The organism is Klebsiella sp. CN_Kp066 (assembly GCF_040065135.1).
GTDB classification, from domain to species: domain Bacteria; phylum Pseudomonadota; class Gammaproteobacteria; order Enterobacterales; family Enterobacteriaceae; genus Klebsiella; species Klebsiella oxytoca.
The window spans coordinates 57,672-115,342 of record NZ_JBEAIU010000034.1 but is presented as its reverse complement, the minus strand read 5'-3'; the positions used below and the strand labels follow the sequence as shown (position 1 = coordinate 115,342).

Annotated in this window: 51 protein-coding genes, 1 tRNA gene and 1 pseudogene (2 of these 53 cut by a window edge); 25 read left to right on the top strand and 28 right to left on the bottom strand. The window is 50.9% G+C overall.

Annotated features, from left to right (window positions below):
• A protein-coding gene (locus ABLV75_RS12255; protein ID WP_004099326.1) for an amino acid ABC transporter permease crosses the window boundary here: on the top strand, nucleotides 1-211 show its end. 542 nt of this gene lie to the left of the window's left edge; the window shows 211 of its 753 coding nt (coding positions 543-753); its start codon lies beyond the left edge, outside the window; it ends in the stop codon at nucleotides 209-211.
• Nucleotides 201-884 carry an amino acid ABC transporter permease gene (locus tag ABLV75_RS12250; protein ID WP_004099324.1) on the top strand — a complete coding sequence of 228 codons (684 nt, stop codon included), beginning with the start codon at nucleotides 201-203 and terminating at the stop codon, nucleotides 882-884. Before ABLV75_RS12255 ends, ABLV75_RS12250 begins: the two co-directional genes overlap by 11 nt.
• 193 nt (nucleotides 885-1,077) lie before the next feature.
• Here the strand turns inward: ABLV75_RS12250 and ABLV75_RS12245 are convergent, their stop codons facing one another.
• From ABLV75_RS12245 to ABLV75_RS12215, 7 genes are all read right to left on the bottom strand, one after another.
• Nucleotides 1,078-1,620 carry a helix-turn-helix transcriptional regulator gene (locus ABLV75_RS12245; protein WP_004099323.1) on the bottom strand — a complete coding sequence of 181 codons (543 nt, stop codon included), beginning with the start codon at nucleotides 1,618-1,620 and terminating at the stop codon, nucleotides 1,078-1,080.
• Between the two features lie 687 nt (nucleotides 1,621-2,307).
• A complete protein-coding gene (locus tag ABLV75_RS12240) occupies nucleotides 2,308-3,012 on the bottom strand; it encodes a fimbria/pilus periplasmic chaperone (protein WP_004099322.1) in 705 nt (234 codons plus the stop codon).
• Nucleotides 2,981-4,594, bottom strand: a complete 1,614-nt coding sequence (locus ABLV75_RS12235) for a hypothetical protein (protein WP_224226431.1) — start codon at nucleotides 4,592-4,594, stop codon at nucleotides 2,981-2,983. Before ABLV75_RS12235 ends, ABLV75_RS12240 begins: the two co-directional genes overlap by 32 nt.
• Nucleotides 4,595-4,613: 19 nt before the next feature.
• Complete coding sequence (locus tag ABLV75_RS12230; RefSeq protein ID WP_004099320.1) at nucleotides 4,614-7,142, bottom strand: fimbrial biogenesis outer membrane usher protein; 2,529 nt, start codon at nucleotides 7,140-7,142, stop codon at nucleotides 4,614-4,616.
• A 25-nt stretch (nucleotides 7,143-7,167) separates the two neighbouring features.
• A complete protein-coding gene (locus ABLV75_RS12225) occupies nucleotides 7,168-7,836 on the bottom strand; it encodes a hypothetical protein (protein ID WP_004099319.1) in 669 nt (222 codons plus the stop codon).
• Between the two features lie 60 nt (nucleotides 7,837-7,896).
• A complete protein-coding gene (locus tag ABLV75_RS12220; RefSeq protein ID WP_004099318.1) occupies nucleotides 7,897-8,484 on the bottom strand; it encodes a common pilus major fimbrillin subunit EcpA in 588 nt (195 codons plus the stop codon).
• 154 nt (nucleotides 8,485-8,638) lie between these two features.
• A complete protein-coding gene (locus ABLV75_RS12215; RefSeq protein ID WP_004099317.1) occupies nucleotides 8,639-9,181 on the bottom strand; it encodes a helix-turn-helix transcriptional regulator in 543 nt (180 codons plus the stop codon).
• A 931-nt stretch (nucleotides 9,182-10,112) separates the two neighbouring features.
• Here ABLV75_RS12215 and phnC point away from each other — a divergent pair.
• The 4 genes from phnC (at nucleotide 10,113) to phnE (ABLV75_RS12195) (ending at nucleotide 13,738) form a co-directional block, all read left to right on the top strand.
• The gene (gene phnC, locus ABLV75_RS12210; protein ID WP_004099316.1) at nucleotides 10,113-10,955 is read left to right on the top strand and encodes a phosphonate ABC transporter ATP-binding protein; all 843 of its coding nucleotides are present in this window, start codon (nucleotides 10,113-10,115) and stop codon (nucleotides 10,953-10,955) included.
• Between the two features lie 22 nt (nucleotides 10,956-10,977).
• Nucleotides 10,978-11,919, top strand: a complete 942-nt coding sequence (gene phnD / locus ABLV75_RS12205) for a phosphonate ABC transporter substrate-binding protein (protein WP_026056037.1) — start codon at nucleotides 10,978-10,980, stop codon at nucleotides 11,917-11,919.
• Nucleotides 11,920-11,987: 68 nt separating this feature from the next.
• Entirely contained in the window at nucleotides 11,988-12,860 is an 873-nt protein-coding gene (phnE, locus tag ABLV75_RS12200; protein ID WP_004099314.1) for a phosphonate ABC transporter, permease protein PhnE, read from the top strand.
• On the top strand, nucleotides 12,857-13,738 hold the full coding sequence (phnE, locus tag ABLV75_RS12195; protein ID WP_004110914.1) for a phosphonate ABC transporter, permease protein PhnE: 882 nt from the start codon (nucleotides 12,857-12,859) through the stop codon (nucleotides 13,736-13,738). The genes phnE (ABLV75_RS12200) and phnE (ABLV75_RS12195) overlap by 4 nt, the downstream gene beginning before the upstream one ends.
• A gap of 143 nt (nucleotides 13,739-13,881) precedes the next feature.
• Here the strand turns inward: phnE (ABLV75_RS12195) and ABLV75_RS12190 are convergent, their stop codons facing one another.
• Nucleotides 13,882-14,544, bottom strand: a complete 663-nt coding sequence (locus ABLV75_RS12190) for an HAD family hydrolase (RefSeq protein WP_204723758.1) — start codon at nucleotides 14,542-14,544, stop codon at nucleotides 13,882-13,884.
• 210 nt (nucleotides 14,545-14,754) lie between these two features.
• A complete protein-coding gene (locus ABLV75_RS12185; protein WP_265815640.1) occupies nucleotides 14,755-15,564 on the bottom strand; it encodes a sulfite exporter TauE/SafE family protein in 810 nt (269 codons plus the stop codon).
• 101 nt (nucleotides 15,565-15,665) lie between these two features.
• Here ABLV75_RS12185 and ABLV75_RS12180 point away from each other — a divergent pair, with 101 nt between their 5' ends.
• Complete coding sequence (locus ABLV75_RS12180) at nucleotides 15,666-16,463, top strand: helix-turn-helix transcriptional regulator (RefSeq protein WP_004110905.1); 798 nt, start codon at nucleotides 15,666-15,668, stop codon at nucleotides 16,461-16,463.
• 7 nt (nucleotides 16,464-16,470) lie between these two features.
• On the opposite strand, the gene ABLV75_RS12175 is transcribed toward ABLV75_RS12180, so the two are convergent.
• Genes ABLV75_RS12175 through ABLV75_RS12165 form a run of 3 tightly spaced genes read right to left on the bottom strand, consistent with a single transcriptional unit; the run spans nucleotide 16,471 to nucleotide 20,590 of the window.
• Complete coding sequence (locus ABLV75_RS12175; protein ID WP_016809784.1) at nucleotides 16,471-18,258, bottom strand: aryl-sulfate sulfotransferase; 1,788 nt, start codon at nucleotides 18,256-18,258, stop codon at nucleotides 16,471-16,473.
• Between the two features lie 23 nt (nucleotides 18,259-18,281).
• Nucleotides 18,282-19,025, bottom strand: coding sequence for an ABC transporter ATP-binding protein (locus ABLV75_RS12170; RefSeq protein ID WP_004099303.1), 744 nt, complete (start codon nucleotides 19,023-19,025; stop codon nucleotides 18,282-18,284).
• Entirely contained in the window at nucleotides 19,022-20,590 is a 1,569-nt protein-coding gene (locus ABLV75_RS12165) for an ABC transporter permease (RefSeq protein ID WP_348854988.1), read from the bottom strand. Before ABLV75_RS12165 ends, ABLV75_RS12170 begins: the two co-directional genes overlap by 4 nt.
• Before the next feature lie 222 nt (nucleotides 20,591-20,812).
• On the opposite strand from ABLV75_RS12165, the gene ABLV75_RS12160 reads away from it, so the two are divergent.
• The gene (locus ABLV75_RS12160; protein WP_348854986.1) at nucleotides 20,813-21,880 is read left to right on the top strand and encodes an ABC transporter substrate-binding protein; all 1,068 of its coding nucleotides are present in this window, start codon (nucleotides 20,813-20,815) and stop codon (nucleotides 21,878-21,880) included.
• Here ABLV75_RS12160 and ABLV75_RS12155 read toward each other — a convergent pair.
• Nucleotides 21,877-22,821, bottom strand: a complete 945-nt coding sequence (locus ABLV75_RS12155) for a LysR family transcriptional regulator (RefSeq protein WP_126488557.1) — start codon at nucleotides 22,819-22,821, stop codon at nucleotides 21,877-21,879. The two genes, ABLV75_RS12160 and ABLV75_RS12155, sit on opposite strands and share 4 nt — an antisense overlap.
• Before the next feature lie 329 nt (nucleotides 22,822-23,150).
• On the opposite strand from ABLV75_RS12155, the gene ABLV75_RS12150 reads away from it, so the two are divergent.
• On the top strand, nucleotides 23,151-23,714 hold the full coding sequence (locus ABLV75_RS12150) for an NlpC/P60 family protein (RefSeq protein WP_348854985.1): 564 nt from the start codon (nucleotides 23,151-23,153) through the stop codon (nucleotides 23,712-23,714).
• Nucleotides 23,715-23,776: 62 nt separating this feature from the next.
• Here the strand turns inward: ABLV75_RS12150 and phoE are convergent, their stop codons facing one another.
• The gene (gene phoE / locus ABLV75_RS12145; RefSeq protein ID WP_004099298.1) at nucleotides 23,777-24,829 is read right to left on the bottom strand and encodes a phosphoporin PhoE; all 1,053 of its coding nucleotides are present in this window, start codon (nucleotides 24,827-24,829) and stop codon (nucleotides 23,777-23,779) included.
• A 290-nt stretch (nucleotides 24,830-25,119) separates the two neighbouring features.
• On the opposite strand from phoE, the gene proB reads away from it, so the two are divergent.
• The 3 genes from proB to ABLV75_RS12130 all read left to right on the top strand — a co-directional run bounded on the left by proB (nucleotide 25,120) and on the right by ABLV75_RS12130 (nucleotide 27,675).
• A complete protein-coding gene (gene proB / locus ABLV75_RS12140; protein WP_348854984.1) occupies nucleotides 25,120-26,223 on the top strand; it encodes a glutamate 5-kinase in 1,104 nt (367 codons plus the stop codon).
• A 10-nt stretch (nucleotides 26,224-26,233) separates the two neighbouring features.
• Nucleotides 26,234-27,487: a glutamate-5-semialdehyde dehydrogenase gene (proA, locus tag ABLV75_RS12135; RefSeq protein ID WP_348854982.1), complete on the top strand. Its 1,254-nt coding sequence runs from the start codon at nucleotides 26,234-26,236 to the stop codon at nucleotides 27,485-27,487.
• A 112-nt stretch (nucleotides 27,488-27,599) separates the two neighbouring features.
• A tRNA-Thr gene (locus ABLV75_RS12130) sits at nucleotides 27,600-27,675 on the top strand.
• A gap of 343 nt (nucleotides 27,676-28,018) precedes the next feature.
• Here ABLV75_RS12130 and ABLV75_RS12125 read toward each other — a convergent pair.
• Nucleotides 28,019-29,410, bottom strand: a complete 1,392-nt coding sequence (locus tag ABLV75_RS12125; RefSeq protein WP_159103624.1) for an EAL domain-containing protein — start codon at nucleotides 29,408-29,410, stop codon at nucleotides 28,019-28,021.
• Between the two features lie 1,090 nt (nucleotides 29,411-30,500).
• On the opposite strand from ABLV75_RS12125, the gene ABLV75_RS12120 reads away from it, so the two are divergent.
• Genes ABLV75_RS12120 through ABLV75_RS12100 form a run of 5 tightly spaced genes read left to right on the top strand, consistent with a single transcriptional unit; the run spans nucleotide 30,501 to nucleotide 36,418 of the window.
• Nucleotides 30,501-31,037 carry a fimbrial protein gene (locus tag ABLV75_RS12120; RefSeq protein ID WP_004099291.1) on the top strand — a complete coding sequence of 179 codons (537 nt, stop codon included), beginning with the start codon at nucleotides 30,501-30,503 and terminating at the stop codon, nucleotides 31,035-31,037.
• Nucleotides 31,038-31,079: 42 nt separating this feature from the next.
• On the top strand, nucleotides 31,080-31,790 hold the full coding sequence (locus ABLV75_RS12115) for a molecular chaperone (protein WP_077253659.1): 711 nt from the start codon (nucleotides 31,080-31,082) through the stop codon (nucleotides 31,788-31,790).
• On the top strand, nucleotides 31,750-34,341 hold the full coding sequence (locus tag ABLV75_RS12110) for a fimbria/pilus outer membrane usher protein (RefSeq protein ID WP_077253658.1): 2,592 nt from the start codon (nucleotides 31,750-31,752) through the stop codon (nucleotides 34,339-34,341). Before ABLV75_RS12115 ends, ABLV75_RS12110 begins: the two co-directional genes overlap by 41 nt.
• Nucleotides 34,342-34,376: 35 nt before the next feature.
• Nucleotides 34,377-35,687, top strand: a complete 1,311-nt coding sequence (locus ABLV75_RS12105) for a fimbrial protein (RefSeq protein ID WP_071786791.1) — start codon at nucleotides 34,377-34,379, stop codon at nucleotides 35,685-35,687.
• On the top strand, nucleotides 35,687-36,418 hold the full coding sequence (locus ABLV75_RS12100) for a molecular chaperone (RefSeq protein WP_004099280.1): 732 nt from the start codon (nucleotides 35,687-35,689) through the stop codon (nucleotides 36,416-36,418). The genes ABLV75_RS12105 and ABLV75_RS12100 overlap by 1 nt, the downstream gene beginning before the upstream one ends.
• Before the next feature lie 25 nt (nucleotides 36,419-36,443).
• Here ABLV75_RS12100 and ABLV75_RS12095 read toward each other — a convergent pair whose 3' ends face one another.
• On the bottom strand, nucleotides 36,444-36,656 hold the full coding sequence (locus ABLV75_RS12095) for a hypothetical protein (protein WP_004099275.1): 213 nt from the start codon (nucleotides 36,654-36,656) through the stop codon (nucleotides 36,444-36,446).
• A gap of 250 nt (nucleotides 36,657-36,906) precedes the next feature.
• On the opposite strand from ABLV75_RS12095, the gene ABLV75_RS12090 reads away from it, so the two are divergent.
• The gene (locus tag ABLV75_RS12090; RefSeq protein ID WP_004099273.1) at nucleotides 36,907-37,299 is read left to right on the top strand and encodes a DUF1090 domain-containing protein; all 393 of its coding nucleotides are present in this window, start codon (nucleotides 36,907-36,909) and stop codon (nucleotides 37,297-37,299) included.
• A gap of 326 nt (nucleotides 37,300-37,625) precedes the next feature.
• Here ABLV75_RS12090 and ABLV75_RS12085 read toward each other — a convergent pair whose 3' ends face one another.
• From ABLV75_RS12085 to fimA, 8 genes are all read right to left on the bottom strand, one after another.
• Nucleotides 37,626-39,086, bottom strand: coding sequence for an EAL domain-containing protein (locus ABLV75_RS12085; protein ID WP_050595493.1), 1,461 nt, complete (start codon nucleotides 39,084-39,086; stop codon nucleotides 37,626-37,628).
• Nucleotides 39,079-40,014, bottom strand: coding sequence for a fimbrial protein (locus ABLV75_RS12080; RefSeq protein WP_071786790.1), 936 nt, complete (start codon nucleotides 40,012-40,014; stop codon nucleotides 39,079-39,081). Before ABLV75_RS12080 ends, ABLV75_RS12085 begins: the two co-directional genes overlap by 8 nt.
• Before the next feature lie 25 nt (nucleotides 40,015-40,039).
• Complete coding sequence (locus tag ABLV75_RS12075) at nucleotides 40,040-40,546, bottom strand: fimbrial protein (protein ID WP_004099261.1); 507 nt, start codon at nucleotides 40,544-40,546, stop codon at nucleotides 40,040-40,042.
• A gap of 12 nt (nucleotides 40,547-40,558) precedes the next feature.
• A complete protein-coding gene (locus ABLV75_RS12070) occupies nucleotides 40,559-41,056 on the bottom strand; it encodes a fimbrial protein (protein WP_105890687.1) in 498 nt (165 codons plus the stop codon).
• 54 nt (nucleotides 41,057-41,110) lie between these two features.
• Nucleotides 41,111-43,738 carry a fimbrial biogenesis usher protein gene (locus tag ABLV75_RS12065; RefSeq protein ID WP_004099257.1) on the bottom strand — a complete coding sequence of 876 codons (2,628 nt, stop codon included), beginning with the start codon at nucleotides 43,736-43,738 and terminating at the stop codon, nucleotides 41,111-41,113.
• Between the two features lie 86 nt (nucleotides 43,739-43,824).
• Nucleotides 43,825-44,484, bottom strand: coding sequence for a fimbria/pilus periplasmic chaperone (locus ABLV75_RS12060; protein WP_105889759.1), 660 nt, complete (start codon nucleotides 44,482-44,484; stop codon nucleotides 43,825-43,827).
• Nucleotides 44,485-44,583: 99 nt separating this feature from the next.
• Nucleotides 44,584-45,123, bottom strand: coding sequence for a fimbrial protein (locus tag ABLV75_RS12055; RefSeq protein WP_105889758.1), 540 nt, complete (start codon nucleotides 45,121-45,123; stop codon nucleotides 44,584-44,586).
• Between the two features lie 76 nt (nucleotides 45,124-45,199).
• Complete coding sequence (gene fimA / locus ABLV75_RS12050; RefSeq protein WP_004099233.1) at nucleotides 45,200-45,748, bottom strand: type 1 fimbrial major subunit FimA; 549 nt, start codon at nucleotides 45,746-45,748, stop codon at nucleotides 45,200-45,202.
• A gap of 372 nt (nucleotides 45,749-46,120) precedes the next feature.
• On the opposite strand from fimA, the gene ABLV75_RS12045 reads away from it, so the two are divergent.
• Nucleotides 46,121-46,888 carry a winged helix-turn-helix domain-containing protein gene (locus ABLV75_RS12045; RefSeq protein WP_004099232.1) on the top strand — a complete coding sequence of 256 codons (768 nt, stop codon included), beginning with the start codon at nucleotides 46,121-46,123 and terminating at the stop codon, nucleotides 46,886-46,888.
• Nucleotides 46,889-47,515: 627 nt separating this feature from the next.
• Complete coding sequence (locus ABLV75_RS12040; protein ID WP_004099230.1) at nucleotides 47,516-48,193, top strand: sigma-70 region 4 domain-containing protein; 678 nt, start codon at nucleotides 47,516-47,518, stop codon at nucleotides 48,191-48,193.
• A gap of 290 nt (nucleotides 48,194-48,483) precedes the next feature.
• On the opposite strand, the gene ABLV75_RS12035 is transcribed toward ABLV75_RS12040, so the two are convergent.
• The 4 genes and pseudogenes from ABLV75_RS12035 to ABLV75_RS12020 form a co-directional block, all read right to left on the bottom strand.
• Nucleotides 48,484-49,248 carry a class I SAM-dependent methyltransferase gene (locus ABLV75_RS12035; protein ID WP_225865401.1) on the bottom strand — a complete coding sequence of 255 codons (765 nt, stop codon included), beginning with the start codon at nucleotides 49,246-49,248 and terminating at the stop codon, nucleotides 48,484-48,486.
• 342 nt (nucleotides 49,249-49,590) lie between these two features.
• Nucleotides 49,591-50,016: pseudogene (locus tag ABLV75_RS12030) on the bottom strand (class I SAM-dependent methyltransferase); the annotation flags it as partial.
• A gap of 113 nt (nucleotides 50,017-50,129) precedes the next feature.
• Nucleotides 50,130-50,681, bottom strand: coding sequence for an N-acetyltransferase (locus tag ABLV75_RS12025; RefSeq protein WP_004099227.1), 552 nt, complete (start codon nucleotides 50,679-50,681; stop codon nucleotides 50,130-50,132).
• Between the two features lie 10 nt (nucleotides 50,682-50,691).
• Nucleotides 50,692-50,949: a YjhX family toxin gene (locus ABLV75_RS12020; RefSeq protein ID WP_004099226.1), complete on the bottom strand. Its 258-nt coding sequence runs from the start codon at nucleotides 50,947-50,949 to the stop codon at nucleotides 50,692-50,694.
• A 581-nt stretch (nucleotides 50,950-51,530) separates the two neighbouring features.
• Here ABLV75_RS12020 and uxuA point away from each other — a divergent pair.
• From uxuA to foxA, 5 genes are all read left to right on the top strand, one after another.
• The gene (gene uxuA, locus ABLV75_RS12015; RefSeq protein WP_004099225.1) at nucleotides 51,531-52,715 is read left to right on the top strand and encodes a mannonate dehydratase; all 1,185 of its coding nucleotides are present in this window, start codon (nucleotides 51,531-51,533) and stop codon (nucleotides 52,713-52,715) included.
• 74 nt (nucleotides 52,716-52,789) lie between these two features.
• Complete coding sequence (locus ABLV75_RS12010; protein WP_004099224.1) at nucleotides 52,790-54,265, top strand: fructuronate reductase; 1,476 nt, start codon at nucleotides 52,790-52,792, stop codon at nucleotides 54,263-54,265.
• Nucleotides 54,266-54,399: 134 nt separating this feature from the next.
• Nucleotides 54,400-55,176, top strand: coding sequence for a Uxu operon transcriptional regulator (gene uxuR / locus ABLV75_RS12005; protein WP_004099223.1), 777 nt, complete (start codon nucleotides 54,400-54,402; stop codon nucleotides 55,174-55,176).
• Between the two features lie 161 nt (nucleotides 55,177-55,337).
• Nucleotides 55,338-56,327, top strand: a complete 990-nt coding sequence (locus ABLV75_RS12000; protein WP_004099222.1) for a helix-turn-helix transcriptional regulator — start codon at nucleotides 55,338-55,340, stop codon at nucleotides 56,325-56,327.
• Between the two features lie 121 nt (nucleotides 56,328-56,448).
• Nucleotides 56,449-57,671: the 5' portion of a ferrioxamine B receptor FoxA gene (foxA, locus tag ABLV75_RS11995; RefSeq protein ID WP_016809599.1), read on the top strand. The gene runs 886 nt beyond the window's last position; 1,223 of the gene's 2,109 nt are visible here — the first part of the coding sequence; the start codon lies at nucleotides 56,449-56,451; its stop codon lies beyond the right edge, outside the window.

The following is a 57,671-nucleotide window of genomic DNA, read 5'->3' as shown; positions in this document are numbered from 1 at the left end:
CCTGATGAAGCTCTCTTCGCTGGCGAGTGGTATCGGCTTTGCCGAACTGACCTATCAGGTGCGGCAAATCGAGAGCTACAACGCGCATGCGCTGGAGGCGTTTGCCGTCGGCACCGCGCTGTATCTGGCGCTTGGGGTGCTGATGGGCGTGGCGCTGACGCGTCTCGGTCCGGGAAGAGCTCAGCAAAGGAGAGCCGGTTATGAACGCTAATCTGGCGGTCATCGTTGATAACCTCGATTATCTGCTGTGGGGGCGGCTGGCGGACGGTATCCCCGGCGGCGTGGTGCTGACGCTGCTGATGGCTATCGGCGCCGCCGCGCTGGCGCTGCCGGGCGGCGTTCTGCTGGCAGCTATCGCCTGGCGCTACGAGGGGATCGTGCGGCGGCTGCTATTTCTGTGGGCGGAAATTATTCGCGGCATCCCGCTGATCTTCGTGATTTTCTGGCTGTGGTATCTGCTTCCTATGCTCACCGGCAGCGATCTCCCGGGCGCGGTCACCGTCACGGTGGCGCTGGCGTGGTTTACCGCCGCCTCGGTGATGCATTCAGTGCTGGCGGGCCTGCAATCGCTACCCCGTGGGCAATACGAAGCAGCGCTGACCCAGGGTTTCGCTCCCGGGCAAACGCTGCGCCTGATCCTGCTACCGCAGGCCCTGCGTAACGTTCAGCCGTCGCTGGTTGGGATATTTATCGGCCTGCTCAAAGACACCTCGCTGGCCTTTATCGTCAATGTACCGGAGCTGACTACCGTCGCCGGGCAGGTCAATAACCGGGTGCAGATCTACCCGCTGGCGATTTTTGTTTTTACCGGCGCGGTTTACTATCTGCTGTGCTGCGGACTGAGTCTGCTGGCAAATCGCCGATATGGGAGAGCGACCGGGTAGCCATCGGCCGTGGCGCGGTGAAGGATTATCGCGCCACGCTGCGTTTCCTGAGCAACGCGTCTCTTCTGCGCCGGAGCAAGGCTGCTTGATACTATTTCAGGTAATACATTGATTTATATAATATATATTATTTACGACCCATAACATTTACGCTCGCCCGGCGAAGGGATAAACGACCCGCCGAGCTTAAATCTCAGATGGCTAATTTATTTATTTTAAAATCCAGCTTCACCTCCGCGTTACGCTGATGGGTATAAACCGTTTTGACGCTGCAGTTCTCAATTTTGGCAATAGATTTCGGCTGTATCCCCTGCGCAAGATGACCAATGATTTGCATCTCTTTACGGGTCATTTTTCCTTTTTTTATATCACTGCGGCGAAAACGACCGTTTATGGCTCGGGTCAGCTCATGGCGAATAGCGTATAAGGATTCCGTATAAACCACGCCTCTGGCCTGACTATTGAAATACCAGTAATTGGCCAGCGCCTCCAGCCTGGTTGCGGCAATTAATATCACCTGTTTTTTCTCGGCGATTTTCAGCCATTGGTGTTCATGGCTGATAAAGTGGCTCATAAATTTAGGGCTAATATTAATAAACATAAACCCGTCGCGTAGTTCATCCAGAGATGGGTAGATCAAATCGCGGATATCAAAAATAATCGTGGATAATCCGTCAACAAAGTAGCGATCTTCTCTCGGCCAGATACATGACCGTAAATCAGTGAGATAGTCCATATATCACGCGCTCCTCATCCATGATTTGCCGCTTTCCTTAACGGGAAGAGTACAAAGGAAGGCGACTCCTCTGCGCAAAAAACGCCACTAAACATATATAAGATGAATAATTCAGATTCTATATAACACAAAATAAAACATACGCATGGCATATAATTTGTATTTAAATGCGCAATCACAATATGAAACAGCCACTTTATGTTTCAGAAGTTATGTGTTTAATTAACACGAGTCAATATGAAGGATGGATGAAATGGCACTTCACAACTAAGAAATTAGAACCCCTAAAATAAAATGATAAAAAAAATTAGAGTATCTTAATTAACTTAAAAACAAGAAATCACAAAAAAACCATTAATTACAATGAGATAATAAAAACATGGCGCTTGAAAATAATTCTCAATTCATCTGGTCCAGGAATTTCCCCACCAGCCATTAGGAACTTTCTTAGGAAAAGCCATATTAATAGAAAAAATTCATAGCCGGAACGATAATGACAATTAGTATGAATTATTTAATGATGGAATATCATATATATTCGGGATACGAAAACATCATTTCATCACGTATCAAAGCGGACATAATGTTGATATTTTTTCGGCGCAAAATAACATCAAAAAAACATAAAAAATCAAAAATAGATCATTCTCAATGATGAATGTTATCCGGATGGCGAGCGCTGCCCGGCTACTTCACCGGACAGTCTTTTGTCATTTTAATAAATTTGTCGTTATAGATAATGTAGTGGTTCCCCGGCTGGCGCAGCGAAGCCTTGCGAACCACGTCCCCGGGCCGCAAATACCATGCATCCCCTTCCTCTTCCGTCGTATCGCATCCGGGCTTGATCAGCAGCTTAAACCAGGTATTGCCGGTGTTGCTGACGGTCCCCGCCGCGCGATCGTAAGCCCATTTGAACTGTACCTCGCGCGGGCGAACGACGAGGATAGTGTCCATGACCACCACCGGATCCATACTCACTTCCGTACCGCTTTGATTACGCATTACGTAATTACGGGTCGGAATTTCCCGGAACGATACCCGATAATAGCGCTCGCGGTTATCTTTCGGGCCGTGGTAGTAAAACTTAAAATATTCGCTCTCCCCCGCCTGTAGAGTGAGCTGACGCGGGGCAAACAGTAGCTCGCCGTCCGCCGGACGGGAACGCACCTCTTTGCCGCCGGGGCGGTCGATAGCGACGATAGAGACCCGATACAGCCGGGCGCTTTTATTGTTGTTGATAACCCGCTTAGCAGCGAAATTGTCTTCCGCTGCCAGCGAGAAGGTTAAATTCCCCACCGAGATAGCCTGCGCTGCTGTCGCCAGTCCCAGCGACAGCAGGCAGATCAGCATCCGCAGCAAATTAGTTAATGTTACGCCACGTCGCCTGGACATGAATTTCTCCTGAAGCACTCACTTCACCAAACCAGCCGTTATCATCCACCGTTCGCAGCGATATCGCATTATCCATCGGGATGGAAAACTTGACCGTCGTTTTGTCCATCTGCCCGACATCGCCGGAAATATCCGTCCATGGCGTGGTTAACCACAGGGCATCGGTCATATCGCGCCAGGTATCATCGCATCCGGCATCGTAAGTTTTGGTTGACCCGGTCTGCGTCGTAAACGCCAGCGTCGCCGGGAACGGCACCTTCGCCGTGCCGTCGGATGAACTAAAAATACAGTATGAACGCCCGCCAATAACCTGCGCCGGGCCGGTGACTTTAATCAGCACTTCATCGGCGGCGGTCTTACCGCTGGTCGTCACAATATAGCCGAAATCCAGCGACGGCTCGCCGCTGCCCACGTAGCCCTCGCGGGTCGGCGCCGAGGTGTACTCATCGGAAATAATGCTGATGCTGAAATCACGCGGCTTAATTATCAGGGTGTTAGAGGTTGAAAACTCGTACCAGCCAGACTCGGGCGAGGTGGTGTTATAGAAACGGAAATTAAACAGATCTTTGGTATTCACGTCGCTGATGCCCAGCGTCACCATCTGCTTAAAAAAGTTGCTTGAGAAGAAGACATACACTGAATCTGATGATTTCATCTCATTAAACGTATAGTACTGAGAGATGCCGCTCACCGGCTTCCATGAGTTGCCGTCGAGGCTGAACTGCATATCGTAGCTGCCCACCGCGGAGGCCAGCGCCGAGTTGCTGATAGCCGGGAAAATATGAATTGAGGTATTGCTGAGGCCGTTGGTTTGCAAATTGTAGTTCACCATTTTGCAGCTCAGACCGGAACGGGTACCGATAGTCTGGGTGCGACAGTCGGCATTGCCTTCGCCCAGCGTCGGAACCCCGTCGCTGTTGATAAACACTTCCGCCAGCGCATGGGTGTTAATCAGCTTCAGGTTTGCCGCTTTAGTATGGGTGACGTTACGCACGTACCAATACCCTGAGGCCTGATCTTTGCAGCGTGCGCCGCTGCTGGCATCGTAGCTCACCGACGTCATGCAGGAGTTGATGGTCATTGAGAAGCTGCTGCCCACCGACATCTGCTGCAGATACTGGTAGAAAGCATCGGACATCATGCCGTGCATCCACTTTTGTCCGCCGGTGGTTACCGTCGCGCCATAGAAGCCGTTGGCATCGGTAGTTTGCGGCAAGATCAGGCTGGTGGCCATATCGCAGCCCGCATACCAGTTGATACAGCGCAGGCCGAGTAAAGGGTGCGAAGCCGGTGAGTTATCCAGCCACATATCGAAGAACCAGTTGGCGTACAGGCCGGTGTTATAGCCGTTGTCGATATAGCCCAGGCTCTGCTGATAAATGGTGCCCGAGCCGTTATATTTCAGTCCGGTCCAGCGGTTAGCCCCGGTCATACGCGGGTCCAGCGCGCCGCCCGGGGTGACAAAGAAGTTATCATCCGAGTTGTTTTCCACGAAAACAAACTGCATGGCCGCCGCATCCGGCCAGGTGGTTTTGGTGACCGCGGCGTTGACCCGCGTCACGCACAGCGCCGCCGTTAACATCACTAAACATGCCAGCCACTTAGCTTTCATTACCTTCTCCTGTCGGCTGCACGCGGGCATAGGTGGAGAGGCCGCTACAGACCACATCGCCCACCCATACCGCGCCGCGCGCCTGGCTTAGCTCCAGCGCCACTTCGCAGCTCTGGTTTTTACCGTAACTGAAATCGATGGTGGGATACTTTTTATCCACGTCCATCACAAACTCACCGTTCTCATCGGTGCGGGTACGACCGATATGGTTATTAATCCGCGCATTGGCCAGCAGCGTGCCGTCTTCCGCGCGAATGCGCCCGGAGACCGTGACCATCTGCTTCACTTCCGGCTCAATCACCGCCACGTTCCCCGGATAAAGGGTCAGCTGGCTCTTGCGCCCGGTCACGATATCGTAGCTGTCGAGCGAATTTTTACTGTTCTGCAACTCCACTTCATAGCGGCTGTAGGGCGACAGCGGCAGGTAGTTGCGGTTGCCGGAGAGCTGAACAATGCGACCGTTAACTTTGGCGCTCAGCTTGCCGTCATTTTCCAGTCCGGTGTTGAAAATCACCCCGGCATTGCCGTCGGTGCGGCCGCTGGCGGCGATATTTTTCCCCTGCCAGCCCACGCTGCCGTTGGCGGTCAGGTTGGTGTTCACGTAGCCATCCACGCCGCTGTTCACGTTCAGCGTACCGGTGGAGTAGCGGGTATCAAACTGAGCATATGCGCCGCCGCTGAGGGTTTTATCATCGCCTGTGTCGCCGGAAATCGCCCGCGAAACGTTGGCGCCGATGGTACGGATGGTGCTGCCTTCATCAAACTGTTTACGCGCCGACAGGTTGGCCATGGTGTAGCCGTTCTGATGGGTCATCCCGGCGCTGAACCAGTTGCCGAGCGGCAGCGAGAAATCGAGCGCAATATACTTCCCGGTGCTGGCGCTGCTATCGCCGTTATTAAAGCGCTGTATCCCTGCGCGCAGGCCCAGCGATCCCCAGGATCCGGTATAAAGCGTCTGGTAGTAATCCGCCGTGTAGTAGTGGCTGTTATAGCGGCGGTCATCGTTATAGCTGATGCTGAACGTCCCCAGTTTTGACCAGAGTGAATTGAGATTCAGCGTACCGCCGATAGCCCGGTTGTCGGCATTACTGCGCCGAATCCGGTCGCCAATCTGCGTTTTTTCCTGGTTGACCCACACCGAGCTGAAGCCGCCGGGCAGCGTGGCGCTGATGCTGCCGATGCTGCTCCACGAGCTGTCGCTGGCCAGCATATTCTGCAGGTTCACGTTAATGGACTCAGTGATCGGCAGGGTCAGGCGCGTCTCGGCGACGGCGTTGTTATCGTAACCGTAGCCGGTCGCCGCCCAGCTTAAGGTGCTGAGCGAACCGGAGGCCGAGGCGCCCGCCAGCCAGCTGTCTTTAGCCGGAAGCGTCTTTTTACCGCTCTCAGACCAGCGGTCCATATGGAAGCTGCCGCCCCAGAACTGCCAGGCCAGCGGCGCGCCGGCGCCGCGTCCGCGGCTGAACAATTTATTGACCCGCTGGGTACGTTTGCTGACCACCCGGCCATTCACAATGACTTCAACCTCGACATCGTAAATGCCATACGGCAGACCGCGCGTGTCCACTTCGTGGTTACCCATGGCAAAGTTCTGCACGCTCATCAGGCGCCCGTCGCGGGTGAGATGCACTTCCCCGGCGGCGGGTAAAAAGGCGACCACCGGCGTCGCCGACTGGGAGTTGTCGAACACCGTTGAACTGGCCTGGTTGCCCCATGAGGCGCCGTAAATCTTCCCTGCCGAAACGGCGGTCATCGGGCCGAGGGACTGTAAATTCCAGGTATCCAGCATCCCGCCCGCAAAACGATGGCCGGCAAAATCGCGTTCATACATCGCTTTATAGACTTCGCTGTCCTGATTGCCGGAGCCTATACCGTACAGCGAGCCGTCGAGCACCACGTGGTGCTCGCGCAGCGCGGTGACGTTGTTCAGCGACAGATAGCTGGAGGTATTGTTGCCGCCGTTGCGCATCTGGTTGTTATATACGCCGAGGTTATAGTTCATCGTGCTGCTGAGGGTATTGACGCTGGACTGACCGATATCTTCGCTGCGCGAACGCAGCACGGTACCCAGCGCCTCCTTTCTCACCACCAGCTGCAGCAGCAGCTGGCGCAGGCTGAGCTGTAGCTGCGCATCATCTGTCAGACTAATTTTGAGTTCTTTAGTGAATGCTTCATTGGCCAGCGCGGTCAGCTGCTTGCGGGTCTGTTCGCTGACGGTGGCATTGTTATCGTTCTCTTCCAGCTGTATTTGCCGGACGCGCAGTACGCCGTTATCCAGCCAGATAAAAGCGTTGCCGATGCGCTGATCGTCCTGGGTACCGTTGCTGCCTTCGAGGTGAATAAACAGAGGAATGCTCATTCCGTCCTGCAGCGCCTGGCTGAAGGCCTGAGGGATAATGACGCCGCCGATTTGCTGTACTTTGTCAGCCGCGGCGGAAACGCTGAGCGGAACAAGCAAGATGGCCATGCCAGAGGCAAGGAGCACTTTAAGTCCTGGGGCAATCCCTGGTATAAGCATAGTTTTGGTCCGTCAGCACAGTTGTCTATTTCACGGGAACAAACTGCTCGCCCTGCCAGAGCGCGACCCGTCCTTTTTTGTCAGCCACATTGACGCGCGTAAAGCGGCGCTCTTTTCCGGGCATCAGGAAGTAGTTTTCTTTGCAATCCTTACCATCCGCCGGTTTCAGGCACGGGCCATAGGCCAGAATGCGCAGGGTGGCGTTGCCGGTATTGGTCAACGTGCCGTTGGCGTACTGATAGCGGTAATTCACTTTTCTCGGGGCCACCACCAGGATGGTGCCGATGCGTGCCGAAGCCGTGGCTACCGCGCTGCGGGTCGAGCCGTTGCGCTGGGCATCGCTGAGCGCCTGATCGAACCAGACGATGCGGTAATAGCGCTCTTTATCGTCCGCCGGGCCTTTATAGAAAAAGCGGATCACGTCGCTGGCCTTCGCGGGCAGCAGCAGGCTGGCGGGAGTCAGTAAAATCTCGTCCTGCTTATCCATCGGGATCACCTTACCGCCATCCAGCGGCGAAGAGAGGCGTTCCATATGGATGTTGATTAAGCGACCGCTGTCGGTCGTATTTTTGATCTCTTTGCTCAGCGTGCTGCTGTCGCTGTTCATAAACGAAGAGATATCGCCCACATCCAGCGCCAGGGCAGGCGTCATTGTGCTGAGCAACAGGCCGATGGCCAGAATGTGTTTTTTCATATCATTTCATTCCGTGAAAGAAAGCAGGGGGAGAACCCCCTGCCTGGTGCTACGAGAGGATCAGCTGGTCCAGGTGGCGTCGAACTGTACGCTGACGTCACCGCTCCAGATACCTTCCGGCAGCGTGCTGTAGTCAGTAACGGCAGTTGTGCCGTTGGTGGTGCCGCTGATGATGGAGAACGTGAAGCCGTCCTGAGCGGTGGTGCGGCCAGCGGTGTTATAGCCGTTAGACAGCGCGCTGAGGTTGCCGCCCAGGGTGCCCGCAGCGGTGTCGATCATGACGGTGTCAGCCGTTTTTTCGACCGCAGCGCCGTTGTAGTCAACGCCCACGCTCAGGGTGGAACCAGAGGTATCCAGCTGAGTCAGGGTATTGGTGATCAGACGCGAGGTCAGCTTGAATGCGGTCGCGGTGGTGTCACCTTCAATAGCCACATCAAACAGGCCTTTCTGTGAGTTAAAGCCTTTAACCCCTTCAGCATACTGGAAAGCCAGGCTGCCCAGCGGAGTCACAACCAGCTTGCTGGTTGTGTCTTTTTTGGCGGTTGCGGACCAGGTAGCGACTGCCTGAGCAGTAACGTCAGCTGCCTGAGCGACACCCATACCGGCAAACGCGGTTACCAGAGCAATTGCAAGAACCTTTTTTTTCATAGCTTTTTCATCCTGAGTTTATTAAGGGACCTGATGTCCCACGTCTGTGTGCATTCCCGCCATAGTTCAGGCCGCATCATTATTATCTGCGACGCAAATTATTTTGGGTGTTACGACCTGGTGCACAATTTTTAAATACAACGTTTATTACTAATTACAGCGCTAACTTATATATTTTTGAATACAGTTTGGCCTCAGCATTTCGCCGATGGGTATAGACTGTTTTCACACTACAATTCTCAATTTTGGCGATAGATTTCGGATGCATTCCCTGCGCCGTCATACGAATTATCTGCATTTCCCGGTTAGTAATTTTATCTTTCTTTATATCTTTACGTAGAAAACGGCCATTGATAACGTAAGCCAGCTCCTGACGAATATCCTTAGCTAAGTCTACGTAGACCACGCCTCGAATGGAGCCATTGTAATACCAGTAATTGGCCAGCGCCTCCGAGCGCCTTGCAGCAATAAGTACAATCTGCTTTCCTTTCATTTCAGCCAACCACTCATTATCGCGGCGGATAAAATAATTCAGCGAACTGGCGCTAAGGTTAATAAATACAAATTCCCGGCGTACCTTTTCTAGTGAAAGATAGATTAAGTCATCGATATCCAGAATAAGCTCAGCGAGACCTTTTAAAAAAAAGCTATCATGCGCCGGCCAGATGCACTGATCTAAAGAATATTTATAATCCATATAGTGTTAAACCCCATAGTCCTGGAAATCTTGAACGTATCACAACACTGCTGATAGCCCAGGCCTGCAAAGTCTAATTCAGCAAATTCCCTCTTATAAATATATCCAATCTAAAACCACAAAATAGTATTGCTTGAGGCAAAGAACACTAAATGACTTGCTTGTTTCTTGTGTCACCAAATTTAGGATTTTTCTCCATGTGTGTCAATAAGTGCGCTGGGGGCTAATTACCGACCAGGTCAATTTAAGCCTGAAGAATAAAAATAAGGATATTGAGTTAAACACAAAAAGTATTTGTTTTCATATGGTTATTGGTGGGATATGCGTCGATTCTTAAGTGAATATTATATGTTCCAGGATCTTAGCTATTAGCTGTTAAGACTATTCTTAACCGCACTTTCATTCGAAAAATCAAAAAAACCGAAGAAATTCAAAAAATAAGAAGAAAAAACCAATAATCAACACAAAAATAGTGGTTAATTTCATTAATTAGCGTAAATAATGAAATTATGCTCCGCACGAAAGGTATAGTCGCCGACAAAAAATTTAGCGCGGTGAATCGTAAACAAGCACGAAAAGATTATCTATTCGGTTAAATCGACTCAGAAAGAAGATTTGCACGAACATCCTGAGGCCTTGCTTTGCGCCAGCGGCAATAAAACCGTTGCGGCTAATGTCGCATAAAACGCGGCATCTCTATCAGATGAAATACGTATCATTCTTAATATCGTACGCATAGCGTATTAAAGGTAGGCTGAGTATTTTCAGACGCCGGATTGCCGATGCAAAAATGTGATCACTGACGGAATTTTTCGTCATCCGTTACGCTGACTCACCGGTTCGTTCACTATTTGTTCGCCTTATTGTCATCTGGCAGTCATATAAAACACCATTAATAGTGCCCAGTTTACTGACGAATCTGGACGCACTTATGAACAGTTCCCTGGCTGCGGTTGCAGAAACCGATTATCAACCGTTTACGCCGCCGTTTATCGACCGGCAGCGTAAGGTCCTGAGCGTACGCAACCTGAGCAAAGCCTGGCGCGCGCAGCAAACCGTACTGGATAGCATCAGTTTCGATCTGCATGCGGGCGAATTGGTTGGCGTGATCGGTCGCTCCGGCGCCGGAAAATCAACGCTTTTGCACGTCATTAACGGTACCCATCGCGCCAGCGGCGGCGAAATCCTCAGCTTCCCGGAAGGAGGGACGCCGCAGGACGTATCAAAGCTGTCCGGGCGGGCGATGAACGCCTGGCGTAGCCAGTGCGGTATGATTTTCCAGGATTTTTGCCTGGTTCCGCGTCTCGACGTGTTGACCAACGTGCTGCTGGGACGCCTGAGCCAAACCTCAACCCTGAAATCATTATTCAAAATCTTCCCCGACGCCGACCGCGCCCGCGCTATCTCCCTGCTGGAATGGATGAATATGCTGCCGCATGCGCTGCAGCGAGCGGAAAATCTCTCCGGCGGCCAGATGCAGCGCGTGGCCATTTGCCGGGCCCTGATGCAAAACCCGGGGATTTTGCTGGCCGATGAACCGGTCGCCTCTCTCGACCCGAAAAATACGCAGCGGATCATGAATGTCCTGCGCGAAATTAGCGAACAGGGCATCAGCGTGATGGTAAACCTGCATTCGGTGGAGCTGGTGCGAGAATACTGCACGCGGGTTATCGGCATAGCCAAAGGCAAGATTATTTTTGACGACCATCCCACGCAGCTGAATCAGGATATTCTGCATCGGCTGTATGGCGATGAAATTAGCCAATTGCATTAATTTCACTCACACGGGCAAAATAATGAAAAAGTACATCACTGGCGCAGTTCGTTTATCCGCAGCGGTTGCAGGCATTATGATGGCGTGGCAGGCAAGCGCTGCTGAACAACCGAAGGAATTAAACCTGGGTATCCTTGGCGGTCAGAACGCAACGCAGCAAATTGGCGACAACCAGTGCGTTAAGCAATTCCTTGATAAAGAGCTGAAGGTTGATACAAAATTACGTAACTCCTCCGACTATTCCGGCGTCATTCAGGGATTACTGGGTGGCAAAGTTGACGTGGTATTAAGTATGTCGCCGTCTTCTTACGCCTCCGTTTATATTAACAATCCGCAAGCGGTCGATATTGTTGGGATTGCCGTAGATGATAAAGACGGGTCCCGCGGCTACCACTCGGTGGTGATTGTCAAAGCGGACAGCCCGTATAAAAAGTTAGAGGATCTGAAGGGCAAAGCGTTTGGCTTCGCCGACCCGGATTCCACTTCCGGCTTTTTAATTCCGAACCACGCCTTTAAACAGCAGTTCGGCGGCACCGCGGATAATAAATATAATAACTTCTTCTCCAGCGTGACCTTCTCCGGCGGCCACGAACAGGATATTCTCGGCGTGCTGAACGGTCAGTTTGCCGGTGCGGTGACCTGGACCTCCATGGTCGGTGACTATAATAGCGGCTACAGCGTCGGCGCCTTCAACCGCCTGATTCGCATGGATCATCCGGATTTGATGAAGCAAATCCGCATTATCTGGCAATCGCCGCTGATCCCGAACGGCCCGATCCTGGTCAGCAATTCCCTGCCTGCTGATTTTAAGGCCAAAGTCATTACCGCGATTAAAAAGCTGGATACCGAGGATCACGCCTGCTTTATTAAAGCGATGGGCGGCACGCAGCATATCGGCCCGGGCAGCGTGGCTGATTTTCAGCAGATTATTGATATGAAACGCGAACTGGTTAGCGCGCGTTAATCCCACCCTGACGCTGCCGCCCGGCGAGTGTCGCGGGGGGCAGCGACTCGTTGAAGACACAGCGACGCATGAATAACACCCATACCCAATTCGAACGCTACTATCAGCAGGTACGCTCGCGACAAAAGCGCGATACCTTTAGCGGGTCCCTGCTGCTGCTGGTACTCTATTTTGCCGCCGGCAGCCTGGCCGAGTTTAATCTCCTTACCATCTGGCACTCGCTGCCCAATTTTCTTGATTACCTGTTTGAGACGTTGCCCACGCTGCACATCGCCGATCTGTTTGCCGATTCGCATACTAAGGGCTCTCTGGCTTACTGGGGCTATCGCCTGCCGATTCAGCTACCGCTTATCTGGGAAACGCTGCAGCTGGCGCTGGCGTCGACGCTGGTTGCGGTGGTGATTGCCACCCTGCTGGCGTTCGTTGCCGCTAATAATGCCTGGTCCCCTGCCCCGCTGCGTGTTGCCGTCCGCGTGCTGGTGGCTTTTCTGCGCACCATGCCGGAGCTGGCGTGGGCGGTGATTTTCGTGATGGCTTTTGGTATCGGCGCCATCCCCGGCTTCCTGGCATTAATGCTGCACACTATCGGCAGCCTGACCAAGCTGTTCTATGAAGCGGTAGAGAGCGCCCAGGATAAACCGGTGCGCGGCCTGGCCGCCTGCGGCGCGTCGCATCTGCAGCGTATCCGCTTTGCCCTGTGGCCGCAGGTCAAACCCATCTTCCTCTCATACGGCTTTATGCGCCTCGAAATTAACTTCCGCTCCTCAACCATCCTTGGGCTGGTGGGCGCGGGCGGCATCGGCCAGGAGCTGATGACCAATATCAAACTGGACCGTTACGATCAGGTCAGCATCACGCTGCTGCTGATTATTCTCGTGGTCTCGCTGCTGGATATGCTGTCCGGCCGCCTGCGGCAGTGGGTTCTGGAGGGGAAAAAATGAGTCAGTGGCAAAATCAACCGGATATCGCCGCCAGCCGTCGCCAGCATCGGCATTTGTATCAGGCCCAGGGGCGCTATCTGCGCTATATCGGCCTGCTGACGCTGGCCTGCCTGCTCTACTATGTCTGGTTCTTTATGCAGTTCGGCATCAGCGGCGAGCAGCTCGCCAGCGGACTGGAGCAAATCAGTCGCTATCTGCTGCGGATGTTCGTCTGGCACGACTTTTTTAACTGGCCGTTCCGCTATTACTTCACGCAAATCGCTATTACCCTGGCGATTGTTTTCGCCGGGACGCTTACCGCGACGGTTATCGCCCTGCTGCTCTCTTTCCTGGCGGCGCGCAACATTATGCGCGGCGTGATTCCGGGGACGATTGCCCTGCTGATGCGCCGGTTGTTCGACGTGCTGCGCGGTATCGATATGGCGATCTGGGGGCTGATTTTTGTCCGCGCGGTGGGGCTCGGGCCGCTGGCCGGGGTACTGGCGATAATCATGCAGGATACCGGGCTGCTGGGGCGTCTGTACGCTGAGGGGCACGAAGCGGTTGAGCGCTCGCCGGGACGCGGGCTGACGGCGGTAGGCGCGAACGGGTTACAGAAGCACCGTTTCAGCATTTTCACGCAATCTTTCCCCACTTTCCTGGCGCTGAGCCTGTATCAGATCGAATCGAATACCCGTTCCGCCGCGGTGCTCGGCTTTGTCGGCGCGGGAGGGATCGGCCTGATTTATGCGGAAAATATGCGTCTATGGAACTGGGACGTGGTGATGTTTATTACCCTGCTGCTGGTGGCGGTGGTGATGGCGATGGATACGTTGTCCGCCTGGCTGCGCCGCCGCTATATTGGCGGCAGCGTGGTGCCGCTGTTTAAAGCGGATTAGTTTTTTCCGGATCGCGCTGCGCCTCCCCGGGGAAGTCTGATATCACAACATTCCCGGAGGCGGCGCTGCGCAGCTATCCGGGTTACCCAAACTGCACGAAAAAGTAGCCGGGTAAGGCGTTTACGCCGCCCCCCGGGGGAAAATCACAGCCGCCACGTCAGTACCGGCCACTGATGCTGCGCATTCGCCGCCGTCAGCTGCGGACACGGGTTGACCAGCCGTACGCGATCGGCGCGCAGGCACAGCGGCAGATCGTTAATCGAATCGGTGTAGAAGGTCACCTCGCCCGAACAGGCGGGATGCGCCGCCAGCCACTGCTCAAGACGCACCACCTTCCCCTGCTGATAGCTCGGCGTACCGGCAATCACTCCGCTATAGCCGCCGTCCACCATCTCGACGTCAATGCCCAGCGCCTGCTCGATGCCCAGTTGCGCCGCGACTGCCTGTACCAGCAGGCTGACCGAGGCTGAGATCACCAGTATCTGCTCGCCCTTTGCCTGTAAAGTCCGAATCAGATCCCAGGCCTGCGGATAAACGCGCGGCAAAATTTCTTCACGCACGCAGCGCGCCAGTAGCGCATCCACGTCCTGCTTTGTCACACCAACCAGCGGCGCCTGAATCAGAGCCACATAATCGGCGATATTCAGCTCGCCGCGATCGTAATCGTCCATCAGCATCGCTTCCCGCGCCAGGTAATCGGCATCGTTTACCCACCCTTCGCGCACCATAAAGCGGCTCCACAGCGTACTGCTATCGCCCTTAATCAACGTATTATCCAGATCGAAAATGGTCAGCGTTTTACCCATCGTTTATTTTCCTTTATCGGCCACAGCGCCTCGCGCGAGCATGCGCAAGTAAAATGACAGCAGAATGAACCGGGCATAACGAGTCTCCTCTTCTATGCCAGTTATAACTGTTACCCATGTATCCGGTCTAAAGTGTTACCCATGTTTCCGGTTCATACCCTACGCTTACCCGGGCGACTCTCGGATGGATGCGCAGCGCCGCGTCCCTCATTATCCCCGCATGCTCATCACCAGCAGTACGGCTATCAGCAATAGCGGATAAATTCTCACATGCCAGCGATCCGGTAAACGCGCCAGCCAGCGGGAGGCTATTTTTAATCCCAGCCAGCTTCCCGCCACCAGCTGCGCCGCCGCCGACAGCCAGATGTTGCCGATAAATCCATTCGGTAACGACACCGGCGACAGCCAGGCGAGCAATAGCCAGGTCAGCGTCGCCGTTGCCGCCAGCGGCAGCGTCAGCACGTTGGCCATCGCCGCCGCTTCGGACATCAGCACGCCGCGACGGCGCATCAGAGGAACGGTCATCACGCTTCCCCCCACGCCGAGAAAAGAGGCGATCAGGCCAATGATGCCGCCTGTCGTAAGCTCGTGTGACACCGTCGGCGCCACCCGGCGGGAGGGCGGAGTCATAAATCCGGCGCGAAGGTAGCAATCGGCAACGGTTGCCAGCAGGTAGATAACGAACAGCCAGCGGATCCACTCCCCGCTCACCTCAAGCGCCAGCAGCGCGCCGGCGATGCCGCCAACGGCAATGCCGGTGAGCATGGCCCACAGACGACGCCAGCTCAGGGTGCCGGTACGCACGTGCCGCCAGGTCGCCAGCAGCGCGGAACAAAGCATAACCAGCGCCGAAGTGGCGACCGCGATTTGCATCGCCTGCTGTCCGACTGCGCTTTGCGCTCCCCACGCGCCGGTGACCAGTAAATAGAGCAGCGGGACGGTAACGAAACCGCCGCCGAAACCAAAGAGCCAGGTGGTCACGCCGGATAGTATGCCGCACAGAAAAAGCCAGTCGCTCATTCGAACTCCTCCACAAAAGGAGGTAACGATATAGAATAACTTCATGGCCGGCTTACGCTTTAAAGCCAATCTATTACGAATTTCAGCCAGGGCAACTTTTTATGCGCAACGTTGCGATTAATGACGTCGATCATCTGCCTCGCCGGGTGCTGGCGCTGGGCAGCGACTATCCGCCCAATACGCTGCTGGAGCGCCACAGCCACCGCCGGGCGCAGTTTCTGTACGCGATGAACGGGTTAATGAAGGTCGAAACGGATGACGGCCAGTGGCTGGTCCCGCCGTTCAGCGGAGTATGGATCCCGGCGACAAAACCGCATCGCGTCTGGATGCCCGGCGTCAGCACCCACAGCCTGTATATTGATGCGCAGGTCGCCCCGCGTGATAGCGAGCGCTGCGAAGTGTTACAGGTTTCTCCGCTGACCCATCAGCTCCTGCTGGCCGCCTGCCAGCTACCGCTGCTGTATGAAGAGAGCGGGCGCGATGCCGCCCTGATTGCGCTCCTGCTCCATGAACTGGGCGCCGCCGCGCCGCTGCCGATGTTTACCCCGCTCCCGCAGAACAGCCACCTCGCGGCGCTATGCGGCGATTTTCAGCGACAGCCCAGTATCCGCAGCACGCCGCAGCAGTGGGCGCAAAAGCTGAGCAAAAGCGTACGCACCTTTAATCGTCTGTTTCGCCGGGAGACCGGGATGGCCTTTTGCGACTGGCGCCAGCAGGCGTGCCTGATGTACGCCATGACGGCGCTGCGTGAAGGGGATTCGATTACCGAAGTCGCGCTGAGTCTGGGCTATGAGTATCCGGCCGCCTTTACCGCGATGTTCCGCAAAGCGATGGGCTATTCGCCGATGGCCTTTATCCGCCAGATCAACGGCGGACCGGCAAACGCCAGTCCGCAATAATCGCGACTTACTCTGCTGCGCGATTCAGCCAGTCGAACAGATTGTCCACCGAAAGCTGCGCGGGCGCGCGCGTTGCTGGCTGCCCCGCTTTAAGCAGCAGCAACGTCGGCAGGCCGCGCACGCCGAGCGTGGTCGCCAGATCCTGATGCTGGTCGGCATCCAGATAGCGCGTATCCAGTTGAGCAATTCGCGAGCTGAGTTTCTCATGCGCCAGCAGTTGCCAGAGCTTGCGGCAGTGCACGCAGCGCTCCGCGCCTACGAACAGCAGCACGGGCCTTTCACTCTCCAGCTCGCTCGCCGCGCTTATCGGCGTGAACGCGCTTTCCGCGACGCGGAACAGCTTCGGACTGCGGCGCAGGGTATCGTTATCGGTTGCCACGCACAGCGCATCGGCGCTCTTACTGTACGGCTGTACGCCCGCCACCCGCACCACGCTTTGCGCCGGTCCCGCTGCCGCCGCGCCGGGCTGGCGCAGGGTTCGTACATCGACCGCCGCAATCGGCGTCTCCTGCGGCTGCGCCAGCTGCGGGATCCAGGCGTAGGGAATGCGGTAGGCGCGATAGACCATATTGTTGTTCAGCGTCTTGCCCCAGAACGGCGAAATATATTCCCAGACAATTTCGTGATCGCGGGTCACTTCAAAAATGCGCCCGTTCGATCCTTCGTTAATCAGGGTATTGCCGTTTTCCAGGCGCTGCATATTGCTGATGTACGGGCTGTAAAAGCGGTACGAATCGGTCGGCTGCGGCAAATCCGCTTCATAAGGCGAATAGCGCCATTCGATATCAAGGGTCAGCGGATTGATCTCCAGGATCCGGGAGTAATCGCGCCAGGCGTTTTTCACTCCGTCCGCCGATGCCGGATTCGGCGCGCCGTATCCGGCCCAGCCGCCGTTATCGAAAATCAGGATATTGCCCGCGCCCGGTAGCCCCTGCGGGATCATATGCGCATGATGCTGGCCGATAATCCAGCCGATGTGTTTCAACTCCGGTTTGCTGTAGTCCGGGCCCAGCTGCCAGACGATCTTGCCGCTCTGTTTGTCGATAATGGCGATAATGTTGGATTCACGGGCGTCCCAGATAATGTTGTCGGGATGAAAACGCGCATCGCCAGCGTCATACCACTTATTCGGCCCCAGCGCCGACATCGAATTGATATGCATCCAGTCGCCCATTCCACCGCCGCTGGCGCGCATATTCGGATTGTTGTAGAGCGCGGTACGCGCCGCGTCGTCGAAACCCAGCTCGTGGAAATGGTCGCTGCAGCGCCACTCCCACACCACGTTGCCCTGCCAGTCGACTTCAATAATGGTGTCGTCCAGCAGCAGCTTGTCGGAGATCGCTTCGTTCAGCAGGTTGGTATGGGCGAGGATCAGGGTATTGCCGCCATCCACCTGCGGCTCCAGCCCCGGCGCGTAATAGCCCACCGGATTGCCTGCCCGCTGATAGTCGTGATGAGCTCGCGCCATCCAGCGCGTTTCATTGCCGGGATCGCTCACCTGCTCATAGCGATCGAATTTCCAGGTCACATTGCCTTCCCAGTCCACCTGGATCAGATCGAGCATATCCTGCATGCCGTAGCGCGGATCGCGCTCGCCGCTGTGACCAAGGATGGCGCCGCCGGGCAGGATTTTATTGGGAAATCCATGCAGTTCAGGCCATTCGCGTACCACGTGACCGTTCATATCTACCAGCACCGCGCCGTGTTCGGTGGCCTGGAAAAGGGTGTAGCCGCTCCAGGCGCGCTGCGGATCGTAGAGGGTGGCGCCGGTCGGGAAGACGGAGGGGTGTCCCATAAGTTGCTCCTTACATTAAAGAATCAGGCAGAAGTAATCAGATTGCGTATCTGGCGGCAGGCGGCGGTAAACGCGGCATCATCGCGCTGGCGGGGATGGGGCAGCGCCAGGCTTACCACTTCCCTTATCCGCCCCGGACGCGGCGAGAGCACAACGACCCGGTCGGCCAGGGCGACGGCTTCTTCCACATCGTGCGTCACCAGCAGCGTGGTGGTTCCCGCGCGCTGATGTATCTGTAAAAGTTCCTGCTGCAGGGTATGGCGCGTCAGGGCATCCAGCGCGCCGAAAGGCTCATCGAGCATCAGAATCTGCGGACGGGCCACCAGGCCGCGGGCAATGGCGACCCGCTGGGCCATACCGCCGGAGAGCTGCGCGGGCAGCGCGTTGGCGAATTCGCTGAGCTGCACGCGTTCCAGCATTTCCAGCGCCCGCTGGCGCTTCTCCGCCCGGCTGAGCTTTTCATCCGCCAGACCGAGCATCACGTTGTCGATCACCTTCAGCCACGGAAACAGGCGCGGCTCCTGAAATACGATGCCGCGCTCTTTGCCCACGCCGGTGACCGGCTCGCCGTTAATGCGAATTTCGCCCTGGGTCGCTGACTCCAGGCCTACCAGCATCCGCAGCAGCGTCGATTTACCGCAGCCGCTGCTGCCCACCAGCGCCACCAGTTCACCGGCGGCGATATCCAGGCTGAAATTCTGTAGCGCCGTTACCTGTTGCCAGGATTTACGCACGTGGCGAAAAGAGACCAGAGTTGAAGAGGTCATAGCTGCTCCTGTTGACGCCAGCGGGTGGCGCGCATTTCCAGTAAACGTCCGGCTTTATCCAGCGCCGCGCCGGTGATACCGACCAGCACCATGCCGCAGAGAATGGTGGGCATATCCAGCAGCTGCTGGGCGTTGATCATCAGGCTGCCGATGCCGACGCCGGAGGACATGAAATATTCTGCGCCGATATTGCCAAGCCAGGCGTAAATCAGCGCCAGCCGTAGACCGGCGAAGATCCCCGGCGCCGCGCCGGGAAGAATAACCCTGCGCAGGCGCGCTAATTCGCCCAGGCGCAGTACCATGGCCACTTCATCGAGCTGCGGGTTACGCTGCAACACGGCCTGCAGCGTGCTGAAGAACATCGGAAAGAACGACGCCAGCGCGATAAAGACGATTTTGCCGCCGTTATCGTTGCCCACCCATGCGGTCAGCAGCGGTAGCCAGGCAAACAGGGCGATATGGCGCAACACGTTTAACGTGGGCGTGAAGATTTGCCCGGCGCGCGGGCGCAGCGCCAGCAGCAGTCCGCAGAGCAGGCCGCCCGTAATCCCCAGCGCGCCGCCGACAAAGGCCCGTCCGAGACTGGCCAACATCGCCGTAGTCAGCTCCCCGCTCAGGATGCCCTGAATAAAGCGCACCGCTACCGCCAGCGGCGATGAGAACAAGGCTTCATCAATCCAGCCTGACTGGCTGGCCAGTTGCCACAGCGCCAGCAGAACTAACGGCAGCTGCAGCGCCCGCCAGCTGGCCTGCGGTTTCCACGCCAGGCGTCCGGCGGCAGGCTGCGGCCAGAACACCAGCCGGGAACAGGCCCGGTTCGCCGCCCACTCCATCAGCATGCCGCTCAGGCCAACCACCGCAATGGTGACGAAGACGATATCCAGCTGAAACAGCTGACGACCCCAGACCATCAGGTAGCCAATACCTTCCGAAGACGCCAGCAGTTCCACGACGATAAGCGACACCCAGGCCTGCGATAGCGCCAGACGCAGGCCGGTAAACCAGCCCGGCAGGCTTGCCGGGATCACCAGCCAGCGCAGCCGCTGCCAGCGGGAAAAATTCATTACTCTTGCGGCTTCGCTCAGGGTCAACGGCACGCCGGCCACCGCCTGCTGCGTATTAATGGTCATCGGTACTATGGTGGTTTTGACGATCACCGCCAGCTTGAGGCCGTTATCGATCCCGAACAGCACCATAAACAGCGGGATCCAGCCGAGCGTCGGGATTTGCGCCAGCGCGTAAAACAGCGGTTCCACCCGCTGCGCGGCGGCCGGCACCAGGCCGAACAGCGCCCCGAGCAGCGTGCCTGCGATGGCGCCCAGCAGCAGGCCAAGCGCCAGATGCTGAAGGCTGAATCCCCACTGCGCCAGTAGATCGCCGCTCAGCAGCGACAGGGCGGTATCGGCAACCACCGACGGCGCGGGCAAAATTTGCTCCGGCATCCATCCCTCGCGCGCGGCGATGTACCACAGCAGCAGCAGTAACGCAGGCAGCAGCCACGGCCAGCCGTTAAGCCTGAACCCCGGCCTGCCGGGAGCATCCGTTCTTAAGATCATCTGCGACATTTCGGTCCACTTTTCAGTCAGTCATGTCGCTATCAAAACGTGCCTCACGCTTCGCCGCCATTGCGTAAGGCGAATAATCCCGATGCATCAAATGCATTTCAGCCTGGCGGGCACGCGGCTTCTGATTTAGCTTTTTTTCGGCAATGCTTGGCGAATAAAAGCATTTAACACGTTACCCGTCGGCTCTTTAGGGTGAGAAAAAACTCAAGGGAGCAACACGTTATGATGAAAGCAATATTCAACCGCACCTTGCTGGCGCTGGTCGCGGTCATCAGCCTGGCGTCCAGCGTCCAGGCCGAAACGCTACGCACTATCCGCATCGGCGTGCCGGACCAGAGCGCGGGCAGTAAACCCTTTATTGAGGGGCCGGTCGGCATGGCGTTTATCCGCCATCAGCTGGAAGAGGTGTTTAAGCCGCAGGGCGTGGAAGTGCAGTGGCAGTTTTTCAAAGGCGCCGGTCCGGCAGTAAATGAAGCGTTAGCCAACCGCCAGCTGGATTTTGTCTACCTCGGCGATCTGGCGGCGATTATCGGTAAGGCCAACGGGCTGCCGACGCGCCTGCTGCTGGGCAGCCGGGGTTCGGAATCTTACCTCGCGGTGACCAAAGCTTCCGGGATTAAAACCCTCGCCGATCTGAAAGGCAAACGGGTGGCGGTTTATCGCGGCACGGCGGACCAGCTGGCCTTTGACCGGGCGCTGCAAACCGTCGGCCTCAACGAGCGCAGCCTGCAGGTGATCAACCTCGACTGGAACGCCGGCAAAGCGGCGCTGGCGGCCGGTCGCGTCGATGCGGTGTGGGGCGGCGTTTCGCTGCTGGCGCTACGCGGCGATAAGATTGATGTGGTCGTCAAAAGCGGTGACTCCGGCCGCCAGAACACCACTCAGGCCGGGTTCCTCGGCACGCAGACGTTTATAGACGCCTGGCCGCAGGCGACCCAGCAGATCGTTAACGTGTTGGTGAAGAACGCCGCTGAAATCAGTGACCCGGCCAATCGCGACGCCTGGTCCGCCGAGATGGCGCAGCAGAGCCAGATCCCGCAGGCGCTGTTTCTCGAAGAGCTGCAGCCGCAGGATCTGAACTTTACCACCTCGCCGCGCATCGACCCGTTCCTGACCGCCAGCTTTAGCAGCAGCGTCGAGCAGGCTCACTCGGGCCGCCTGATCCGCAGCGCTTTCGACGTCAGCCAGTGGGTGGACGGCCAGTTTGTCGAGCGGGCGCTGAAAGCCCGGCAGCTGGAAAATCGCTGGCCGCAGTACGATGCCCAAGGCCAGGCGAAAAACGCCGGTTAACTCCCCTCCTCCTGGGCCAGCAGCTGCAGCTGATGCTGACGATCGGTATGGAGGATCATCTCAATCAGCTTCGCAACCAGCGGCGGCTGAGCCGCATGAACCGGAGAGATAATGGCAAACCGGGTCTGCATCAGCCGCCACTCTTCAGGCAGATCGCTGAGCTCCAGCTTAACCAGCCGATGGCTGTGCTGGCATAGCGCGAAGCCATCCTCGCTGGCGAAGCTAATCGCATTGGTTCGCGCCAGGGTCGAAAGCAGCGCGTAGATATGGTCGCACTGAATCGCCGGCGTGAAGTCCTGCTGCTGGCTGAGGGTCGCCAGCACCTTGCGCACGCCCGGCGGCAGATAGGGTGCCGCAAAGGGGTAACGCAGCATCGCCTGAATAGAGACCGGCCCCTGTTTTGCCAGCGGATGCCCGGCATGGCAGACGAAAAAGCAGCGCTGCGGGCTGAGTGGCTGAACGCGCAGCTGCGGGTCGAGCTCGGCCTGCCAGCTGTCGGCGACGACAAAAGGATAGCTCTGGGAGGTGAGCGCCTGATGCAGAGCCAGCCAGTTATCAATCTGAAAGCGCACCCTCGCCTGCGGCAAAAGACGATGAAACTCGCCGATGGCAGCCGGAATCAGCCTCGCGGCGGGGGCCGGGCCGCAGCCAAAGGCGACCTCGCCGGTTTGCGCATCGTCCGCTTCGCGCAGCTGGCTGCTGAGCTCGACGTTAAGTTCCTGAAAACGGCGGGCGTAGGGCAGCAGCTTTTGCCCGTGCAGAGTGAGCGTCGGTAGCTTGCTCTGCCGGTCAAATAAAGGATGCCCGACGCTCTGCTCCAGCGCCTGGATGCTGCGGCTGAATGCCGACTGCGACAGGCACACCGCCTCGGCCGCGCGATTAAAACTGCCGTACTCAACGAGCGCCACAAAGTTGCGCAGTTGGCGAAAATCCAGATGCATTAGCCCGCCCTACTCTCTCTTTTATCCCTCAAAAGTACTGGAGGGGTGCCTGGCGGCGCAATGGCGGGATGATGAGGATCTTTCACCTTGAAGTGAATCTGCCCGGTTGCGTCACACGCGAATATTTGTGAAATATTGTTTCACGGAGAAAAAATTTATTAATACGATAAGTTCAGGTTGGCGTTAAATAATGCGCGTTATTTTCACTGCACGATCCTGCCCCTATTAATTACGTAAGGTTTCGTAAATTTTGCGTTTGGTCATTCTGAGGCCGTAGCGAATCGGCTATAAAATATCACGGCCCGTTTTCAGTGACGAAAAACAATGATATGAAGCCCACACTCTCTCACGCGCTACTGTTTGTTCCTTTTTTGCTTTTGGCAGGATGTTCATCCTCATCGAAACCGCATAAAACCTCCGCCCAGAGTAGTCACTCGACCATCGACGGAGGTTCAGACGATCTGATCCCGGTGATCGCCGCGCTGCACGATCAAATGCATACCTGGGAGGGAACGCCCTACGAATGGGGCGGGACGGAGCAAAGCGGCGTCGACTGCTCCGGGTTTGTCTGGCGCACGCTCAAAGATCGCTTCAACCTGCCGATGGAGCGCATTACGACGCGCGAGCTTCTGCATATGGGCGAGCGCGTGAGCCCGCGGCAGCTGCGGCCGGGAGATTTAGTCTTCTTCCGTATTAAAGGCGGCATGCACGTCGGTTTCTATGATACCGACCGTAATTTTCTTCATGCCTCCACCAGCCAGGGCGTGATGCGCTCTTCGCTGGATAATCCATACTGGCAATCGGTATTCTACCAGGCTCGCCGCCTGCCGAAGGAATATAACGCCCAGATAACCATGAATAACGATAATCTGCATCTGGCAAAAAATCGTTAATCACTCATAACAAAGCCGCCCTGTCACCACGGCGGCTTTGTTGTCTGTTAGCTGTTAACTTATCAGAACTGATAGGTCATACCGACAGCAACGATATCATCATCGTTGATGCCGAGCTTATTATCGCTCTTCAGCTGGTTAATTTTGTAATCCACAAAGGCATTCATATTTTTGTTGAAGTAATACGTCACGCCAACGTCAATATAGTTGACCAGATCTTCGCTGCCTACGCCCTCAATATCCTTGCCTTTTGACAGCACGTAGCCCAGGGACGGACGCAGCCCGAAATCGAACTGGTACTGCGCCACGGCTTCGAAGTTCTGCGCTTTATTGGCAAAACCGCCGCTGATTGGCGTCATTTTGCGGGTTTCTGAGTACATGGTCGCCAGGTAAATATTGTTGGCGTCATATTTCAGGCCGGTTGCCCAGGCTTCCGCTTTTTTACCCGTACCGCGAGACAGCAGGTTCTGGTCGTTCGTGCGATCGGAGCTGGTATAGGCCGCGCTGACGGCGAAGTCGCTGCCGCCGAAGTCGTAGCTTAGGGCGGTGCCGAAACCGTCGCCGTTCTGTTTCTTCGCGTCGCGACCTTCATTTTTGCCCTGATATTGCAGGGTCAGATTCAGGCCATCTACCACGCCGAAGAAATCGGTGTTGCGCCAGGTGGCCAGGCCGCTGGCGCGTTTGGTCATAAAGTTATCGGTCTGCGCGGAAGAGTCGCCGCCGAATTCCGGGAACATATCGGTCCAGGCTTCGACGTCGTACAGCGCGCCGAGGTTACGACCATAGTCGAATGAGCCGTAGTTTTTCACTTTCACCCCGGCGAACGCCAGACGCGTTTTCTGCGTGGAGTCGCTTTCGGTTTTGTTGCCGGAGAACTCCGATTCCCAACGGCCGTAGCCGGTCAGATCGTCGTTAATCTGCGTTTCACCTTTAATGCCGAAACGAACGTAAGTCTGATCGCCATCTTTGCTGTCATAGTCGCTCATATAGTGCATCGCTTTGACTTTGCCGTAGACGTCCAGTTTATTACCGTTTTTATTATAAACTTCTGCCGCCTGGGTAGCCGAAGAAGCAATAAGACCCATCATCATTAATGCCAGTGAGCTCTTTTTCATTATTCAGTCCTGGTAATTTATTTATACGCGCTAATCAATTCCGGGCGAAAGCCCTGTCAAAAACTGCAGGTTTTTTAACGCTCTAATATTAAAAATTTATGACAACATGGAACTTTTTCTAAAAAAGAGTATTAAATTATTTCCGTCATGAATGTGTCATATTTTCTCGCCAGAATGCCCGATCCGCGCAATGAAGTGGTTCGTCCACCACGCCAGGTGTTGGCAAGCGGGCTCACTCCTGTTACAACATCAACTCGATATCGAAACTCCTTTTTGAACGGCAGAGAATCATGAGTGATAGCCAGACGCTGGTGGTAAAACTGGGCACCAGTGTTTTAACGGGCGGATCCCGCCGCCTGAACCGCGCCCATATCGTTGAATTAGTGCGTCAGTGCGCGCAGCTGCACGTGATGGGTCATCGAATTGTGATCGTCACCTCCGGGGCGATAGCCGCCGGACGTGAGCACCTCGGCTACCCGGAACTGCCCGCGACCATTGCGTCGAAACAGCTGCTGGCAGCTGTCGGCCAGAGCCGTCTTATCCAGCTGTGGGAACAGCTTTTTTCTATTTATGGCATTCACGTTGGCCAGATGCTGCTGACCCGCGCCGATATGGAAGACCGCGAACGCTTCCTTAACGCCCGCGATACCCTGCGCGCGCTGCTGGATAACAATATCGTGCCTGTCATTAATGAAAATGACGCCGTGGCGACCGCTGAAATTAAAGTCGGCGATAACGATAATCTTTCGGCGCTGGCGGCAATTCTCGCGGGCGCCGATAAACTGCTGCTGCTAACCGATCAGCAGGGGCTGTTCACCGCCGACCCGCGCAACAACCCGCAGGCCGAGCTGATTAAAGACGTTTACGGCATTGATGACGCCCTGCGCGCTATCGCGGGCGATAGCGTGTCGGGTTTAGGTACCGGTGGTATGGGCACCAAGCTGCAGGCCGCCGACGTCGCCTGCCGCGCGGGTATTGATACGATCATTGCCGCCGGTAGCCGCCCTGGCGTAATTGGCGACGTGATGGAGGGGGTTTCCGTAGGCACCCGCTTCCACGCCCAGGAGTCGCCGCTGGAAAACCGCAAACGCTGGATTTTCGGCGCACCGCCGGCGGGCGAAATTACCGTTGACGCCGGAGCGACCCAGGCAATTCTTGAACGCGGCAGTTCCCTGCTGCCGAAAGGGATTAAAACCATCACCGGCAACTTCTCGCGCGGCGAAGTGATCCGCATTCGCAGCCTTGAAGGCCGCGATATCGCCCACGGTGTCAGCCGCTATAACAGCGATGCGCTGCGCCGTATCGCCGGGCAGCACTCGCAGCAGATCGATGCCATTCTGGGCTATGAATATGGCCCGGTCGCCGTCCACCGTGATGACATGATTATCCGTTAAGGAGCTGAAAATGCTGGAACAAATGGGCATTGCTGCCAAAGCGGCCTCGTACAAACTCGCGCAGCTTTCCAGCCGCGAAAAAAACCAGGTGCTGGAAAAGATTGCCGACTATCTTGAAGCGCAGACCGACGCGATCCTGCGGGCTAACGCTGAGGATCTGGCGGAAGCGCGCGCTAACGGTTTGAGCGAGGCGCTGCTCGATCGCCTGGCGCTTAACCCGGCGCGCCTGAGCGGGATTGCTCACGATGTTCGTCAGGTCTGCAACCTGGCGGACCCGGTTGGTCAGGTGATCGACGGTGGCCTGCTGGACAGCGGCCTGCGCATTGAGCGCCGCCGCGTGCCGCTGGGCGTGGTAGGCGTGATTTACGAAGCGCGCCCGAACGTGACCGTCGACGTCGCCTCTCTATGCCTGAAAACCGGCAACGCGGCGATTCTGCGCGGCGGCAAAGAGACCTGGCGCACCAATGCCGTCACGGTGAAAGTGATTCAGCAGGCGCTGCAGGAGTGCGGCTTACCGGCAGCCACCGTCCAGGCGATTGAGAGTCCGGATCGGGCGCTGGTCGGCGAGATGCTGAAGATGGATAAGTATATCGATATGCTGATCCCGCGCGGCGGCGCAGGTTTACATAAGCTGTGCCGCGAACAGTCGACGATTCCGGTGATCACCGGCGGGATCGGCGTTTGCCATATTTATATCGACCACTCCGCTGACGTTGCCGAAGCGCTGAAAGTGATCGTTAACGCCAAAGTGCAGCGCCCGAGCGCCTGTAACTCGGTCGAAACGCTGCTGGTACATCAGGATATCGCCGAACGCTTCCTGCCCGCGCTGAGCAAGCAGATGGCGGAAAGCGGCGTCAGCCTGCACGCCGATGCGGCCTCCCTGCCCGCGCTGCAAAACGGCCCGGCCAGCGTAGAGCCGGTGAAAGCGGAGCAGTATGACAACGAGTACCTGTCGCTGGATCTGAACGTGAAGGTGGTGGCCGATCAGGATGAAGCGGTAGCGCATATTCGCGAGCACGGCACCCAGCATTCCGACGCCATCCTGACGCGCACCCTGGGCAACGCGAACCGCTTTATCAACGAGGTGGACTCCTCGGCAGTGTACGTCAACGCTTCTACCCGCTTTACCGACGGCGGCCAGTTCGGCCTCGGCGCGGAAGTGGCGGTCAGCACCCAGAAGCTGCACGCGCGCGGCCCGATGGGGCTGGAAGCCCTGACGACCTATAAGTGGATTGGTTTCGGCGACGATACCATTCGTGCTTAATGCTCATTGGGTGATGCAAAAGTAGCCGTTTGATTCACAAGGGCATTGACGCATCACCCACTTAGTTTTAACCTTCTATCCCGTGCTTACGCTCGTCAGCACGTCTTGCAGGGCCGATATAGCTCAGTTGGTAGAGCAGCGCATTCGTAATGCGAAGGTCGTAGGTTCGACTCCTATTATCGGCACCATCACTTAAAAATCATTATTAATCAATTCATTGAGATTAATGCTTCGCCTTTTATTCACCTATAAGAGTCGGTGAGTCATCGCTTATCTCTGTGAAATTGTCCATGAATCCGCCGATATCCAATACCACCTTCTAATATGATTTTTATCCATCAGGACATATGACAGAACTCGCTTTCAAGCACTCATGTTTCAGTTCCCTGTAACCGGTTCAAGAAAAGATTTCATGTTAATAACACCAGCATTATCACTTAAACAATCGGCATGCAGGCAACATCGTTTAGGCAAACAAAGGACCCTTGCAGTTGCATTGATCCTTTGCCGAGGACGAAAAGTATGTGATGTTTATCGATTAAATCTGCTAATGAAATCCTGTAAATCGTTTTCATTAATAGGTTCAGATATCAGGTTTCCCTGATAGCAGGATATACCGGCATCACTCAAAATCGTAACCTTCCCCGCCTCGTCGACCCCTTCAGCAACACAATACCGGTTGGTCAACTTGCAGTAATATGAGAGGCTTTTCACTAAAGCAATAGCTTCCACATCCTGACTCATAGCGTCAACAACACTCATATCCAGTTTGTAACCATTAAATTGAAATTTCCGAACTGGGAAAATAACGCTATTAGATGAAAAACAATCATCAAGGATAATGAAAAATCCTAGTTTTTGTAAATAAGACAGGTTTTTAATAGCTTGTTCATTTTGGTATAGATCGTTCTTTTCATTAATTTCCAATACGAATTTTTCTGTCCAGTCTGGAGAGAGCAACTTCTTTTTTGCCTTTTCCAGCATGCGTACGAGCCCCTCATTATCGATGGTACTGGATGCAACATTAATGGAGAAAAAATATTTCCCTTCATAAAAGTTAATATAGCTCACCGTTTTTTGTATTAAAAAAGCCGTGAGTATTATCCAAACATAAGTAGAGTGCAATTTTGGGAGAAAATCGACTGGCATCAGAACCTGACCGTTACTATACCATCTTATCAGAACCTCAAATCCCTCTAATTCATCCGTGCCCTTAGTTATAGGCTGTAATACAACAAATAACTCATTGCAATATAATGCATGCGCAAACTCTCGCTCAAATGGCGTCAGTGCGTTCAACATTTTGATACCCTCGATCTGCATCTCAGATTTTTCACGAAAACTCCAAAACAGAAAGGGGACTATCCCCACCATTTTCTTTATCCCAGATAATCTCTGGTTATAGACTGTTTTTTTACTTACTCCAAGCAGATCAGCCTGTGAGGTAACGCTATCGCCATTAAAAGCACTAGACATAACTTGTAACTCTTTTTTAGATAATCCATCTTTCTTACTTTGATTTAATATCCCCTCATCTTTTCCAAGAAAAAGGTCTTCGAAAACGGCAACATCTTGTATGAGTGGACACAGAGTCCTTTCGGGCAGTAAAATCTCAGAGAGCTTTTCACATGAGAGATCCGATGGTGCAATATGGATAGAAGAATGTGATATTTTACTTTTCACCACTTGCGATTTGATCACATTCCAAATCCAGAATGATGGAATCCGGCTAAGAATCAGAACCCAAAACATATACCTGGAGTTATTCATTAGAGACACTAAATATTTTAAAGTTGATAGCATCAAATAGGGTTCATCAGGAATAAATACGACTATGCGCTCATCCTTACCAATTTCTAATAATTGTGCATCATTCTGGTTTTCTACATCTAATATAGTAACATCCCTCGGATTATCAAGCATACCAAGCAACCCGCAGGTAGTCATTACACAAGGGGATAAAATATAATCAAAATGTCTATTCCGGACATATTTTATATCTTTAGCACACATCCTTGCCTCATAATTTGCTTTATAAGAAACATTCCTATAAAAATTATTCATATCAAAATAAATATTTTGTAACTGAATCGATACATTTAAATGAAAATATCATGACAAAAATAAAAAACATAATATTCCATTGACTTCCCCCAAGGAAAACACAAGTGAGAAATTACGAAAAATTAATTTACAGATAATATCCCCATTGGAATAGATTCATCAAAAACTCTAAATTAATGATGATTTCTATGTCACTAAAAATAAAAAATTAACATTTAATTTCATTTTATTTACTTACAAAAAAGATAATAAACCCTCCTTTACATTAATTATAGAAATCCAGGCCAGCCATCAAAATACAAAAAAAGATCCATCCCTGCCTAGGTGGGGATTACCTCTCTGGAATACAAAGATATTCATCGCGTCACGAATGAGTGTAATTTTCATTACATTCCTGACCGACAAAAGCAAGATTAAAACAAGGAGAATACAAGAATCACAACATTGTTAGTTATTTGCACTCAATCGCACAACCTCTGACCATTATGTGCAACAAAATAAAAATAACAAATTTTATAGTGACATTCACGTTTTTTAGGATTCTTCCCAAAGAAGAGCGGCTTGCTGATTCTTTTGGGAAGAATCTGATTTTATAAAAAAAACATCAAAAAAATTAAAGTAACCAATTTTGCAACATATAATGGACCGCATTATTTATAAAGATTGGTTTTAAGCGTTTCAATTCATAAGGAAAAAGCTAATTTTTCGTGTAGATTCATCGTCATAAAAATAATTGTAAGCAGTTGATTTAAAAGACTTTAATAACCATAATGATTTTAATAATTTAAATAGCAGTACCGCAGGCTATAGAAGGACCAAATATCATATGTTATTCAGGTTTTCCATAGACTAACCGCACTCACTCAATATTATTTCACTCACTTTTTAATAATGCTCGAACTGTAAATAACTGCAAAGTACACCTGTCAGGAAAACAAAAGGAAATTCTATGAAAGTCAAACTGTTAGCTATCCCACTAGCGATATTAACCACATCAGCTTTAGCTGCATCCAATAACACCGTTCAGTTTCAGGGCGAAGTTAATGCGCAGACCTGTACGGTTAATATAAATGGCAACTCAACGGCACCTATCGTGTTGTTACCAACGGTATCAACCGCAGATCTTGACACTGCGGCAAAAACAGCTGGTGATACAAAATTTACGGTGAACGTGACGGATTGTGCCTCAAGTGCGGCCACCATCAAAACCGTCTTTGCTGGCAATAACGTGACAGCAGCTGGAAATTTAGGTAACACAGCAACTTCACCTGCCGCAAGCAATGTATCCATCCAAATTGTCGACAGTGATGGTTCCACCCCGCTTTCATTTGTCAACGGTTCTACGGTAACGACAACTGCGTTTACCAAAGCGGAAAGTAGTACGACGGGTTCTCAGGAACTGACGGCCAGATACTACGCCGAATCAACGGGTGTTACTGCTGGTAAAGTTGTTGCATCTGCGCAGTACTCCATTTCATACCAATAATAAACAAAAAGGCACACATAATGTGTGCCTTTAAAGAAGACTATGATGATAAAATACCTGCTTCCATTCATATGTACCTTTTGCTTCTCAGTTGAAGCAAGTGTTGTCATGCAAGGAAACCGTGTCATCTATGATGCATCAAAATCTCAAAAACCGGTAACCTTTACCAACAACGATAGCTTTCCATATATTGTTCAGACGTGGGTATCCGCGGCCGAAAATACTACGGCATCAGAAGCTGGAGAGAGTCCTTTTGCTATTTCCCCGGCAGTATTCAAAATAAACCCTCATCAAGATCAAATCATTAGTCTTATCTACACAAACGCACAGAAGAAACTGTCGAAAGAACAAATTTTCTACCTGCATTTTACCCAAGTACCTTCTATACTTGAAGATGAACGTAACAAGAATAAACTGGTACTTATTGTTAACAGTGTTGTCAAGATTTTCTTGCGTCCCGACAACTTGCCAATCTCCTATGAGCAAATGTTCGATTTTGTTAATTATAAAATCACGAACGACTCTCACGGATGTAGTCTGATTATTAGCAACCAGTCTCCATATTATTTAAATAGTATCTCGCTAACTACAACCTTTGGCTCGGCAAATAAAGAGATACCGATGCAAATGATTGCACCAAACTCAACATTTTCGTTGCCGACTAACTGTAATAATACCCAGGTACAGAAAAGCATCAGCGTTAGTTATATCAATGACTACGGCGTTGTTCAAAAACATAAACTTAAAGAATAATAATTTATTTATGAAATACATGCCGGGTAAAACAGCATCAATATTGGTATTTTTAATATTGCCAATCTTTGCCTATGCTGATTCAAGTAGGGCAAATTCTAATGATAATAGCAGTGGCTATGTATTCGATACGACCCTTCTGAAAGGAAGTGGCCTGCCTGTTGATGACGTTATCAACTACGTATCTACTGATAAAATCAAACCCGGTAATTATTCGGTAGATGTGCAGCTAAATGGTCTTTTTTTATTTCATGATAATATTGTTTTTAAGATACACAATGGTTCAACGCAACCCTGTTTTTCAAGAAAACAGATACAGCTCATTCCATTGAAAAACAAGATAAAACAAGAACTCGGTGAATGTAACTTTTTACCTGACATTGTTCCCAACGTATCTATCAACACTGATATGCGAAAAATGTTGGTCGAGATCGGTCTGCCAGAAATTGTTCTGGCAAAAGAGCCCAGGGGCTACGTTTCACCTGATGATTTAGATGACGGTGAAACTATGCTGCTATCTAACTACAGCATCAATCAATATTATTCTCGTTTCACTGAAGCGGGTTCCGGTAGTTACAAATCTACTTGGGTAGGCTTAAATAACGCTATAAACTTTGGTAGATGGCAGCTACATCAACAAGGAACATGGTCACACAGCGATCCCGGTACAACGCAGTGGTCAACAAACCGCGCATATCTGCAGCGGGCAATTTTACCCATAAAAAGTAATTTGATTGTCGGTGATAACTACACCAGCGGTAGTTTTTTCTCAGGCTTTGCCTTTAGGGGAATATCTCTATCCTCCGATGACCGCATGCTGCCACAGTCACAACAAGGCTATGCACCGATTATCAGGGGAGTTGCCAAAAGTAATGCCAAAGTCACTATTAGTCAGGGGAAGGCTGTAATCTATGAAAGCACCGTACCACCTGGTAACTTCGAGATTAATGATCTTTATCCCGTGTCATACTCAGGCGATCTATCCGTCACGATAAAGGAAGCTGATGGTTCAGTGAATGTATTTACGGTCCCCTATGCAGCAGGACCAGAATCTGTGCGAGAAGGAATGTATAAATATTCCGCCATCGCCGGTCATTCTCGCTACGTTGGCGATAGCGATCCATTTGCTGAATTAACCGTACAGTACGGTCTTAGCAACAATATTACGACGAATTTTGGTAGTCGTATCGCTGAAGGTTATCTCTCCGGGGTGATGGGAGGCGTGTACTCCTCTGAATTAGGTGCATTCGGGCTTGATACCACCTTTTCGCAAGCAAACTTGCCAGATGGCGATCAAACAGGCTGGATGTTCCATGCAAGTTACAGCAAACGGATTGTGCCAACCAATACAACAATTGCTATTGCCGGTTACCGCTACTCAACAGCAGGCTATCGAGATCTGTCCGATGTTTTAGGCCTGCGTAAAGCCTGGACCGAGAATAATCTCAACTGGACATCAACAACTTTAAACCAATCCTCCCGATTTGAAATCTCCGTAACTCAGGATATGGATATATTGGGAAGTCTATGGGTATCAGGCTCGACACAAGCGTATCGGGATGGCCGAAGCAATGACAGACAATACCAGTTTGGATACAACAAACAATTCGCCAATGGTATTTCTTTCAATGCTTCTATTGCACGAACCCGCTACAGTGAAGCCCGAAATAATTACATTGATGGTGGCATTGGCTACGATAACTATATCAATAACTATTATTCATCCACTCAGCAAACGTTAAGTTCAGTCTCTATTTCCATCCCCCTTGGACGAAATCAACAAAATACTCTTAGTAGTACTTACACCCAGCAAAACGGAGTAGGATCTACGCTACAATCCACTTTGTCAGGTTTAATGAGCACAAACCAACCAATTAACTATGGTCTGACCTATGCACATGATTACGCTAATAATCAATCCGTTGGCGGGACATTACAAACCTCGACTTCCTTCGGTTCGGTTCAGGGAACGCTTTCCCACGCGAAAAGTTATTCTCAAGGCTCAGCAGGACTGCAAGGAGCAATCGTTCTTCACAAAGATGGAGTGACTCTTGGCCCATACCTGGGAGATACATTTGCCTTAATTGAAGCAAAAGGTGCTCAGGGCGCGAAGGTTGTCGGTAGCCAAAATACGACCGTCGACAGATTTGGCTTTGCATTGAGTCCTTCTATTGCGCCTTATCAGTATAATAACGTTGCCCTTGATTCGTCTGAAATCAATAAAAACGCAGAGATTGTTTCAGGAAGCCAGCGTATCGCACCGATGGTCGGAGCAATGGTAAGAGTCAAGTTCAGCATCTTGCATGGTTACCCGATGTTAATAAATATCAACTATAATAAACCGCTGCCGTTAGGCGCCACCGTTTATAATAATAAGGACAATCCTGTCGGAACCGTCGGACAAAATAATCAAGCATGGGTACGTAATGATAAACTTGAAGACAATTTAATCGTGAAATGGGGGAATAACTATTCCTGCAATTTACATTACCGTATTTCAGATGCAGATAAAGACGATCCAATAATAAAAACACAGGGAGAATGTAAATAATGATTCGGTCAAAATCATTTATATTGACATTATTGATGCTGCTCGGGTTACTTTCATTCACTCAGGCTCATGCAACCTGTACGCGAAAGTCATCTATCGATGCTGGCTGCGATAGTTGTGGTGTGGGGATTGGCCTCGGCAACGTCAACATTACCAGCAGCTACCTTCAACCCGTTGGCACGCCATTAGCGAGTACGGTATTCAGTATTACTACTGCAGTTAGGTATAGCAGTAGTGGAGCTGGAGATCTTGTTTTATATGAATGCGACGCAACTGACGCAGGAAATATCTATGAAGTTTTCGCAACAAACGGTGACGATCGTGTCGGTGGATACTTCGATCTGGGTAAGGATGATTCCCATGAGAACTATTTTGCCACCTATTTCCCCTACGTAGGTATAAAATTAACACATATTAATTCAGGACTTCCATTTACTCGCTACTGGCAGCAATATCCTATTACTAGCTACGCAACAGTGGGTAACAAAATACAAATTCGTGTTAAAGATTTTAGCGCTATTCGCGCAGATCTTATCAGAATAAGCAAACTGCCAGGGCAGGGGAAAAGTAACTACTGCGGTGGTTATGTTGCCAGCTCCCCTTATTCAGGAATGGCGTCACCAACAGGCACGTCTAGCTATACCTGCATACAACCAAATGGCTATGTCACTTTCAAAGGACCGGGTATTGCTAGCGATCCTATCGGTTCCGATTCTGCCGATAACTACACCACATGGGGGACAGGACGTTGGATCGCAATGGGAATGGGAACGTCACCTATATCTACTCTGACCCATACATCTACCTGCGTGGCCCGCAATGTAACGCCTTTAGTACTGCTGCCTACAATTAGCATTCAATCACTCAATAACGGTGGAACATCACAGGCAAATTTCACTGTGTCTATTGAGTGTGATAATGCCGCGGTCTCCGGAATTTCCTCCGGTAGTACAGCATTAGGACTGCAAGTGCCCTATGAAAGTTATTTAACGGCAAAGGAACTTGGGCTGGTAAACGCATCAGGCGGTGTCAGTTATTTACTTTCAGATGGCTATGGGACTAATTCTACAATTGCAACTGGCGTGGGTATTGCCCTAAGCAATACCTCAACCGGCACAGCGATGAATTTCTTAGGATGGGGAGTGTGTACTTCACTCGGTTGCCCAAGCGGTAATGATGTGGGTTGGTATTCTGTTTTAAACGGTGCATCATCTATTGGTAGTGCGGCGTCAGGGTACACCAGTTATAATTCTGTATTCACTGCTACATTGAAGAAAATTCCTGGCCAAACGGTGACTGCGGGAAAAGTCAGCGCTAAAGCTTACATCTGGGTGAGGGTTCAGTGATGGGTAAAACAATATTAATAATACTGTTCCTGCTTACGCCAATTAGCCATGCGGGGATGTTGATTGAAAAAACCAGAGTGATTTACCATGAAGGCGATAGCACTCAAAGCGTTAATATCATGAATATTAATCCATATCCAACATTTGTCCAGACATGGGTGGATTCAGGCGAGGTTAACAATTTCAAGCAGAGCGCTTCATCACCATTTGTTCTGATTCCTCCAATATTTAATTTACGCCCTAATGAAATAAAATCAGTTAGAGTTATATTTAATGGACAAAAATTACCAACAGATAGAGAAAGCCTCTATTGGATAAATATTTATGAAGTTCCAGCCATCAAAGAAATACCTGGAATTGATAAATACTTACTAATGTCAATGAAAACACAACTAAAGCTTATTTATCGCCCAAAAAATCTTACTGGTAGCGTTAATGATGCAGGAAATTCAGTATCATGCTCACTCAAGCAGGATACTCATTTATCCTTGATTTGCCTTAATAATAGCGGTTATGTCTTATCTTATAATGGAATTATTGTTAACACCCAGGGAAGAAATTATAAAGCAACTGCCGATTTGGATCTGATGATAAAGCCATTTTCGGAGAGTTTTTTTTCACTTACACCGATTACAGCTGAGCCAATAAAAAACACCAATACCATTCTATTCAAAATTATTAATGATGAAGGTGAGGTGGAAAAAATAACAAAAAGCATGTCTACTTTATAGTAAATAGCTGAAAATCCTAAAAAGGCTAAAAAATTGATAAATCAATACCATCACTCTTGAGTATAATGAGCGTATACCAGACAAGACAATAAAAAGCAATAATGATCAAGGCAAGAGCAACGAGTATATTTACAAAAGGCATATCCCCTTCTGTAAAAAATAACCAGAAAGCATAAAAGAAGATAAGTACCGAGAAAGATATTGCGACTAGCGCACACGATGAAAGCAATGCTTGCATATTGTAGTCCTTTACCAAGAGTCATAATTATAACATGATGGTTATATAATGTCTTTTCATATCTTAAGTTATCACATGATACTTAAGCAGTATTGCACTTCTATCATTTCCAATAATTAAAAATCTTGATAGGATTCATCCTATTTAGGACAAAACGACCAATCAATATATTGAAATTGATGATGATTTATAATTAAATATAGTCTTTGACAAAGACGTCATTATTTATTAATTCAATTAAGGATATACTATGAAAAAACTAAGAACAGTACTAACCTGCCTGACATTCATCGGCGCTTTTTCGTCTTTCAGCACGTATGCTGCAAGTGAATTAAAAGGTTGTGTAGCTAAAGAACAGCAAATCCAACAGCAAATTGACTATGCAACTCAGCACGGTAATAAACACCGGATATCGGGTCTGGAAAAAGCCCTGAGCGAATTACGTCAAAACTGTACTGATGAAAAATTGACCCAGGAACGAAAAAATAAAATTTCTGAAAAAGAGAGAAAAGTTACCGAAAGAATGACTGAACTTAATCAAGCTAAAGAAACTGGTAACGCTGATAAGATAAATAAAAAAGAGAAAAAACTTCAGGAGGCTAAAAGTGAGCTCATTGAAGCACAAAGCGAACTGAATAAATAAATATAGATTCTGAAATAACACTTTCATTCGCTATACAAAAAAATTAGTGCCAGTTATCTGGCACTAATTTTCAGAATTTATCATCCAGATTCATTATTGAATTCTGCGTCTGAATCAATCCTTCAATCTCTTCAAGTCTATGATTAACTTTTATAGGCTCATGAATGTCTTTTATAAAAACAAGTGATTTGTCGCCATGGCTGTGAACCATTCTTATTTCCGTTATTCTGACTATTACGGTTTTGCCTGAGTAGTCCGTTAATTTTATCATTTTTAAATCATATCAACATTTATTATAAATAAATTATGTTCATTATCATTTTTATTTAAATTGGTTTAGATTTCAATACCAGAGCAGCCAATTCCTCTTCGCTCGCTGGTTGATGAAAGAAATAACCCTGAAAAAGTTCGACACCAAGCCGCTTCAACTTTTCGAAAGTAAAAACATCTTCCACACCTTCAGCAATACATCGCCTTCCTGTCAGCGAGCAATATCCTGATAGAGACGTAATTAACGCTATATCATCTTTACTTGTTAAAACATCATCAATGATGCTTTTATCCAGTTTATACCCATTAAAAGAAAATTTTCTGACAGGAAAAAAAACACTTCCTTCAGAAAAACAGTCATCCAAAAAAAGAATCATGCCCATTCCACTTAGCATATTAAGATTATTCTCTACATCACGTGATGTATAAAAATCTGATTTTTCTGAAAATTCAAGTACAAGCTGACTTTTCCATCGAGTATCTTTCAACTGACGACAAGCTTCTATACACATGTTAACCAGACCAGGGCAGCCAATCAAATCTGGATGTATATTAATAGAAAAAAAATAATCCCCCTCATACCTATTTATTCCATCGATGGCATTTTTGAGGCTCATAGCGGTAAGTAGCAACAGGACGCTTTCAGATTTAAGATCAGGAATGAATTCATTCGGGGGGATTACATACCCTTTTTGACGCCAGCGAGTGAGTATTTCGAAGCCACAAATTTCCCGTGATATATTTATTATTGGCTGATAAACCTGATAAACTTCCTGCATCTCTATACCGATCACGAAGTCTTTTTCATAAGAAGACATTTCCGTTTGAGCCAATCTTGCCTTCCATCTTTTTGATGCCCCTGGAAGTTTCCCGGCAAGTTCAGCAGAATTCTCAACCATTTTCCTAAGCCCTGATTTTCTCTGATTGTATAAAGTTTTAGATGCTACATTTCTGTTTCTTTCAACAAGCGCGGTATCAGTACCGCTGAACAGGTCAAGAAGGACTTCAGTTTCGCGTGGGGTTAGTCCTTCATTACTCATTCCTCTTCTGTTAACAGTGAAACGATCTCTTGAGGTGAAAGGTAGGTTCTCTCTCACTCGAGTAAAATATTGTTCCAGACGTTTTACACTCAATTTTGAGGAGATAATCTTCGCACTAAAAACAAATTTTTCCCCACCAGCCATTTGCAGTATATTTTGATGAAGCCAGGAACACGACACACCACTAATGAAAACGAAATCAGTATCTGGATGAACTTTTTTTATTCTCTCAGCTATGTAGATCAACATCAAAAGGAAATAAAAAGATTCCTTAGGTATATAAAATACATACAAACCAGAAGTATCAATTACGTCATCATCCTCAGAATGGGTAGTATCAACACTCGCATCGTTAAGTAATATAACTTTAGTCGCAACCCCTTGATTACTTATCAATTCCTTCAGGCCTGCCGCCGCCATAGCGCAAGGGGAAACAATATAAGCAACAGAATATTCTACTTTTGTTTGCTTAATCATAAACAAAATTTACGCCAATAATTGATTGAACACCACCGGCTGTAACCTGACCAGATGTACGAGCATAATTTGCCGTCAGTCCCAAACTTACCGATGAGGTGCCAACAGTCCCCAAAGAAACATTCTGGTTTGCTGGTATGGCGTTTCCATTGCGGAGCAATTGTATACCAACCCCAGAAGCAGTACTGGTTCCAGAATAGGTATTGAGAAATATATCGTTGCTGGTTGCGGTATTGCCAGATAGATAAAAAGAAAGACTCTGGTTAGAACCACAGTGAACTGTCAGAGGTACAGCAACCGCACTTCCAGGATACTCAGGGAGAGTCACTGCAACGTTGCGTGCTGATACATCGCAGCCACCCGTTGGAACTACAACGCTATTATTGGCGTACAGATTCCAGGTAAAAGTTGCTGTTCTGACATTGCCACCATTGGTTTTATCAGAGCCTACTTGATACATGACAAGAGAGGCAAACATCGTCCCGCTTTCGATCGCTATCCCTCCGGCAGCCGAGGCAGCTGAGGTCAGAGGTGTCAAGTAAAGCTGAGTGTTCCACGGAGTATAACTTCCCGATGTAAAATTATGTGTACCGGTAGCTGAATTTAGAGGAAAAGGATAGCTCGAACCATAATATCTCATTGTACCGGTAAAGTTTGTTAATACTCCACCATATGCCGATCCCTTCAGCATGCTGACATTATCATTTCGTGTATTCGGATTATCATTACGACAAAAAATAGAAGACGAAAGGTCGACAACCAAGTTTTGCCCTACCGCTACACTCGGCTGAAGGTTTACATACACATTCGCTGTAGCCGTCACTGCACCACTGTTAAGTGTATTTCCTGTAGCATCATAACAGGTAAATGCGCTGGCACAATTAATCCATGTCAGCTGGGCTACTGATGCAATAATAAAAACTCTCATGAAATATATTAAATGCATTTTCCCCTCACTGATATGTATAAGTCACACTAATTACAGATTCAATACTTCCCTGCGTAGCTCCACCATTCACGGATAGAGCCCTCACCTGTAGAGGAAAGTTGGCAGATAAAGTTGAATCATCAACTGACACTTGTGTTTTCGTACCATTATTCAAATCATTACCTGAAGAATCTTGCAGCTGCAGCTGGATATTGGTCGCGGTTCCCAAATTTTTATAATATCCCGTAGCGTCAGCATTACCGGAAAAAGTTGCGGTTACTGCGGATGTTCCAACGGGACAATTTGTCAGATTGAGTGAAACTTCATGCCACGCTGAAGACGAACCTGCTGATAATAAATTAAACGTATACAAGTCCCCTAAATAGACAGTGACATCCGATGTTGACACCGTGCAGGGTTTAGCCACAACGCTACCGTTGACCGTAATAGTTACATCAGCAGAAAATACAGGGCTAACAAATGCAAAAAGAAATGCAACTAAAAGACTATTGTTTATTTTCACACTCTGCATAATTACCTCAGCTTACTGGTATTCCAGAGTAAATGTTGCTGTACTGTTCGTTAATCCTGCAACGACAGGCATATTTGATGCCATTAATCGCGCATAAAAATTAAGCGTGTTCGATGTATTTGCCGTCAGCGGGGTCCAGCTCAGGGCGCTGCTATCCGCATTTATTGCAATCTGATTTTTATCACTGTCCAGGATTTGAATTCCAACTCCTGAAGCCGCCGTACCTCCGGCATCTATCGCCAGCAAATTGGTATTATATGCATTAGCTATCCCGACAAAACCGACCTTAACGGCAATAACGGATGCGCCACATGGGGCCAGTTCAATGCTGAACGGAATTTCAGGTGTAGTGACTTTTCCGACAGCATAAAGTTGCTTTACCGCATTATTCATTAAGTCAACAGTTATATACTGGGATGAAGGAGCAACGGCACAGGTATTATCTTTTATATTACCCTTGATAGTTATAGTGCTGTCTGCCGCCAGAAGAGTACCCGGGATCATCGTCATTAATATCAGCACAACGGCAGACCACCGGTTAAATTTACCAGTCATGTTATCTCCTCAGCGGCATTCCGCACGATATTCACTGAGCGCCTTGTTCCGGCTTTCCTCAGGCAATGTATAATCCACGCGACACTGTGCATCCTGTGTATCCCCCCAGCTTGCCAGGAGTCGGCCGGTAAGCGGTAAACCGGTGAGATAAACCTGACCACCATCAGCAACGATACTTCCGCTGTTATTGTTTTCGGATGTCACAACCGCACCAAAGGGGACCGGTTTACCTTTAAACAACAAAGTCATCAGTACCTTCAGCCCCACTCTGGGCTCAAAACTGGCGCGCACAACTGCCCCGTGCGTCGGAACAACGCTCACCACGGCTTCATCTAAATCAACATTATCGGCAAGCGTGTTGGTATCCAGCGCAACACGGTTTTCACGATAATCTGAGGCATAGGGCAGTACGGCGTAACCACGCCAGTCCGTTTTTACCCCGGTCTGGTTCTGAATGTTCACATTACCGGCCCCCGGCGCTTTGACCAGAACAACGGTATCGTTCATTGGCTGGCTGAGCGTGAGTCCGTTAGCATGAGCCAGGACACCACCGCTGAGGCCGTAATAAAGCTGGCGATAACCATCGGTATGGCTATAGCCCACATTTGTATTGCCATAGGCACCGCGATAGTTCAGCGCGGCATAACCCGTGCCGGAAGATGCTCCCTGCCCGCCCCCAGCGTAGCCAGTCTGAACGCTGTAGCTCAGATTATTATCTTCCAATAACGTACCGTAGAGTCCGGCTGTATTGGTTGCCCGCCCACGCAGATCATGTGACGCGTTATAACTGGCGCTGGCGTGTCGCCAGACTGATTGACTATCGGAACGCATCCAGTGACTGAAAGGAATGTTGACATTCAGCGCCAGCATCTGATCATTGTTATCCTGCCAGGCATTTTTATTCAGGCTGTAGCTGAGCCCCCATGTGATATCCTGCACCACGGTATTCAGACCAATCTGTAATTGCTGGTCTGATTTATTCGTATCCCAATACGTCTGATGACTACCGTTAATATAAAGAGTGGACTGTCTTCCCAACTGCTGGGTCACGCTTAGCTGGACTTTCCCTCGCTTGTTATAGGACAGGTTGTAGTAGTCAGTAAATTTGGGTTTGATCTGAATAATTCCGTCCTGCGTGACAACGTTATAGCCGGACATCCGTTTGTATGCCGTATCTGCAAGGGTAAAAAATCCTTCAGTGGAATACCGATATCCCACCAGTTGAATATTTGTCCCCAATTCATTCAGCGACTTGTTATACAAAAAACGCAGAGATTGCCCCTGGTGGTCAGTATCATCAGGAAGTTGCGAATTTGCCTGAGTGATGTCGAGCGATACGGCCCCCAGGACCCCCATATTTTTCCCGACACCGGCATTAAATGCCCGGTAACGGGCAGCCAGTTGCGTTCCGCCATACACGGTCCATCCACCGGCCAGGCCACGCATCACGGTTCCCTGGAAAAAACCCGGATGCTCCTGTAGTCGGTTACCGGAGCGATAATCCCCTGCGGTCAGCGCATAACGGGTATGGCCTTCACGCTGGAGCAATGGCACTGAAGAGTAAGGCACAGTGAATACTTGTGTGGTGCCGTCAGCTTCTTTCACGGTGACCTGCAAGTCACCGCTACTGCCATTCGCATACAGGTCATTAATCACAAAGGGACCGGGTGGAACGTTACTCCGGTAAATTTCATACCCGTTCTGTTTGATTGACACTGACGCCGTGCCGCGTGCGATACCCCGGATAACAGGGGCAAAACCTTTCTGGCTGTCCGGCAACATATTATCGTCCGAGGCAATCCTTGCGCCGCGGAAGTTTATGCTGTCAAAGATATCACCGTCAGTATACCGGTCGCCGAGCGTAAGGCGTGAACGTAACGCCACAATGTCACGCTCTGCATAAGTATTAACATGCTCCCAACGATTCTCATGAACCGTGCCAGAACTGTAGCTCCATGTGGTGTTATCTCGCAGGCGCCAGGCCCCCAGATTCAGACCGCTCTGCAGATTCAGATAAGTATAATTACTGGTGACGCCGTTTTTGCTGCGAGCATTATTTCCCGTCAGGCTATAATTCAGTATCCCGGCATTAATGCCCGGATCCCATAATTCAGGTGATATATAGCCGCGAGCCCGGCTATCCATGTATACCTGCGGAATAGTCATATACAGACGCTGCAGCCCAACATCAAAGCGAACGGTAGCTTCAGGTATCAAAATAGAAAGCGGTGTACAGGCATCTGCTGCCAACACAGACATACCGGGAATGGACAGGGTATTGACCCCCATTCCACTAAGTTGCCCACGGGTCAGACAGGGAGACAAACTGTGGTCCTTCTCACTGGCCATAAACCGGATATCACGCGTAGTCATATAACCATCATTGAGATAGATATCTACCCGGTAGGTTCCTGCAGGAGCTTCCTGGCCTTTTTCAAAAGCTGAAAGATCCGCCACTGCAGCCGGGTCATCAGCCAGAAACCGGGGATTAAAATAAAGCTCGCCCCGGGCTGACGGAATATTTGCCGCAATCAGTAAGGCAAGTGGAATTAAGGTAAAACGGCAGCCAGATTTATATCCGGAGAGCGTCCTTTTTCTCGGGGTTTTTAGCCCTTTTTCAGATATCAGATGTGACATATTCCCTCCGGCTCGAATATATTCGCCGGTAATCAGCTGAAAGAGGATCCGTAGTTAATCCGTGATGCAGAACAGACTTATGGCCCTTACTGGTTCTGGCTAGTCATTTTGGGCGTAAGCGCACCGTAATCATTAATCGTCCTGTAAGTAATCTGACTACCGGCATCGGCAGGCAGATCCACTGAAGCCTCGCCCAGAGGTGGAACCAGTGCGTTATTCAGTTTGCGCGCACCGGCATTCAACTCCGTCACTGTGGCGTAATAAGGCGTGGGGTTACTGATGGTCAACTTTCCTGCCTGGCGTTTGAAGCGCAGGGACTCCGCCACTTTTTCTGGCGCGACTGAGAGCCCGGAGGGACGGTAATATAGTTTTATCCGACTGATAATAGCCAGCTGCAGGACATTATCATTCGTCTTTGATTTATCCATTGCCGGGATAGCTTTCACACTCAGCCAGAACAAACTTTCCCTATCACGTGGAAGCTGATTATTTGTTGCATCGATAATCCGGAGGGTATTTTCTTTTTTTCCCTGCATGGAAAAAAGAGGTGGCGTAATAACAAAACGGCCATCTTTCTGACCCGCCGAATTTTCCACCCAGGACTGAATCAGGAATGTGCTCTTTTCATCATTATTGGTTACCGCGAGCTGAACCTGTTTCTGACCTGCAGGATAAACGACCCGAGTGGCACCGAGTGCCACAGCCGCTTTTGCTTGCAATGAGAGGGCTGCACAAGTCAGCAGCATCACTCCAGCCAGTAACCTGCGGGATATTCCAGTTTTCTTCTTCACCTCAGACCCTCTTCATGGCTAAAATATATAAACTTGCAGTACATGCTATTTTTGTTATTCATATGTCAGAGAAAACCACGCCTGTGCATCCGCCTTTCCTCCCATAACATGATGTCCTGTTGCCCGATACTTCGCGACAAAATGCAATATGGTTTCTCCGTTCACAACAGACGCAACTCGCCTTGGCGGGCTGTTGAGCGGAATAAGCGTATTGGAGGCATCAAAAATGGCCACACCAATATCCTGTGCAATGCCAGGACCTTCGCCGACCGAAATAACATCAGGATTTTTACCGTCAGCAACACCATTGAAAGTCACCCCGACATATTGGCTGACGTTTCGGTTACAGTCCCGAAGATGAATATCAAACTCAACCGGGTCGGCATCTTCACCCGGAGCATGCAGCATATTTGTCCGGATTTGCCCCATATTCACGGTAAGGGAACGGTCAGAAATTTCCACGCTGCAGGCTTCTGCGAGCAGCTCCCCCTGAAATCTCATGGCCCCTCCGGGTAGCATGGTCTCCCAGTACTCGCCAGCTTCCAGCGCTGGGGGCAGAAGAAACAGCAGACTCACTATTAGCAGACGCATCATCTCACCCTTTCATTCCGTTTAAGGACAGGCCTTCCGTGGCCCTGTATGACATCCTGTCATTACCGTGGTGTGGTGATTATTCGTACTGAACGGCAAAAGTGGCATCGGCGTTAGCGACACCCGCAGTGGTTGCCCCCAGAGCGTAGTAACGCGCCTGGAACGGCAGAATATTCACACCGTCTTTCAGAGTCACAGCGGTGCTGAAGGTTGCGCCATCAAGACCCAGCGGTACGCTTTTGGAATCCAGGATCTGGATACCCACGTTAGTGGCGCCGCCTGCTGCAGAAGAAGCAACAGAAAGCACGGTTGGGTTAGCTGCGTTAGCCGCTACACCAGCAAATGCCACTTTTGCAGTTGTCGCTACGGTAGTGTCACAGTCATTCAGTTGGATGTTGAAGCCGACGTTCTGGCTAACGTCACCGGCAGCAGCAAGTTTGGCAGTACGGTACTGACCCAGTTGAACAGTCTGATCCACAGAACCCGCATCAACCGCGCAGGCGGCGTTGACCAGTTCACCTTTGAAGTGTACTGTGCCGCCGTTCACGGTGGTGGTCGCCGCGAATGCTGCTGCAGAAGTCAGAGCCAGTGCAGAAGTCATAACTAATGCCAGTGATTTGAATTTCATAAAATTTCCTTGGTTTTTCTGTTTACGAATAGTTAATTCGATATTGATTGAAAAAGCGGTAGATCGTTATTTCTAACTAAGGTATTAACGAGATTAATTTGAGTGATAACCTTGATAGATATTCTACTCCTCCCTATACTCACCAGTCATACGGCCAGCGTTAAGAATTATGTTCATAAAATCCCTTTATTTAAATGGGGTAAAACCCTACTTTTTTCCACGCCTGCCTTTATAGAGTTAATTTACAATTTATTATTTTTGAAACATTGAAAGTGCTGTATGGACATGTGATAATCTGCATTGTTAAATCGGTATCTGATTTTATTGTTCACAGCATGCCATCTTTCTTTATAGTCTTCATAAGGAAGCGAAGTGTTTATAATTAACTCGTCATTAATTTACAATCCAGAAGATGCTTCATTGGAACATGCTTGCGATTTAATTGAAAAAATGTCTCTTTCACCAGTACAAAATCGCACTTTGTTTTTTTTAGTGAAAAACAAAAATATTCTAGTACCCAAGGAGTTGATTCTGGATGAAGTCTGGGGCAAACACGGGCTGACACCGTCGATGCATAACTTAAACAATGTCATTTCATTTTTGAGGAAATCTTTCTTTAACTATGGCATTGAGAGCATCATTGAAACTAAAGTCAGAGAAGGCATTATCTTCAATGCTGATGTAACGGAAATAAATAAAGCAAACTCATTAAGCAATAGCGCTACATCAGATATAAAATTAGAAAAAAAACCGTCTACATCATTAATTTTTTTGTTTTCTTCTGGTTTTCTTTTGCTATGTTCAATCATATCTTCCGTATATTTTTATAAGAACAATTATTATCTTAACAATACCAACACAACCACTATTGGATTAGTTGGAAGTTGCAAAATTGAGTTTATTAGCTCATACTATGAAGTCGATGAGGATGATATCGATGTATCATACCTCTTAAGCATTAGTAAAATTAACCTTCATAAAACTTGTACTACTCCACACATTATTTATTATTATGATAATTATGCTTTAAGCCCCGTTGTACAATGGGGAACCAGAACATCTTTTTATTATATTTGTAATAAAAACCACACTAAACATCCAACAACAAATTGCAATAATTTCTATGTTCAAAAAAATTAGACTTAAATATCATAAAATTAGTGTAGCATTTACATCATTAGCAACTTTATTTTTTATCTTATCGGCCTATCTTTATTTTCACAAAAGAGAGATCCCTGAGTGTAGTGGTATTTTAAACGTATACAATGACGATTATATCGGCAAATTATTTATACATGTTTCTCCAGTATCATCTGATGAAGTCTCCTTTGCAATAAATGGAAAGATACACTCGAAAGCAAAAATTCTTGACATATCTCAAATTTATTTATTCAGATATAATAAAGCCACCTCTATATTTAGATTTAACTTAATCAAAACAATGAACTCGAGGGACGCCATACCTGGAGATTTTCAACCACTTTTTTTAGCTTCACCCGGAAATGTTTTTCTTATAAAAATTGAGCAAATCGACAAACAACAGATGCTATTCATCAATAACTTCTCGCCTCTGTTTATTTGCAGTAGGTTAAAATCATGACGTACCAGTCTGTAACACATTGTGTTTTTTCGACATTTAAATCTATTTTATTTATAATAATCAGTCATTAATTCTGTATGATTTATATATTTAGCGTTAAGTGTTAATTTTATGATTTGAACGTTGTAGGTTTGCTTCACCAAAATCCAGATTGATGAGGCTATACTATGCATCGTTTCAAATTATCTGACTTGCTGAATAATAGTAGCGATCCGTGGGCAGTTGTTGATGTAAGTGGAAAGACTACATTAAGTTCTTATAATGAAGCTTTTAAAGGACTCTTTAACATTGAGCATATAAACGTTACCAAACATGATATATTTTCATATCTTAATGAATCAAATGGCATCAATTTATTAAGTTCGGTATCTCAGGCTATTGAACTAAAGAAAAGAATTGTCAAAGCAGAAGCTTATGTCGTGGAGGGGAACTGGAATATATCTCTTTTTCATTTCCACCCATTATCAGTGGAAACAGACAAAGTAAATTTGGTTTTACTACAAATAACACCGGCATTTATAAACGATGTTCATTCACATGTGTTTAGCAACAACGAATTGTCACTCAACGAGTTGATGGTTACATCATCCTCACCTACATCATTATTTAGCGATGTTGAGTGGAGAACTATATTTTTACTCAGTTGTAATAAGACGCAAAAAGAAATCGCCAGCATAGAAAATGTGTCACTAAAGGCAATTGAAAAAAGAATATCACGATGTCTGGAAAAAACCGATTGTCTAAACACCAGACAACTTAAAAAATTTATACAATGTAATGGTTGGGACTCATATATACCATCGTGTATATTAGAAAATAGATCTAAATATAATAATATCGATTAATATAAAGTAAATTTATATAGAGAAATTAAGCTTAAGCCTGTACTTTATCTCCCATATATCAAGCGCCTCATTGTATTCCATATGATGAAAATAATAACCACATTGCATTTACTTGAATAAAATTCAATTGGAATATTTTTAAACGACTCATATTCCGAGTTCTACATGGCCCCATAAAACTGAATAGGTTAACCTACCAGAATCAGAAGACGATTAACTTTTACTCGCCTTCTACGGATTTGAGATATTCTGAACCCGGCATAGCCTTCCTGCTATGCCGGGTCTTTCAACTACCGCTTGATCAGCGCAAATACCCCCCAGCCAAAGTATTCACGCGTGTAAGTCGCATGGCGCTTTGGCGCAATCGTCAGCTCCGCCCGAACTTCTGACGCAAATTCATCGCCGGGGTTGTCCTCTAACCAACGGCGCATGGTGAGCCATTTTGCCGCTTCGTAGCGGTCCCAGCCTTCCTGGTCCGCCAGCACCATTTCGACGAGGTCATAGCCAGACGCATCGAAAGAGGAAACCAGTTCGGCAAGCGTCAGAAAATCGGCGAGCGAAGAGGCGCCACAGGCTTGCGCTATCTCTTCCGTTGCCGGAACCCGGCGCCAGTACGGTTCGCCAATCAACAGTATGCCTCCGGGCTTGAGACTTTTACTCAGCAGTTCGATCGTCCCGGCTACGCCGCCGCCAATCCAGGTCGCGCCTACGCAGGCGGCGATGTCGCATTTTTCATCGGCCACATAACCAGCGGCGTCCTGATGGATAAACGTGACGCGGTCGGCAACCCCGAGCTCTGCTGCCCGCTGCTTAGCCTGCTGGCTGAACAGCGCGCTCATGTCGACGCCGGTGCCGCTAATACCGTGGTCGCGCGCCCAGGTACAGAGCATCTCCCCCGATCCGCTGCCAAGGTCGAGTATCCGCGTTCCGGCCTTCATCCGCAGCACGCGGCCAAGCGTGGCGTATTTTTCCGGCGTAAACGGGTTATGGATGCGGTGGGCGCTTTCACTAATCGTAAAAATACGTGGGATATCCAATGTTGGTATTCCTTTCATTGAGTGGGTAGTAAGAGAATAAAATTCGTTTTTTTCGGCCAGCAGCGCGTACAGCTTGTCGGTAAAAGTATCGCTGACCGGCCATGCCGCCCCATCCGGGCGGATAATTGAGGTAAAACCTGCCGTATGCAGCAGGTCGAGCCAGGCGTCATCCTGCCAGGCGGTCATCTGACTGCCGAAGCGCGTCACGTTGCCGTTCTCTTCAATCGCCATAAATCGCGTTGCGCTGGTTTGCGCAGCGGGATCCCAGGCGTGCTCCGTCAGCAGCAGGTGCGGTACATCCAGAAATAGCCCCTGCGGACAGCGCTGCCAGCTGGGTTCAGCCATCCCCTGCCGTTTAACTTCAGCATAAGTATGAACTTCGATAAGCAGTTTTCCTCCCGCCACCAGCCACTGCGCGCAGCGATTAACCAACGCCCGGGTTTCAGCCGCGCTGAACACATTCAGTTCACCGAAGGTCATCATGATGAAATCGAACTGTTCTTCCGGCTGGTAGTGGCGAACGTCCTGCTGGTGATAGGTAATATCAAGGCTGGCCGCCTGCGCCTGCTGACGAGCCCAGGCGATCGACGCCGGAGAAAAATCCACGCCCGTACAGCAAAAGCCGCGCTCCGCCAGCTGGCGCGTATAAAAACCCGGCCCGCAGCCGAGATCCAGAATGCGCGCGCCGGCGGGCAGCTGCCCGGCAAGCCATGCCACCTGTTGTTCAATAACCGCCAGCCTGCGGCTGGCCCAGTCGTGCTCCTGCGACAGATGATTCTCCAGCATACGCTGGCTAAACGCCTGTTCATCCCAGGGAATTTTGCGCTCCACCTCCGGCAAAACTGCGTTTGCGGAATCCCTGATAATCGTACTAATTGTCATCATCATTTCCTTATTGATTACTCGCGCCAGTGCTCGGGTTTCATTAACGCCCGGGCGCACTGTATCTGACCGGTTATCCCCAGCGGCCGGGACGAAAGCCGCTGCAGCATCCAGCAGGCTTTATGCTCCTCGGGAATGGGATAAGGCGCCGGATAGCCTTTATCTCCGGCACAGGGTTCAAAGCCATGCCGCGGGTAATAAGTGGCATGTCCCAGAACGAATACCGCCAGGCTCCCCATTGCCTTCAGATGCTCAATACCGCTTTGGATAAGTAATCCGCCTACGCCCATGCCCTGGTATTCCGGCACCACCGCCAGGGGGGCAAGGATATGCATCATCGGAGAGTCAGACTCCCCTTTAAACGTCGCCAGGGTGAACAAAATATGCCCAACTGCTTTTCCATTATGTTTGGCCAGCAGAGATAATCTCGGGTGAGCACTTTCATCGTTGAGCAAATCGGCAACCAGGTCGGCCTCTTTGCTAAAGCCGAAAGCCCGGGTTTCAACTTCGCGAATATCATCAGCATCACGCTCTGAGGTGATGTGAAAGGTGAAGTTATGGTTTGTCATCAGTTGCTCCTTAGCGGTTGTCCAGCTGAGCGCGAACGTTGTTCAGCCCGGTGGCATTGATACGGTAGGGCTGCCCGTTGACGGACTTAATGAGTTTTTTGGTTTTGAGTTTTTTGAAAACGGCGAGCGTGCAGTCGCTGAGCAGGAGCCCTTCGCGACTGTAGCATTCAACAGAGGTTACGCGGCCTGATGCATCGCGAATATGCGCGATCCGGCCACCTTTAGCGAGAACGTGTAAGGTACGTTGTTCCTGACGGGATAGATTCATACTGAAGAAACCTGTTAATCATCATGCGTAAAAACGAGCCAACACCCACGGGTGTTCGCGTAAAGTTTAAGCGCAGCGATAACCAGTCCGGCCTGATAAGGTCGGGAAGCTGATTATCTAATGATGACATTCTCCAGCATCAAAGCCTCGGTGAGAGTTGAAAAGATATTTACCAGCGAAATGATAACACGTAGTTTTTATAAGGAAATCGTATTAATTAAAAAGTGTGATCTGTTGCAAGCCCAGCGGATTTCTGACGCATCTGGTCGATATGTTGACGCCATTGGTTAACCATTTATAAAGACCCGCTTCGCGGGACCTCATGCCCTCCTGAGCTTCAGCAGAATCTCTCCGCGCGACGCAACGAGTCTAAAATATCGATGGGTTAGCACTCAGGCCATTAGCGAATCTCCATCACATTTTGGTTTACCAATTTCGCTGTTATGGTTGACATGTTTGACCAATTGGAGGAACTTATACGCCATATCGTCTGGTTTCTCTCCGTTACGATGGTTGACCGGAACCGACACTCCCATCAAAGCAGCGGCCTGGAACAGGTCAAAACGTGAAAGAGGTTAAGCATGGAACAGACATGGCGCTGGTATGGCCCTAACGATCCGGTCACTTTAGCTGACGTCCGTCAGGCGGGCGCGACCGGAGTGGTCACCGCCCTGCACCATATCCCGAACGGCGAAGTGTGGACGGTTGACGAGATCCTCAAGCGTAAGGCCATCGTGGAAGAAGCCGGGCTGGTGTGGTCGGTAGTTGAAAGCGTACCGATTCACGAAGAGATCAAAACCCATACCGGCAACTACGCGCAGTGGATCGCTAACTATCAGCAGAGCCTACGCAATCTGGCCCAGTGCGGCATTCGTACCGTGTGCTACAACTTTATGCCGGTCCTCGACTGGACCCGTACCGACCTGGAATACGTCCTGCCGGACGGCTCCAAAGCCCTGCGTTTCGATCAAATTGAATTTGCCGCCTTTGAGCTGCATATCCTTAAGCGTCCGGGTGCGGAAGCGGACTACACCGCCGAAGAGGTCGCCCAGGCGAATCAGCGCTTCGCCACCATGAGCGAAGAGGATAAAGCGCGCCTGACCCGTAACATCATTGCCGGTCTGCCGGGCGCGGAAGAAGGATATACCCTCGACCAGTTCCGCCAGCATCTGGCAACCTACAAAGATATCGATAAAGCCGCACTGCGCGAGAACTTCGCCGTCTTCCTGAAAGCGATTATTCCCGTTGCCGAAGAGGTTGGCGTGCGTATGGCGGTCCACCCGGACGATCCGCCGCGTCCGATCCTCGGCCTGCCGCGCATCGTCTCAACAATTGAAGATATGCAGTGGATGGTCGATACCGTGAACAGCATGGCGAACGGCTTTACCATGTGCACCGGCTCCTACGGGGTACGCGCCGACAACGACCTGGTTGATATGATTAAGCAGTTCGGTCCGCGTATTTACTTTACCCACCTGCGCTCTACGCTACGTGAAGAGAACCCGAAAACGTTCCACGAAGCGGCGCACCTGCACGGCGACGTGGACATGTATGAAGTGGTGAAGGCCATTGTCGAAGAAGAGCACCGCCGTAAAGCGGAAGGTAAAGAGGATCTTATCCCGATGCGTCCTGACCACGGCCACCAGATGCTCGACGATCTGAAAAAGAAAACCAACCCCGGCTATTCCGCAATTGGTCGCCTGAAAGGGCTGGCCGAAGTCCGCGGCGTGGAGCTGGCGATCCAGCGCGCTTTTTTTAGCCGCTAATTCCTGACCGGCGGAGCAGCAGGCTCCGCCTTTTCCTCTTCGGCCGCCTGTTGCGGCCCACTCTGGAGTTTGCTATGACTGCAACCATTGCCGACAGCAACCTGCCGGTTACGCGCCCTGCATGGGATCGTTCTCGTCTCGAATCCCGCATCGTTCATCTGGGCTGCGGCGCATTTCACCGCGCGCATCAGGCGCTTTATACCCATCATCTGCTGGAAACCAGCGATAGCGACTGGGGCATCTGCGAAGTCAACCTGATGCCGGGCAACGACCGCCTCCTGATTGAGAATCTGAAAAATCAGCAGCTGCTTTATACCGTGGCGGAAAAAGGCGCTGACAGCACCGCGCTGAAAATTATCGGTTCGATGAAAGAGGCGCTGCATCCGGAAATCGACGGCTGTGACGGCATTCTGCGCGCCATGACGCGACCGCAAACGGCGATCGTTTCGCTGACGGTAACGGAAAAAGGCTACTGCACCGATGCGGCCAGCGGTCAGCTCGATCTGAATAACCCGCTGATTCAACACGACCTCGCCCATCCGGCGACGCCGAAATCCGCTATAGGCTACATCGTCGAAGCGCTGCGCCTGCGCCGCGAAGAGGGGCTAAACGCCTTTACGGTGATGTCCTGCGATAACGTTCGCGAGAATGGCCACGTGGCGAAAGTGGCGGTACTTGGCCTGGCGCAGGCCCGTGACCCAGCGCTGGCGGCGTGGATTGAAGCTCACGCGACCTTCCCGTGCACCATGGTTGACCGCATTGTGCCCGCGGCAACGCCTGAAACCCTACAGGAGATTGCCGACCAGCTTGGGGTCTACGATCCGTGCGCCATCGCCTGTGAACCGTTCCGTCAATGGGTGATTGAAGATAGCTTCGTCAACGGCCGCCCGGAGTGGGACAAAGTCGGCGCGCAGTTTGTTGAAGACGTCGTGCCGTTTGAAATGATGAAGCTACGCATGCTCAACGGCAGCCACTCTTTCCTGGCCTATCTCGGCTATCTCGGCGGCTATGAAACCATCGCCGACACCATGACTAACCCGGCATACCGCAAAGCGGCTTTTGCCCTGATGATGCAGGAGCAGGCGTCGACGCTCTCGATGCCGGAAGGCACCGATCTTCAGGCCTACGCCACGCTGCTGATTGCCCGTTTCAGCAACCCTTCCCTGCGTCACCGCACCTGGCAGATCGCCATGGACGGTAGCCAGAAGCTGCCGCAGCGCCTGCTTGACCCAATTCGTCTGCATCTGCAAAACGGCAGCAGCTGGCGCCATCTGGCGCTCGGCGTGGCGGGCTGGATGCGCTATACCCAGGGAAGCGATGAGCAGGGACAACCCATTGATGTTGTCGACCCGCTGCTAACGGAGATCCAGCAGATTAATCAGCGTTATCAGGGCGCGGAGCGTGTCGCCGCGCTGCTGGCCATCAGCGGGATCTTTGCCCACGATCTGCCGGACAATGGCGACTTCGTCAACGCGGTTACCCTGGCGTATCAACAGTTGTGCGAGCGCGGCGCCCGCGAGTGCGTGGCGGCGGTTAGCGCCAGTCTGTAATCTCCCTTCTTTCACGGGTCAACTGACAATAATTTGGTTGACCCGTTTTCCCTCTCCGGGCCGAGAGTGATGCCAACCCGCCGGCCAAATGCTATAGTCAACCACCGGGCTACTGCATATCACAACTTAACACCATGAAATCACAAACTTCTCAGCACAGACCTTATCAGGAAGTCGGCGCGTTAATTCGCGATCTCATCGTCAAGACGCCCTATAACCCTGGCGATCGCCTGCCGCCTGAGCGCGAGATCGCCGAGATGCTGGATGTAACCCGTACCGTGGTTCGCGAAGCGCTGATCATGCTGGAAATTAAAGGGCTGGTCGAAGTGCGCCGCGGCGCCGGGATCTATGTGCTGGATAACGTCGCGGCGGAAGGCGCGGTGGAGAGCGCGGACATGAAGCATTGTAATGATGCCGGTCCATTTGAGCTGCTGCAGGCCCGCCAACTGCTGGAAAGCAATATCGCCGAATTTGCCGCCCTGCAGGCAACCCGGGAAGATATCATCAAAATGCGCCAGGCCTTACAGCTGGAAGAGCGCGAGCTGGCCAGCAGCGCGCCGGGCGGTTCCGAAAGCGGCGATATGCAGTTTCATCTGGCCATCGCCGAAGCGACGCACAACAGTATGCTGGTAGAACTGTTCCGCCAGTCATGGCAGTGGCGGGAAAATAATCCCATGTGGATCCAGCTGCACCGCCATCTCGGCGACACTCACTACCGCGAGGAGTGGCTGGTGGATCATAAACGGATCCTTGCCGCCTTAATCAAAAAAGACGCCCGGGCGGCAAAACTCGCCATGTGGCAGCATCTGGAAAATGTTAAACGCCGTCTGCTGGAGTTCTCCAACGTCGATGATATTTACTTCGACGGCTACCTGTTTGACTCCTGGCCGTTGGATAACGCCGACGCCTGACTCTCCCGCGCGCGGATAGCGGCTATCCGCGCGCCGTTCTGCAGTAACCGCAGCATGCAATGCAAAAATTGATAATCATTCTCATCTTTATTGTCGCCCTGCCCGCGCAATGGTAAGGTTACCTCATCCGATGAAGCCTCATCTCCAGTGCAGAAAACCGCATGAACAATACTCCTGGGCAGAACGAGCCGGCCCGCCAGGCGCTGAGAAGAACCTTCTCCGTCAGCGAGTTTATGGCGTTTGGTGAACGTTATGGTATCGACTATCGCTTTCCGCTGCTGCAAACGCCGGAGCCCTCGCACGCCAGCCCGGTGCTGCAAGGTGAAGTGGAAGAGATGACGCTGCCCTGCGGGATGTGCATCACCCACTCAGATGTTCACGTATTGCAGCCCTATGAAACCACCTCCCGCCATAGCAGCCCTCTCTATATGCTGGTGGTGCTGGAAGGCAGCGTTTCCCTGACTCTCAACGGCGAGCAGCACCTTGTACGTTCCGGGATGGCGTTCACCTCACGCCTTAGCGAACATCAGGCCATGTGCGCCCATCACGATGCCAACAGCAGGCTCCGCACGCTCTCCCTTGGACTCTACCCGGACGGCGCCTGGCGCGACGGACTGCTTGCTTCATTGATGCGCGAATGGGAAAGATGCCAGACGCCAACGCTCATCTGGCAGATACCGGGTTTTCTGCTGAGCGGCCTGCAGTATGCCCAGCAGAGCGCGCCGGGCCGCGTTTCCCGGCAACTGATGCTGGAGGGGCTGATCCTGCAGCTGTTCGGCCATGGCCTGAGCGTGTGCCAGGATGAAAGCGCGAAGCAGATCCTCCCGGCGGGCGGCGAGCAGCTGCGCCTGGAGAGAGTTCGCCGCCTGCTGGAGCAGGCGCCGGAAAACGACTACACCCTGAACGAGCTGGCCCAGCGGGCCGCGATGAGCTCCAGCAGCTTGCGCAGTAAGTTTCGCCAGGCCTACGGCTGTTCGGTTTTTGATTACCTGCGCGATTGCCGGCTGGCGCGGGCCAGAGGCTATCTGCTGGAGGGGTACAGCGTGCAGCAGGCGGCCTGGATGTCGGGCTATCAGCACGCCACCAATTTCTCTACCGCCTTTCGTCGACGCTACGGTATCTCCCCCTGCGACGTGCAAAAGACGGGCTAATCTATTTTTCACCTTTTCGCGAAGTCTGTTTTGCCGCTTTGGCAGCGCGCATACGCATCCTGGCATTGCGCATAGCTATAGAACGCCTCAAAAAGGTAATAATTCTTATTAACAATTAGAAATGCCTTTGGAGATGTTCATGTTTGCGAAAACTCGCCTGGCGCTACTGGTAGGATGGGTGACCGGCGGCGTCGCTTTCCCGCTGCTGGCCCAGGAAACAACAAAAAACGAAACCATCGTCGTCACTTCGCAGATGCAAAGCGGCGCGACCAAAATTGCTACGCCGGATATTGAGACCCCGCAATCGGTATCCATCATCACGCGCGAGCAGTTTGAAGAGCAGGGAGCGATCAGCGTCCGTCAGGCCGTGAGCTACACCCCCGGTGTTTATAGCAACCAGATTGGCGCTTCCAACCGCTTTGACTATATCGTCCTGCGCGGCTTCTCCGATGGCAGCCTGGATAACGTCTATCTTGACGGCCTGAAAATGATGGGCGATACCAACTCCCATAGCTCACTGGTGGTCGATCCGTGGTTCCTGGAGAATATCGAAGTGGTGCGCGGCCCGGCCTCGGTGCTGTATGGTCGCTCTTCGCCCGGCGGCATCGTCGCCCTCACCTCGCGTAAGCCCTCTTTCGATCCCGGAGGGGAAATCAAGCTGTTTGCCGGTAATAACAACCAGCGCGGGGCGGCGTTTGACGTCACCGGTGCGCTGGACGATAACGATCGGGTGGCGGCGCGGTTAAGCGGCATGACCCGCTATGCGGACTCCCAGTTTGATACCTTGAAAGAGCAGCGCTACGCGATTATGCCCAGCCTGACCTGGCGCATCACCGACCAGACGCGCCTTGATTTAATGGCCTATCTGCATCGCGATCCGGAGGGCGGCAGCCACTCGGGTCTCCCCTATGAAGGTACCGTGGTACCGCACTACGGCAAGAAAATTGCTAACACCTTCTTCGAAGGTGAAGATGATTACGACAAGTACGACCGCCGTGAAAATATGGTCGGCTACAATTTCGAGCATATGTTTGATAACGGCTGGTCGGTGCGGCAGAAGCTGCGCTACCTGCATACCAAAGTCGAGCTGAATCAGGTCTATGCCGCGGGCTGGCTGAACGAAACCGAACTGAACCGCGGTTACTCCGGCTCGGACGAAAAGATGAACGCCATCACTCTCGATAACCAGCTCGACGGCAGCGTCGATACCTGGGCCGTGAACCATCGCCTGCTGATAGGCATTGACTATCAGGATCGCAGCAACAACACCACCGGCTACTATGGCGCATTCCCGGCCATCGACGCGTTTAATCCGGTCTACGGCGCGAAGCCGGATTACATCAC

Excerpts from the sequence above, each read along its gene's own strand:
- ABLV75_RS12250 (WP_004099324.1), top strand. The coding sequence starts at position 201 with ATGAACGCTAATCTGGCGGTCATCGTTGATAACCTCGATTATCTGCTG.
- ABLV75_RS12245 (WP_004099323.1), bottom strand. The coding sequence starts at position 1,620 with ATGGACTATCTCACTGATTTACGGTCATGTATCTGGCCGAGAGAAGAT.
- ABLV75_RS12240 (WP_004099322.1), bottom strand. The coding sequence starts at position 3,012 with ATGTCCAGGCGACGTGGCGTAACATTAACTAATTTGCTGCGGATGCTG.
- ABLV75_RS12235 (WP_224226431.1), bottom strand. The coding sequence starts at position 4,594 with ATGTTAACGGCGGCGCTGTGCGTGACGCGGGTCAACGCCGCGGTCACC.
- ABLV75_RS12230 (WP_004099320.1), bottom strand. The coding sequence starts at position 7,142 with ATGCTTATACCAGGGATTGCCCCAGGACTTAAAGTGCTCCTTGCCTCT.
- ABLV75_RS12225 (WP_004099319.1), bottom strand. The coding sequence starts at position 7,836 with ATGAAAAAACACATTCTGGCCATCGGCCTGTTGCTCAGCACAATGACG.
- ABLV75_RS12220 (WP_004099318.1), bottom strand. The coding sequence starts at position 8,484 with ATGAAAAAAAAGGTTCTTGCAATTGCTCTGGTAACCGCGTTTGCCGGT.
- ABLV75_RS12215 (WP_004099317.1), bottom strand. The coding sequence starts at position 9,181 with ATGGATTATAAATATTCTTTAGATCAGTGCATCTGGCCGGCGCATGAT.
- phnC (WP_004099316.1), top strand. The coding sequence starts at position 10,113 with ATGAACAGTTCCCTGGCTGCGGTTGCAGAAACCGATTATCAACCGTTT.
- phnD (WP_026056037.1), top strand. The coding sequence starts at position 10,978 with ATGAAAAAGTACATCACTGGCGCAGTTCGTTTATCCGCAGCGGTTGCA.
- phnE (WP_004099314.1), top strand. The coding sequence starts at position 11,988 with ATGAATAACACCCATACCCAATTCGAACGCTACTATCAGCAGGTACGC.
- phnE (WP_004110914.1), top strand. The coding sequence starts at position 12,857 with ATGAGTCAGTGGCAAAATCAACCGGATATCGCCGCCAGCCGTCGCCAG.
- ABLV75_RS12190 (WP_204723758.1), bottom strand. The coding sequence starts at position 14,544 with ATGGGTAAAACGCTGACCATTTTCGATCTGGATAATACGTTGATTAAG.
- ABLV75_RS12185 (WP_265815640.1), bottom strand. The coding sequence starts at position 15,564 with ATGAGCGACTGGCTTTTTCTGTGCGGCATACTATCCGGCGTGACCACC.
- ABLV75_RS12180 (WP_004110905.1), top strand. The coding sequence starts at position 15,666 with ATGCGCAACGTTGCGATTAATGACGTCGATCATCTGCCTCGCCGGGTG.
- ABLV75_RS12175 (WP_016809784.1), bottom strand. The coding sequence starts at position 18,258 with ATGGGACACCCCTCCGTCTTCCCGACCGGCGCCACCCTCTACGATCCG.
- ABLV75_RS12170 (WP_004099303.1), bottom strand. The coding sequence starts at position 19,025 with ATGACCTCTTCAACTCTGGTCTCTTTTCGCCACGTGCGTAAATCCTGG.
- ABLV75_RS12165 (WP_348854988.1), bottom strand. The coding sequence starts at position 20,590 with ATGTCGCAGATGATCTTAAGAACGGATGCTCCCGGCAGGCCGGGGTTC.
- ABLV75_RS12160 (WP_348854986.1), top strand. The coding sequence starts at position 20,813 with ATGATGAAAGCAATATTCAACCGCACCTTGCTGGCGCTGGTCGCGGTC.
- ABLV75_RS12155 (WP_126488557.1), bottom strand. The coding sequence starts at position 22,821 with ATGCATCTGGATTTTCGCCAACTGCGCAACTTTGTGGCGCTCGTTGAG.
- ABLV75_RS12150 (WP_348854985.1), top strand. The coding sequence starts at position 23,151 with ATGAAGCCCACACTCTCTCACGCGCTACTGTTTGTTCCTTTTTTGCTT.
- phoE (WP_004099298.1), bottom strand. The coding sequence starts at position 24,829 with ATGAAAAAGAGCTCACTGGCATTAATGATGATGGGTCTTATTGCTTCT.
- proB (WP_348854984.1), top strand. The coding sequence starts at position 25,120 with ATGAGTGATAGCCAGACGCTGGTGGTAAAACTGGGCACCAGTGTTTTA.
- proA (WP_348854982.1), top strand. The coding sequence starts at position 26,234 with ATGCTGGAACAAATGGGCATTGCTGCCAAAGCGGCCTCGTACAAACTC.
- ABLV75_RS12125 (WP_159103624.1), bottom strand. The coding sequence starts at position 29,410 with ATGCTTGATAATCCGAGGGATGTTACTATATTAGATGTAGAAAACCAG.
- ABLV75_RS12120 (WP_004099291.1), top strand. The coding sequence starts at position 30,501 with ATGAAAGTCAAACTGTTAGCTATCCCACTAGCGATATTAACCACATCA.
- ABLV75_RS12115 (WP_077253659.1), top strand. The coding sequence starts at position 31,080 with ATGATGATAAAATACCTGCTTCCATTCATATGTACCTTTTGCTTCTCA.
- ABLV75_RS12110 (WP_077253658.1), top strand. The coding sequence starts at position 31,750 with ATGACTACGGCGTTGTTCAAAAACATAAACTTAAAGAATAATAATTTA.
- ABLV75_RS12105 (WP_071786791.1), top strand. The coding sequence starts at position 34,377 with ATGCTGCTCGGGTTACTTTCATTCACTCAGGCTCATGCAACCTGTACG.
- ABLV75_RS12100 (WP_004099280.1), top strand. The coding sequence starts at position 35,687 with ATGGGTAAAACAATATTAATAATACTGTTCCTGCTTACGCCAATTAGC.
- ABLV75_RS12095 (WP_004099275.1), bottom strand. The coding sequence starts at position 36,656 with ATGCAAGCATTGCTTTCATCGTGTGCGCTAGTCGCAATATCTTTCTCG.
- ABLV75_RS12090 (WP_004099273.1), top strand. The coding sequence starts at position 36,907 with ATGAAAAAACTAAGAACAGTACTAACCTGCCTGACATTCATCGGCGCT.
- ABLV75_RS12085 (WP_050595493.1), bottom strand. The coding sequence starts at position 39,086 with ATGATTAAGCAAACAAAAGTAGAATATTCTGTTGCTTATATTGTTTCC.
- ABLV75_RS12080 (WP_071786790.1), bottom strand. The coding sequence starts at position 40,014 with ATGAGAGTTTTTATTATTGCATCAGTAGCCCAGCTGACATGGATTAAT.
- ABLV75_RS12075 (WP_004099261.1), bottom strand. The coding sequence starts at position 40,546 with ATGCAGAGTGTGAAAATAAACAATAGTCTTTTAGTTGCATTTCTTTTT.
- ABLV75_RS12070 (WP_105890687.1), bottom strand. The coding sequence starts at position 41,056 with ATGACGATGATCCCGGGTACTCTTCTGGCGGCAGACAGCACTATAACT.
- ABLV75_RS12065 (WP_004099257.1), bottom strand. The coding sequence starts at position 43,738 with ATGTCACATCTGATATCTGAAAAAGGGCTAAAAACCCCGAGAAAAAGG.
- ABLV75_RS12060 (WP_105889759.1), bottom strand. The coding sequence starts at position 44,484 with ATGCTGCTGACTTGTGCAGCCCTCTCATTGCAAGCAAAAGCGGCTGTG.
- ABLV75_RS12055 (WP_105889758.1), bottom strand. The coding sequence starts at position 45,123 with ATGATGCGTCTGCTAATAGTGAGTCTGCTGTTTCTTCTGCCCCCAGCG.
- fimA (WP_004099233.1), bottom strand. The coding sequence starts at position 45,748 with ATGAAATTCAAATCACTGGCATTAGTTATGACTTCTGCACTGGCTCTG.
- ABLV75_RS12040 (WP_004099230.1), top strand. The coding sequence starts at position 47,516 with ATGCATCGTTTCAAATTATCTGACTTGCTGAATAATAGTAGCGATCCG.
- ABLV75_RS12035 (WP_225865401.1), bottom strand. The coding sequence starts at position 49,248 with ATGAAAGGAATACCAACATTGGATATCCCACGTATTTTTACGATTAGT.
- ABLV75_RS12025 (WP_004099227.1), bottom strand. The coding sequence starts at position 50,681 with ATGACAAACCATAACTTCACCTTTCACATCACCTCAGAGCGTGATGCT.
- ABLV75_RS12020 (WP_004099226.1), bottom strand. The coding sequence starts at position 50,949 with ATGAATCTATCCCGTCAGGAACAACGTACCTTACACGTTCTCGCTAAA.
- uxuA (WP_004099225.1), top strand. The coding sequence starts at position 51,531 with ATGGAACAGACATGGCGCTGGTATGGCCCTAACGATCCGGTCACTTTA.
- ABLV75_RS12010 (WP_004099224.1), top strand. The coding sequence starts at position 52,790 with ATGACTGCAACCATTGCCGACAGCAACCTGCCGGTTACGCGCCCTGCA.
- uxuR (WP_004099223.1), top strand. The coding sequence starts at position 54,400 with ATGAAATCACAAACTTCTCAGCACAGACCTTATCAGGAAGTCGGCGCG.
- ABLV75_RS12000 (WP_004099222.1), top strand. The coding sequence starts at position 55,338 with ATGAACAATACTCCTGGGCAGAACGAGCCGGCCCGCCAGGCGCTGAGA.